Genomic DNA, 57,671 nt, shown 5'->3' on the forward strand with positions numbered 1-57,671 from the left:
TGCCGGTAACACTCCGCCGCCTGCACATATGAAGGGTCAATGCCTTTGCCGAAGTAGTGCTGCTGCCCAAGGTTGAACCAGGCAGCAGCATTGCCCTGCAGGGCCGCCATGCGCAACAGGTGCCCGGCCAGCACGGTGTCGGCCCGCCAGTACTTGCCGTTGAGCCAGATCCAGCCGAGGTCGTTCAATGCGGACACGCTGCCTTGCAATGCCTGGCGGCGCAGGTCGACATACACCGCCTGCAAGTCGTTGGCCTCATCCAGGCGGTTGACCAGCAGCGATCGCTGGCTGGGCAAGCCCACACCGGAAAACAGCCGCTGTCGCCTTCCTGCAGGGGCAGGTGGGGCGATGACCCGCTCGGGCAGAAGGCGTGCAAGTAGCGAATGGATATTGCTGGCAACAGACATGTTCATCCTCATTGAACGACGCACAACCCCAACCTTCGGCTGTGATGAGGCGTGATTCTGCGCGACGTCACGTCAAAACCTGTCGCGAACGATTCGGCACGAGGCAACCAAATGCGACTTCCTTGATCTGAGCAGGCTGTGGCCAATTGCCATGCCCCTCGCATGCCGCCATCCTATTGCGGCAAGCCTAGACAAGGACGTTATCTTTTGCCGTTCGCCACCACTCGCGCCACCCTCAGCCGACAGTGGGCGCTGCTGCGCCAGTTGCCCAGCCGTTCCCCAGGCATCACCAGCGCCGAGCTGGTCTGGCGCCTGCGCGACGTGGGCTTCACGGTCAGCAAACGCACTGTCGAGCGTGACCTCAACGAGCTTTCTCTGATATTCCCACTGGAGCGCAATGACAAGAGCATTCCGTTCGGTTGGCACTGGTCGGCCAGTGCCGTGGGCGAATTGCGCGGTAATTTCGACTTGCTGACGCATCTGCGCGGGGATGCCTTGCAGCCATCGCAGGGTGAGGGCGTGGAGCTGGTTGCGCGAATCAGCGATGCACTGGCGCGGCAGTTGCGGGATGCGCCGTTGAGCAGCGACATGCAGCTGACGGCACTGGAGCATGGGCATCGGTTACGCGGCACGGTAAGTGACGGCTGGCCATTACGCTGGTGGCTGTTGAGCCATGGGGACGGGGTGGTGGTAGAGCAGCCTGCCGGCTTGCGGGAAGAGATTGGCAAAATTCTGAGCAATGCGGCGGCTCAGTACCAGAATTTGTAGCCTGTACCGGCCTCTTCGCTGGCTCCGAACACCAACCCGGCGGCGACTGTCGCGTGAACCAGCTCGCTGTTAGATCAGCCCGCCCTGCTCTTCTTCGTCAATCAGGTTATTGAGACTGCTGAGCGCCTTGCGCGCCGTGGAACGGTTGAGCAGCTTGGCCTGCGCGCCGGCGGGCAGGTCGGTGATCTTGAACACGCCCTTGGCGGTCAGCACGTCGATCAGGTCCTCGAGCACGCGGATCATGTCAAGGTCGCTTTGCTTGAGCTGGTTGAGGCTGTTTTCCACAACATCATCGGCAAACCATTCCTGGATATCGGCATGGTCTGAAGGGAGTATTTCGGTGAACTGATCAAACGCGGCTGCTTCCACCCGCAGCAACTGGCCGGCGGCGTTGCGTTGCACGTAGAACATGGCGATGTCCCTCGTCACGTTGGTTCCTTGTTGGTAGACAGCAGCATAGGCAAAGATCGCCGGGCGCGCAGGCCCGGCGCCAGAGTATGCGCTGTTGGCGGGTGACAGGAAAGAGCCGGGGCCGCTATGCGGCCCCGGTGGTCTATCAGCTGTCCTTGTTGTGGATGATGATGGTCGGGTCGGCACCGCTGATCAACGAGTTGATCGTCTGGTTGGACCAGTTAACCCCTTCCAGCTTGATGGTCACGTCGGCGTTGGCGATACCACCTTCGGCGTTGAGCTTGCCTTCGCTGCTGACTTGCAACGTGGTCGTACCCTCCACCGTGGTGAGCTTGAGGTAGTTATCGATGGTGCTGCCCTTCTCGCCCTGGAGCAGATCCTTCAGGTCGATACGGTCACCCTCGGCCTTGTTGAAGTCCTTGATCACGTCGTTACCGATGTCGCCAGCCTTCCACACGAAGGTGTCGGCACCGCTGCCACCGATCAGGATATCGTCGCCCTGGCCACCGATCAGGGTGTCATTGCCAGTACCGCCCAGCAGGATGTCGTTACCTTTGCCACCACTTAGCGTGTCGTTACCACCTTGGCCGAAGAGGATGTCATTGCCATTGCCGCCCGACAGGATGTCGATGCCGTCTTTGGCACCGGAGATATCGAACTCGGTGTAGTGCTCGGTGATGTACTGGTGAACATTGCTGGTAGTGACAGCGCTGACTTCAACACCACTCTTCTGTGCAACGTACGTCTGCAGGGCCTGGTAGCCCTCGCTGACCACACCGTTGAGGGTGATCAGGTCACCGAAGATGATGTCGTTGCCGTTACCGCCATCGATGGTATCGGCACCTGGCACCGTTGCTTCGGAGTGACCGAGAATCGCCTTGGCCAAATCGGACGGGTCGATATTGGTCTGTGGCTTGCCGGCACTGTCATAAGGTTTCAGATCGTTCAGCGTGACATCGCTGTTCAGGCCGATAGCCTGGACTTTGCTCAAGCCATTGGTGCCGCCCAAGACTGCGAAACTTTCAGTAGAACCTGCGGCCGAGTAGACGTAGTTCCAGTAATCCGCGTAGCCGGTACCGCCCAGGCTGGAGAGTTCATAGGTACCATCACCTTGTGCATGAAGGGTGCCGACCGTCTTGGTGGAGTCAAGCACCAACTCACCTCGGCGGTTCTCGGTATAGGTCAGCACTTTGACCACACCATTGCTGCTGATCTCGACCTTGTGAGTCGCGTCGGCCCACGCGCTGAACGTGTCACCCATCTTGTAATTGTTGACGTTGACTACATCGTCCAGGCTCTTGCCATTCTTCCACAGGCTAGGGTTGGTGGACTCACCGCTCTGATAATAGGTTGGCTTACCGTCGGTAATGAAGTAAGTCAGGTTCTCCGCACCTTGGTTGCTGGTGGCCATGGTGCTGTTGAAGAAGTTGGACGTGGTCTTGAACGCGTCTTCATAGTTGGTACCGCCACCGTAGTAGCCGCCTACCATCGAGTTCAATACCGCTTGCAACTTGCTCAAAGCGTCCGGGTCGGCAAGGTTCACTGCTACGTTCTTGTTTACCTGGGTATCGAAGTCGACCAGGAAGATGTTCACGGTACCCGAGGTGTCCGAGCCCAAGCTGGCCTTGAGCGAATTGAACACCGAAGCCAACTGCGTCTTGGCGTCAGCAATCGACTTGTCGCTCATACTGCCCGAACTGTCGACCATGAAGGCGATGTTGTAGTTCTTGCCCTGAACCACGTTCAGCCCGGATACGTCAGCGACGATGATGTCGTTGCCTTCACTACCGGTCATCGTGTCATTGCCCGAGGTGCCCACACTGGCCTTGTAGGTCGCGGCGTACACCGTCACCGGGATATTGCCGGTGGTGATGGCCGAGCCGCCAAGGCTTTCGGTGGAAGTCGAGGTAACCGTGATGTCGAACGAGCCTTTGTAATAGGCCGGCGGGGTCAGCGTCAGGCTACTGAGTTTCCAGCCTGTCACGTCGACCGGGGCAGTACCAACCGTAACCGTGTGGCCTGCACCATCGCTCAACACAGTACCTTTCGGGATACCGCTGAGTGTCACGTTCAGGCTTTCGGAGCCGTCGGTGTCGGTCAGGGCGGTGGAAATGCCCACCAGCTTCACCGAGCCACCCTCAGGCCCTTCGTTGAGCTTGTAGCCGTCGTAGTAGCTTTGACCGTTCACAGTGTGCAGATCGGACACGCCCAGGCCGGCGTTGGCCATCTCGGTAACGTTCTGGTACATCTTGACGTTCGAGCTGCTCAGGTCGGTAACGGCACCGGAGCCTACCTGGATGTTCAGGTCATAGCTGCCTGGGCCGGACTGGTTGGCATGGTAGACCTCGATCGGGTAGTAGCCGCTGGTATTCGGGGTAAAGGTCCCCGACACCCCGCCACCGGCTCCCCAGGTGGCCGTGACTACAGTCTTGCCACCGATGGTGACCACGAAGCTGTCGTCGGCCGAACCGCTGAAGGTATAGACCTTGCCGGCTTCCAGGTAGATCAGGCCCGACGTTTTCGAACCGGTGCCAGCGGTGACGCTACCATCGGATTGTACGTTGGTAGTGGTGCTGCTGAAATTGGAACTGCCGGAGTTGGCGAAGACCGTCTTCAGATCCTCGCCGGTAATGCCGTTGCCGCCAGTACCCAGGCCTTGGAGGCTGGTCCAGACCTCCTTCGTCAGCCCTTTGGACTCGATATCGGCGCTGCCGAAACTCAGGGTCGGTTTGTCGGCAATCGGGCTGATATCGACCTTCATGGTCACTTCACTGCCCAGGTTGGTGCCATCGTTCGGCTTGAACTTGAACTGGGCGTAGTCAGCCTTCTGGTTACCCACACCATTACCACCGTAGTTGTCCGCACCCGACTGGTTCAGGGCCGGAACGAACTTCAGGTTCTTGGCGGTGATATCTGCCTGGCTGACCACCTGGCCAGCGACCACATTCACCCATGCAGTACCGTTGAAGAACTGCAAGTTGCCGGCGGCCGGGAGCGAGGTGATGGTCACGGACAGGTTAGTGTTGCCATCGGCATCAGTGACTTTGAAATCACCCCAGGCAAACACGTAATCGGTGTCCTCCACGCCAAATACCGCGCTGCCAGGCGAAACGGGCAGATGGTCGTTGTCGAGGATGGTGGTCGTCACGCTCGATTTGCTGCTATCGATCTGCAGGTTCTCGAAGCTACCACCCGTGGCGGTTTCGATCTTCACAACGAAGTTCTCGGTACCTTCGACCAGTTTGTCGTTGATGGTAGCGATGTTGAACGTCGTGCCTGTGCTGTTGGCCGGGATCTTCACGGTCGCGACACCGGTGAAGTCCTCACCGTTGTTGGCGGTACCGCTGTAGCTTAGGGTGATAGTGACTTCGGACTTGGACGCGTTACTGAGGGCTAGCGTGTACTGGCCGGTCTCGCCCTCGGTCAGCGAAGTCGTGCCGGTAATACCGACCGTGGTGGCGTCGCCCTGATTGCCGGTGCCCGGAGTACCCGAACCTGGTTCGTCGGTCACGGCGGTGCTGACCGAAGTCTTGTCGAGTGTCAGCTGTTCGAACTTGCCAACGTCCGCGCCTTCAACGGTAGCGATCGACATCACGACAGGGTCGTTGCTACCGACGTAGACGTTGTCCGGAGCGGCCACGGTCGCAGTGCCCACGGTGCCATTGGCCGGCACGGTGATAACGGTCTTGCCGTCGCTCAGCGTGAAGGTCAAGGCACTGTGGTTGTTGATTGGCAGACCATCTTTGTTGGTCAGCGTGATGGTGTAGGTGATCTCGCCGCCTTCGGTCACCGAAGGGGTCGCAGTCAGCTTGGCTACGACTTCGTCGAGGGTGTCGGTCACTTGAACAGTAGCCGCACCGCCCAGTTCGAGGTTTTCGAAGGTGCGACCGTCTACATCCGCAGCAGACGTGATGCCCAGGCTGATCTGGCCAGCGTCGTTGTAGACGTCATCGCCTTGTGCCGTGTGCTCGTAAGGCGCGCTGGTGTCGCCAGCCTTGATGGTGACCTGAGCGTTGTTGCTCAGGGTCACGACCAGGTCGTGGGCCAGGGCGGTATTGATATGCACGGTGAACGTCGGCTTGACGTTCTCGGCCACCGAAGTCTGGTCGGCCGTGATGGTGACCTTGACCAGGTCGCCTTCGTTGCCTGGGGTACCTGGCTCGTCGGTGACAGTCGTGCTGACCGAAGTCTTGTCGAGTGTCAGCTGTTCGAACTTGCCAACGTCCGCGCCTTCAACGGTAGCGATCGACATCACGACAGGGTCGTTGCTACCGACGTAGACGTTGTCCGGAGCGGCCACGGTCGCAGTGCCCACGGTGCCGTTGGCCGGCACGGTGATAACGGTCTTGCCGTCGCTCAGCGTGAAGGTCAAGGCACTGTGGTTGTTGATTGGCAGACCATCTTGGTTGGTCAGCGTGATGGTGTAGGTGATCTCGCCGCCTTCGGTCACCGAAGGGGTCGCAGTCAGCTTGGCCACCACTTCGTCGGTGGTGTCGGTCACTTGAACAGTAGCCGCACCGCCCAGTTCGAGGTTTTCGAAGGTGCGACCGTCTACATCCGCAGCGGACGTGATGCCCAGGCTGATCTGGCCAGCGTCGTTGTAGACGTCATCGCCTTGTGCCGTGTGCTCGTAAGGCGCGCTGGTGTCGCCAGCCTTGATGGTGACCTGAGCGTTGTTGCTCAGGGTCACGACCAGGTCGTGGGCCAGGGCGGTATTGATATGCACGGTGAACGTCGGCTTGACGTTCTCGGCCACCGAAGTCTGGTCGGCCGTGATGGTGACCTTGACCAGGTCGCCTTCGTTGCCTGGGGTACCTGGCTCGTCGGTGACAGTCGTGCTGACCGAAGTCTTGTCGAGTGTCAGCTGTTCGAACTTGCCAACATCCGCGCCTTCAACGGTAGCGATCGACATCACGACAGGGTCGTTGCTACCGACGTAGACGTTGTCCGGAGCGGCCACGGTCGCAGTGCCCACGGTGCCGTTGGCCGGCACGGTGATGACGGTCTTGCCGTCGCTCAGCGTGAAGGTCAAGGCACTGTGGTTGTTGATTGGCAGACCATCTTTGTTGGTCAGCGTGATGGTGTAGGTGATCTCGCCGCCTTCGGTGACCGAAGGGGTGGCGGTCAGCTTGGCCACCACTTCGTCGGTGGTGTCGGTGACATCCACCTTCGCGGCACCGCCCAACTCCAGGTTTTCGAAGGTGCGACCGTCGACATCCGCAGCAGACGTGATGCCCAGGCTGATCTGACCAGCGTCGTTGTAGACGTCATCGCCTTGTGCCGTGTGCTCGTAAGGCGCGCTGGTGTCGCCAGCCTTGATGGTGACCTGAGCGTTGTTGCTCAGGGTCACGACCAGGTCGTGAGCCAGGGCGGTATTGATGTGCACGGTGAACGTCGGTTTGACGTTCTCGGCTACCGAAGTCTGGTCGGCCGTGATGGTGACCTTGACCAGGTCGCCTTCGTTGTTGCCGCCCGGATTACCTGGGGTGCCTGGCTCGTCGGTGACAGTCGTGCTGACCGAAGTCTTGTCGAGTGTCAGCTGTTCGAACTTGCCAACGTCTGCGCCTTCAACGGTAGCGATCGACATCACGACAGGGTCGTTGCTACCGACGTAGACGTTATCCGGGGCAGTGACAGTGGCAGTACCCACGGTGCCGTTGGCCGGCACGGTGATGACGGTCTTGCCGTCGCTCAGCGTGAAGGTCAAGGCACTGTGGTTGTTGATCGGCAGGCCGTCTTGGTTGGTCAGGGTGATGGTGTAGGTGATCTCGCCGCCTTCGGTGACCGAAGGGGTCGCAGTCAGCTTGGCCACCACTTCGTCGGTGGTGTCGGTGACATCCACCTTCGCGGCACCGCCCAACTCCAGGTTTTCGAAGGTGCGACCGTCGACATCCGCAGCAGACGTGATGCCTAGGCTGATCTGGCCAGCGTCGTTGTAGACGTCATCGCCTTGTGCCGTGTGCTCGTACGGCGCGCTGGTGTCGCCGGCCTTGATGGTGACCTGAGCGTTGTTGCTCAGGGTCACGACCAGGTCGTGGGCCAGGGCGGTATTGATGTGCACGGTGAACGTCGGTTTGACGTTCTCGGCTACCGAGGTCTGGTCGGCCGTGATGGTGACCTTGACCAGGTCGCCTTCGTTGTTGCCGCCCGGGTTGCCTGGGGTGCCTGGCTCGTCGGTGACAGTCGTGCTGACCGAGGTTTTATCCAGCGTCAGCTGTTCGAACTTGCCAACGTCCGCGCCTTCAACGGTAGCGATCGACATCACGACAGGGTCATTGCTACCGACGTAGACGTTGTCCGGAGCGGCCACGGTCGCAGTGCCCACGGTGCCATTGGCCGGCACGGTGATGACGGTCTTGCCGTCGCTCAGCGTGAAGGTCAAGGCACTGTGGTTGTTGATTGGCAGACCATCTTGGTTGGTCAGCGTGATGGTGTAGGTGATCTCGCCGCCTTCGGTGACCGAAGGGGTGGCGGTCAGCTTGGCCACCACTTCGTCGGTGGTGTCGGTGACATCCACCTTCGCGGCATCGCCCAACTCCAGGTTTTCGAAGGTGCGACCGTCGACATCCGCAGCAGACGTGATGCCCAGGCTGATCTGGCCAGCGTCGTTGTAGACGTCATCGCCTTGTGCCGTGTGCTCGTAAGGCGCGCTGGTGTCGCCAGCCTTGATGGTGACCTGAGCGTTGTTGCTCAGGGTCACGACCAGGTCGTGGGCCAGGGCGGTATTGATATGCACGGTGAACGTCGGCTTGACGTTCTCGGCCACCGAAGTCTGGTCGGCCGTGATGGTGACCTTGACCAGGTCGCCTTCGTTGCCTGGGGTACCTGGCTCGTCGGTGACAGTCGTGCTGACCGAAGTCTTGTCGAGTGTCAGCTGTTCGAACTTGCCAACGTCCGCGCCTTCAACGGTAGCGATCGACATCACGACAGGGTCGTTGCTACCGACGTAGACGTTGTCCGGAGCGGCCACGGTCGCAGTGCCCACGGTGCCGTTGGCCGGCACGGTGATAACGGTCTTGCCGTCGCTCAGCGTGAAGGTCAAGGCACTGTGGTTGTTGATTGGCAGACCATCTTGGTTGGTCAGCGTGATGGTGTAGGTGATCTCGCCGCCTTCGGTCACCGAAGGGGTCGCAGTCAGCTTGGCCACCACTTCGTCGGTGGTGTCGGTCACTTGAACAGTAGCCGCACCGCCCAGTTCGAGGTTTTCGAAGGTGCGACCGTCTACATCCGCAGCGGACGTGATGCCCAGGCTGATCTGGCCAGCGTCGTTGTAGACGTCATCGCCTTGTGCCGTGTGCTCGTAAGGCGCGCTGGTGTCGCCAGCCTTGATGGTGACCTGAGCGTTGTTGCTCAGGGTCACGACCAGGTCGTGGGCCAGGGCGGTATTGATATGCACGGTGAACGTCGGCTTGACGTTCTCGGCCACCGAAGTCTGGTCGGCCGTGATGGTGACCTTGACCAGGTCGCCTTCGTTGCCTGGGGTACCTGGCTCGTCGGTGACAGTCGTGCTGACCGAAGTCTTGTCGAGTGTCAGCTGTTCGAACTTGCCAACATCCGCGCCTTCAACGGTAGCGATCGACATCACGACAGGGTCGTTGCTACCGACGTAGACGTTGTCCGGAGCGGCCACGGTCGCAGTGCCCACGGTGCCGTTGGCCGGCACGGTGATGACGGTCTTGCCGTCGCTCAGCGTGAAGGTCAAGGCACTGTGGTTGTTGATTGGCAGACCATCTTTGTTGGTCAGCGTGATGGTGTAGGTGATCTCGCCGCCTTCGGTGACCGAAGGGGTGGCGGTCAGCTTGGCCACCACTTCGTCGGTGGTGTCGGTGACATCCACCTTCGCGGCACCGCCCAACTCCAGGTTTTCGAAGGTGCGACCGTCGACATCCGCAGCAGACGTGATGCCCAGGCTGATCTGACCAGCGTCGTTGTAGACGTCATCGCCTTGTGCCGTGTGCTCGTAAGGCGCGCTGGTGTCGCCAGCCTTGATGGTGACCTGAGCGTTGTTGCTCAGGGTCACGACCAGGTCGTGAGCCAGGGCGGTATTGATGTGCACGGTGAACGTCGGTTTGACGTTCTCGGCTACCGAAGTCTGGTCGGCCGTGATGGTGACCTTGACCAGGTCGCCTTCGTTGTTGCCGCCCGGATTACCTGGGGTGCCTGGCTCGTCGGTGACAGTCGTGCTGACCGAAGTCTTGTCGAGTGTCAGCTGTTCGAACTTGCCAACGTCTGCGCCTTCAACGGTAGCGATCGACATCACGACAGGGTCGTTGCTACCGACGTAGACGTTATCCGGGGCAGTGACAGTGGCAGTACCCACGGTGCCGTTGGCCGGCACGGTGATGACGGTCTTGCCGTCGCTCAGCGTGAAGGTCAAGGCACTGTGGTTGTTGATCGGCAGGCCGTCTTGGTTGGTCAGGGTGATGGTGTAGGTGATCTCGCCGCCTTCGGTGACCGAAGGGGTCGCAGTCAGCTTGGCCACCACTTCGTCGGTGGTGTCGGTGACATCCACCTTCGCGGCACCGCCCAACTCCAGGTTTTCGAAGGTGCGACCGTCGACATCCGCAGCAGACGTGATGCCTAGGCTGATCTGGCCAGCGTCGTTGTAGACGTCATCGCCTTGTGCCGTGTGCTCGTACGGCGCGCTGGTGTCGCCGGCCTTGATGGTGACCTGAGCGTTGTTGCTCAGGGTCACGACCAGGTCGTGGGCCAGGGCGGTATTGATGTGCACGGTGAACGTCGGTTTGACGTTCTCGGCTACCGAGGTCTGGTCGGCCGTGATGGTGACCTTGACCAGGTCGCCTTCGTTGTTGCCGCCCGGGTTGCCTGGGGTGCCTGGCTCGTCGGTGACAGTCGTGCTGACCGAGGTTTTATCCAGCGTCAGCTGTTCGAACTTGCCAACGTCCGCGCCTTCAACGGTAGCGATCGACATCACGACAGGGTCATTGCTACCGACGTAGACGTTGTCCGGAGCGGCCACGGTCGCAGTGCCCACGGTGCCATTGGCCGGCACGGTGATGACGGTCTTGCCGTCGCTCAGCGTGAAGGTCAAGGCACTGTGGTTGTTGATTGGCAGACCATCTTGGTTGGTCAGCGTGATGGTGTAGGTGATCTCGCCGCCTTCGGTGACCGAAGGGGTGGCGGTCAGCTTGGCCACCACTTCGTCGGTGGTGTCGGTGACATCCACCTTCGCGGCATCGCCCAACTCCAGGTTTTCGAAGGTGCGACCGTCGACATCCGCAGCAGACGTGATGCCCAGGCTGATCTGACCAGCGTCGTTGTAGACGTCATCGCCTTGTGCCGTGTGCTCGTAAGGCGCGCTGGTGTCGCCAGCCTTGATGGTGACCTGAGCGTTGTTGCTCAGGGTCACGACCAGGTCGTGAGCCAGGGCGGTATTGATGTGCACGGTGAACGTCGGTTTGACGTTCTCGGCTACCGAAGTCTGGTCGGCCGTGATGGTGACCTTGACCAGGTCGCCTTCGTTGCCTGGAGTACCTGGCTCGTCGGTGACAGTCGTGCTGACCGAAGTCTTGTCGAGTGTCAGCTGTTCGAACTTGCCAACATCCGCGCCTTCAACGGTAGCGATCGACATCACGACAGGGTCGTTGCTACCGACGTAGACGTTGTCCGGGGCAGTGACAGTGGCAGTACCCACGGTGCCGTTGGCCGGCACGGTGATAACGGTCTTGCCGTCGCTCAGCGTGAAGGTCAAGGCACTGTGGTTGTTGATTGGCAGACCATCTTTGTTGGTCAGCGTGATGGTGTAGGTGATCTCGCCGCCTTCGGTGACCGAAGGGGTCGCGGTCAGCTTGGCCACCACTTCGTCGGTGGTGTCGGTGACATCCACCTTCGCGGCACCGCCCAACTCCAGGTTTTCGAAGGTGCGACCGTCGACATCCGCAGCAGACGTGATGCCTAGGCTGATCTGGCCAGCGTCGTTGTAGACGTCATCGCCTTGTGCCGTGTGCTCGTAAGGCGCGCTGGTGTCGCCGGCCTTGATGGTGACCTGAGCGTTGTTGCTCAGGGTCACGACCAGATCGTGAGCCAGGGCGGTATTGATGTGCACGGTGAACGTCGGTTTGACGTTCTCGGCTACCGAGGTCTGGTCGGCCGTGATGGTGACCTTGACCAGGTCGCCTTCGTTGTTGCCGCCCGGATTACCTGGGGTGCCTGGCTCGTCGGTGACAGTCGTGCTGACCGAAGTCTTGTCGAGTGTCAGCTGTTCGAACTTGCCAACGTCCGCGCCTTCAACGGTAGCGATCGACATCACGACAGGGTCATTGCTACCGACGTAGACGTTGTCCGGAGCGGCCACGATCGCAGTGCCCACGGTGCCGTTGGCCGGCACGGTGATAACGGTCTTGCCGTCGCTCAGCGTGAAGGTCAAGGCACTGTGGTTGTTGATCGGCAGACCATCTTGGTTGGTCAGCGTGATGGTGTAGGTGATCTCGCCGCCTTCGGTCACCGAAGGGGTGGCGGTCAGCTTGGCCACCACTTCGTCGGTGGTGTCGGTCACTTGAACAGTAGCCGCACCGCCCAGTTCGAGGTTTTCGAAGGTGCGACCGTCGACATCCGCAGCAGACGTGATGCCCAGGCTGATCTGGCCAGCGTCGTTGTAGACGTCATCGCCTTGTGCCGTGTGCTCGTAAGGCGCGCTGGTGTCGCCAGCCTTGATGGTGACCTGAGCGTTGTTGCTCAGGGTCACGACCAGGTCGTGGGCCAGGGCGGTATTGATGTGCACGGTGAACGTCGGTTTGACGTTCTCGGCTACCGAGGTCTGGTCGGCCGTGATGGTGACCTTGACCAGGTCGCCTTCGTTGTTGCCGCCCGGATTACCTGGGGTGCCTGGCTCGTCGGTGACAGTCGTGCTGACCGAAGTCTTGTCGAGTGTCAGCTGTTCGAACTTGCCAACGTCTGCGCCTTCAACGGTAGCGATCGACATCACGACAGGGTCGTTGCTACCGACGTAGACGTTATCCGGGGCAGTGACAGTGGCAGTACCCACGGTGCCGTTGGCCGGCACGGTGATGACGGTCTTGCCGTCGCTCAGCGTGAAGGTCAAGGCACTGTGGTTGTTGATCGGCAGGCCGTCTTGGTTGGTCAGGGTGATGGTGTAGGTGATCTCGCCGCCTTCGGTGACCGAAGGGGTCGCAGTCAGCTTGGCCACCACTTCGTCGGTGGTGTCGGTGACATCCACCTTCGCGGCACCGCCCAACTCCAGGTTTTCGAAGGTGCGACCGTCGACATCCGCAGCAGACGTGATGCCTAGGCTGATCTGGCCAGCGTCGTTGTAGACGTCATCGCCTTGTGCCGTGTGCTCGTAAGGCGCGCTGGTGTCGCCGGCCTTGATGGTGACCTGAGCGTTGTTGCTCAGGGTCACGACCAGATCGTGAGCCAGGGCGGTATTGATGTGCACGGTGAACGTCGGTTTGACGTTCTCGGCTACCGAAGTCTGGTCGGCCGTGATGGTGACCTTGACCAGGTCGCCTTCGTTGCCTGGAGTACCTGGCTCGTCGGTGACGGTAGTGCTGACCGAGGTTTTATCCAGCGTCAGCTGTTCGAACTTGCCAACGTCCGCGCCTTCAACGGTAGCGATCGACATCACGACAGGGTCGTTGCTACCGACGTAGACGTTGTCCGGAGCGGCCACGGTCGCAGTGCCCACGGTGCCATTGGCCGGCACGGTGATAACGGTCTTGCCGTCGCTCAGCGTGAAGGTCAAGGCACTGTGGTTGTTGATTGGCAGACCATCTTTGTTGGTCAGCGTGATGGTGTAGGTGATCTCGCCGCCTTCGGTCACCGAAGGGGTCGCAGTCAGCTTGGCTACGACTTCGTCGAGGGTGTCGGTCACTTGAACAGTAGCCGCACCGCCCAGTTCGAGGTTTTCGAAGGTGCGACCGTCGACATCCGCAGCAGACGTGATGCCCAGGCTGATCTGGCCAGCGTCGTTGTAGACGTCATCGCCTTGTGCCGTGTGCTCGTAAGGCGCGCTGGTGTCGCCAGCCTTGATGGTGACCTGGGCGTTGTTGCTCAGGGTCACGACCAGGTCGTGGGCCAGGGCGGTATTGATGTGCACGGTGAACGTCGGTTTGACGTTCTCGGCTACCGAGGTCTGGTCGGCCGTGATGGTGACCTTGACCAGGTCGCCTTCGTTGTTGCCGCCCGGATTACCTGGGGTGCCTGGCTCGTCGGTGACAGTCGTGCTGACCGAGGTTTTATCCAGAGTCAGCTGCTCGAACTTGCCAACGTCCGCGCCTTCAACGGTAGCGATCGACATCACGACAGGGTCATTGCTACCGACGTAGACGTTGTCCGGAGCGGCCACGGTCGCAGTGCCCACGGTGCCATTGGCCGGCACGGTGATAACGGTCTTGCCGTCGCTCAGCGTGAAGGTCAAGGCACTGTGGTTGTTGATTGGCAGACCATCTTGGTTGGTCAGCGTGATGGTGTAGGTGATCTCGCCGCCTTCGGTGACCGAAGGGGTGGCGGTCAGCTTGGCCACCACTTCGTCGGTGGTGTCGGTGACATCCACCTTCGCGGCACCGCCCAACTCCAGGTTTTCGAAGGTACGACCGTCGACATCCGCAGCAGACGTGATGCCCAGGCTGATCTGGCCAGCGTCGTTGTAGACGTCATCGCCTTGTGCCGTGTGCTCGTAAGGCGCGCTGGTGTCGCCAGCCTTGATGGTGACCTGGGCGTTGTTGCTCAGGGTCACGACCAGGTCGTGAGCCAGGGCGGTATTGATGTGCACGGTGAACGTCGGTTTGACGTTCTCGGCTACCGAAGTCTGGTCGGCCGTGATGGTGACCTTGACCAGGTCGCCTTCGTTGCCTGGAGTACCTGGCTCGTCGGTGACGGTAGTGCTGACCGAGGTTTTATCCAGCGTCAGCTGTTCGAACTTGCCAACGTCCGCGCCTTCAACGGTAGCGATCGACATCACGACAGGGTCGTTGCTACCGACGTAGACGTTGTCCGGAGCGGCCACGGTCGCAGTGCCCACGGTGCCATTGGCCGGCACGGTGATAACGGTCTTGCCGTCGCTCAGCGTGAAGGTCAAGGCACTGTGGTTGTTGATTGGCAGACCATCTTTGTTGGTCAGCGTGATGGTGTAGGTGATCTCGCCGCCTTCGGTCACCGAAGGGGTCGCAGTCAGCTTGGCTACGACTTCGTCGAGGGTGTCGGTCACTTGAACAGTAGCCGCACCGCCCAGTTCGAGGTTTTCGAAGGTGCGACCGTCGACATCCGCAGCAGACGTGATGCCCAGGCTGATCTGGCCAGCGTCGTTGTAGACGTCATCGCCTTGTGCCGTGTGCTCGTAAGGCGCGCTGGTGTCGCCAGCCTTGATGGTGACCTGGGCGTTGTTGCTCAGGGTCACGACCAGGTCGTGGGCCAGGGCGGTATTGATGTGCACGGTGAACGTCGGTTTGACGTTCTCGGCTACCGAGGTCTGGTCGGCCGTGATGGTGACCTTGACCAGGTCGCCTTCGTTGTTGCCGCCCGGATTACCTGGGGTGCCTGGCTCGTCGGTGACAGTCGTGCTGACCGAGGTTTTATCCAGAGTCAGCTGCTCGAACTTGCCAACGTCCGCGCCTTCAACGGTAGCGATCGACATCACGACAGGGTCGTTGCTACCGACGTAGACGTTGTCCGGAGCGGCCACGGTCGCAGTGCCCACGGTGCCGTTGGCCGGCACGGTGATGACGGTCTTGCCGTCGCTCAGCGTGAAGGTCAAGGCACTGTGGTTGTTGATTGGCAGACCATCTTGGTTGGTCAGCGTGATGGTGTAGGTGATCTCGCCGCCTTCGGTGACCGAAGGGGTGGCGGTCAGCTTGGCCACCACTTCGTCGGTGGTGTCGGTGACATCCACCTTCGCGGCATCGCCCAACTCCAGGTTTTCGAAGGTGCGACCGTCGACATCCGCAGCAGACGTGATGCCCAGGCTGATCTGGCCAGCGTCGTTGTAGACGTCATCGCCTTGTGCCGTGTGCTCGTAAGGCGCGCTGGTGTCGCCAGCCTTGATGGTGACCTGAGCGTTGTTGCTCAGGGTCACGACCAGGTCGTGGGCCAAGGCGGTATTGATGTGCACGGTGAACGTCGGTTTGACGTTCTCGGCTACCGAAGTCTGGTCGGCCGTGATGGTGACCTTGACCAGGTCGCCTTCGTTGCCTGGAGTACCTGGCTCGTCGGTGACGGTAGTGCTGACCGAGGTTTTATCCAGCGTCAGCTGTTCGAACTTGCCAACGTCCGCGCCTTCAACGGTAGCGATCGACATCACGACAGGGTCGTTGCTACCGACGTAGACGTTGTCCGGAGCGGCCACGGTCGCAGTGCCCACGGTGCCATTGGCCGGCACGGTGATAACGGTCTTGCCGTCGCTCAGCGTGAAGGTCAAGGCACTGTGGTTGTTGATTGGCAGACCATCTTTGTTGGTCAGCGTGATGGTGTAGGTGATCTCGCCGCCTTCGGTCACCGAAGGGGTCGCAGTCAGCTTGGCTACGACTTCGTCGAGGGTGTCGGTCACTTGAACAGTAGCCGCACCGCCCAGTTCGAGGTTTTCGAAGGTGCGACCGTCGACATCCGCAGCAGACGTGATGCCCAGGCTGATCTGGCCAGCGTCGTTGTAGACGTCATCGCCTTGTGCCGTGTGCTCGTAAGGCGCGCTGGTGTCGCCAGCCTTGATGGTGACCTGGGCGTTGTTGCTCAGGGTCACGACCAGGTCGTGGGCCAGGGCGGTATTGATGTGCACGGTGAACGTCGGTTTGACGTTCTCGGCTACCGAGGTCTGGTCGGCCGTGATGGTGACCTTGACCAGGTCGCCTTCGTTGTTGCCGCCCGGGTTGCCTGGGGTGCCTGGTTCGTCGGTTACCTCGGTGCTGACCGGGGTCTTGTCCAGGTTCAGGTTTTCGAACTTCCACGCGTCTGCGCCGCTGACCGCGTCGATGGCATTGACCACCGGCTGGTTAGTGCCGACGTAGACGTTGTCCGGCGCGGTTGCAGTGGCCGAACCGGTGGTGCTGTTGGCTGCCACGACGACAGTAGTGCCGTCGGTCAGCTTGAAGTACAGCTCCGAGTGGTTGTTGATCGGCAGACCGTCTTTGTTGGTCAGCGTAATTGTGTAGGTGATCTCGCCACCTTCGGTGACCGAAGGGGTGGCGGTCAACTTGGCCACCACTTCGTCGAGGGTGTCGGTGACTTGAACCGAAGCGGCATCGCCCAGTTCGAGGTTTTCGAAGGTGCGACCGTCTACATCCGCAGCAGACGTGATGCCCAGGCTGATCTGGCCAGCGTCGTTGTAGACGTCATCGCCTTGTGCGTCGTGGGTGTACGGCGCGCTGGTGTCGCCGGCCTTGATGGTAACCTGGGCGTTGTTGCTCAGGGTCACGACCAGGTCGTGGGCCAGCGGCTGGTTGACGTGTACGGTGAACGTCGGTTTGACGTTCTCGGCTACCGAGGTCTGGTCGGCAGTGATGGTGACCTTGACCAGGTCGCCTTCGTTGTTGCCGCCCGGGTTGCCTGGGGTGCCTGGTTCGTCGGTTACCTCGGTGCTGACCGGGGTCTTGTCCAGGTTCAGGTTTTCGAACTTCCACGCGTCTGCGCCGCTGACCGCGTCGATGGCATTGACCACCGGCTGGTTAGTGCCGACGTAGACGTTGTCCGGGGCGGTTGCAGTGGCCGAACCGGTGGTGCTGTTCGCCGCCACGACGACAGTAGTGCCGTCGGTCAGCTTGAAGTACAGCTCCGAGTGGTTGTTGATCGGCAGACCGTCTTTGTTGGTCAGCGTGATGGTGTAGGTGATCTCGCCGCCTTCGGTCACCGAAGGGGTGGCGGTCAGCTTGGCTACGACTTCGTCGAGGGTGTCGGTGACTTGAACCGAAGCGGCATCGCCCAGCTCCAGGTTTTCGAAGGTCGCACCAGTGGCGTCCTCCGCCGAATTGATACCCAGGCTGATCTGGCCAGCGTCCTGATAGACGTCATCGCCTTGTGCGTCGTGGGTGTACGGCGCGCTGGTGTCGCCGGCCTTGATGGTGACCTGAGCGTTGTTGCTCAGGGTCACGACCAGGTCGTGGGCCAGCGGCTGGTTGACGTGTACGGTGAACGTCGGTTTGACGTTCTCGGCCACCGACATCTGGTCAGCGGTAATGGTGACCTTGATGATGTCGCCTTCGTTGCCCGGCGTACCTGGCTCGTCAGTTACCTCGGTGCTGACCGGAGTCTTGTCCAGGTTCAGGTTTTCGAACTTCCACGCGTCTGCGCCGCTGACCGCGTCGATGGCATTGACCACCGGCTGGTTAGTGCCGACGTAGACGTTGTCCGGGGCGGTTGCAGTGGCCGAACCGGTGGTGCTGTTCGCCGCCACGACGACAGTAGTGCCGTCGGTCAGCTTGAAGTACAGCTCCGAGTGGTTGTTGATCGGCAGACCGTCTTTGTTGGTCAGCGTGATGGTGTAGGTGATCTCGCCGCCTTCGGTCACCGAAGGGGTGGCGGTCAGCTTGGCTACGACTTCGTCGAGGGTGTCGGTGACTTGAACCGAAGCGGCATCGCCCAGTTCCAGGTTTTCGAAGGTCGCACCAGTGGCGTCCTCCGCCGAATTGATACCCAGGCTGATCTGGCCAGCGTCCTGATAGACGTCATCGCCTTGTGCGTCGTGGGTGTACGGCGCGCTGGTGTCGCCGGCCTTGATGGTGACCTGAGCGTTGTTGCTCAGGGTCACGACCAGGTCGTGGGCCAGCGGCTGGTTGACGTGTACGGTGAACGTCGGTTTGACGTTCTCGGCCACCGACATCTGGTCGGCCGTGATGGTGACCTTGACCAGGTCGCCTTCGTTGCCTGGAGTACCTGGCTCGTCAGTTACCTCGGTGCTGACCGGCGTCTTGTCCAGATTCAGGTTTTCGAACTTCCACGCATCTGCGCCGCTGACCGCGTCGATGGCATTGACCACCGGCTGGTTAGCTCCGACGTAGACGTTATCCGGCGCGGTCGCAGTGGCCGAACCGGTGGTGCTGTTGGCTGCCACGACGACAGTAGTGCCGTCGGTCAGCTTGAAGTACAGCTCCGAGTGGTTGTTGATCGGCAGACCGTCTTTGTTGGTCAGCGTAATGGTGTAGGTGATCTCGCCACCTTCGGTGACCGAAGGGGTCGCAGTCAGCTTCGCCACCACTTCGTCGAGGGTGTCGGTGACTTGAACCGAAGCGGCATCGCCCAGCTCCAGGTTCTCGAAGGTGCGACCGTCGACATCTGCAGCAGACGTGATGCCCAGGCTGATCTGGCCAGCGTCCTGATAAACGTCATCGCCTTGTGCCGTGTGCTCGTAAGGCGCGCTGGTGTCGCCAGCCTTGATGGTGACCTGAGCGTTGTTGCTCAGGGTCACGACCAGGTCGTGAGCCAAGGCGGTATTGATGTGCACGGTGAACGTCGGTTTGACGTTCTCGGCTACCGAGGTCTGGTCGGCCGTGATGGTGACCTTGACCAGGTCGCCTTCGTTGTTGCCGCCCGGGTTGCCTGGGGTGCCTGGTTCGTCGGTTACCTCGGTGCTGACCGGGGTCTTGTCCAGGTTCAGGTTTTCGAACTTCCACGCGTCTGCGCCGCTGACCGCGTCGATGGCATTGACCACCGGCTGGTTAGCTCCGACGTAGACGTTATCCGGCGCGGTCGCAGTGGCCGAACCGGTGGTGCTGTTGGCTGCCACGACGACAGTAGTGCCGTCGGTCAGCTTGAAGTACAGCTCCGAGTGGTTGTTGATCGGCAGACCGTCTTTGTTGGTCAGCGTGATGGTGTAGGTGATCTCGCCGCCTTCGGTCACCGAAGGGGTGGCGGTCAGCTTGGCTACGACTTCGTCGAGGGTGTCGGTGACTTGAACCGAAGCGGCATCGCCCAGCTCCAGGTTCTCGAAGGTCGCACCAGTGACGTCCTCCGCCGAATTGATGCCCAGGCTGATCTGGCCAGCGTCCTGATAGACGTCATCGCCTTGTGCGTCGTGGGTGTACGGCGCGCTGGTGTCGCCAGCCTTGATGGTGACCTGGGCGTTGTTGCTCAGGGTCACGACCAGGTCGTGGGCCAGCGGCTGGTTGACGTGTACGGTGAACGTCGGTTTGACGTTCTCGGCCACCGAAGTCTGGTCGGCCGTGATGGTGACCTTGACCAGGTCGCCTTCGTTGCCTGGAGTACCTGGCTCGTCGGTGACGGTAGTGCTGACCGAGGTTTTATCCAGCGTCAGCTGTTCGAACTTGCCAACGTCCACGCCTTCAACGGTAGCGATCGACATCACGACAGGGTCGTTGCTACCGACGTAGACGTTATCCGGGGCAGTGACAGTGGCAGTACCCACGGTGCCATTGGCCGGCACGGTGATGACGGTCTTGCCGTCGCTCAGCGTGAAGGTCAAGGCACTGTGGTTGTTGATTGGCAGACCATCTTGGTTGGTCAGCGTGATGGTGTAGGTGATCTCGCCGCCTTCGCTCACCGAAGGGGTGGCGGTCAGCTTGGCCACCACTTCGTCGGTGGTGTCGGTGACATCCACCTTCGCGGCACCGCCCAACTCCAGGTTTTCGAAGGTGCGACCGTCGACATCCGCAGCAGACGTGATGCCCAGGCTGATCTGGCCAGCATCGTTGTAGACGTCATCGCCTTGTGCCGTGTGCTCGTACGGCGCGCTGGTGTCGCCGGCCTTGATGGTGACCTGAGCGTTGTTGCTCAGGGTCACGACCAGATCGTGAGCCAAGGCGGTATTGATGTGCACGGTGAACGTCGGTTTGACGTTCTCGGCTACCGAGGTCTGGTCGGCAGTGATGGTGACCTTGACCAGGTCGCCTTCGTTGTTGCCGCCCGGGTTGCCTGGGGTGCCTGGTTCGTCGGTTACCTCGGTGCTGACCGGCGTCTTGTCCAGATTCAGGTTTTCGAACTTCCACGCATCTGCGCCGCTGACCGCGTCGATGGCATTGACCACCGGCTGGTTAGTGCCGACGTAGACGTTGTCCGGGGCGGTTGCAGTGGCCGAGCCGCTGGTGCTGTTCGCCGCCACGACGACAGTAGTGCCGTCGGTCAGCTTGAAGTACAGCTCCGAGTGGTTGTTGATCGGCAGACCGTCTTTGTTGGTCAGCGTGATGGTGTAGGTGATCTCGCCGCCTTCGGTCACCGAAGGGGTGGCGGTCAGCTTGGCTACGACTTCGTCGAGGGTGTCGGTGACTTGAACCGAAGCGGCATCGCCCAGTTCGAGGTTTTCGAAGGTGCGACCGTCTACATCCGCAGCGGACGTGATGCCTAGGCTGATCTGGCCAGCATCGTTGTAGACGTCATCGCCTTGTGCCGTGTGCTCGTAAGGCGCGCTGGTGTCGCCAGCCTTGATGGTGACCTGGGCGTTGTTGCTCAGGGTCACGACCAGGTCGTGGGCCAGCGGCTGGTTGACGTGTACGGTGAACGTCGGTTTGACGTTCTCGGCTACCGACATCTGGTCAGCGGTAATGGTGACCTTGATGATGTCGCCTTCGTTGCCCGGCGTACCTGGCTCGTCAGTTACCTCGGTGCTGACCGGGGTCTTGTCCAGGTTCAGGTTTTCGAACTTCCACGCGTCTGCGCCGCTGACCGCGTCGATGGCATTGACCACCGGCTGGTTAGTGCCGACGTAGACGTTGTCCGGCGCGGTCGCAGTGGCCGAACCGGTGGTGCTGTTCGCCGCCACGACGACAGTAGTGCCGTCGGTCAGCTTGAAGTACAGCTCCGAGTGGTTGTTGATCGGCAGACCGTCTTTGTTGGTCAGCGTGATGGTGTAGGTGATCTCGCCGCCTTCGGTGACCGAAGGGGTCGCAGTCAGCTTCGCCACCACTTCGTCGAGGGTGTCGGTGACTTGAACCGAAGCGGCATCGCCCAGTTCCAGGTTTTCGAAGGTGCGACCGTCTACATCCGCAGCGGACGTGATGCCCAGGCTGATCTGGCCAGCATCGTTGTAGACGTCATCGCCTTGTGCCGTGTGCTCGTAAGGCGCGCTGGTGTCGCCAGCCTTGATGGTGACCTGGGCGTTGTTGCTCAGGGTCACGACCAGGTCGTGGGCCAGCGGCTGGTTGACGTGTACGGTGAACGTCGGTTTGACGTTCTCGGCCACCGACATCTGGTCAGCGGTAATGGTGACCTTGATGATGTCGCCTTCGTTGCCTGGAGTACCTGGCTCGTCAGTTACCTCGGTGCTGACCGGAGTCTTGTCCAGGTTCAGGTTTTCGAACTTCCACGCGTCTGCGCCGCTGACCGCGTCGATGGCATTGACCACCGGCTGGTTAGCTCCGACGTAGACGTTATCCGGCGCGGTCGCAGTGGCCGAACCAGTGGTGCTGTTCGCTGCCACGACGACAGTAGTGCCGTCGGTCAGCTTGAAGTACAGCTCCGAGTGGTTGTTGATCGGCAGACCGTCTTTGTTGGTCAGCGTGATGGTGTAGGTGATCTCGCCGCCTTCGGTCACCGAAGGGGTGGCGGTCAGCTTGGCTACGACTTCGTCGAGGGTGTCGGTGACTTGAACCGAAGCGGCATCGCCCAGTTCCAGGTTTTCGAAGGTCGCACCAGTGGCGTCCTCCGCCGAATTGATACCCAGGCTGATCTGGCCAGCGTCCTGATAGACGTCATCGCCTTGTGCGTCGTGGGTGTACGGCGCGCTGGTGTCGCCGGCCTTGATGGTGACCTGAGCGTTGTTGCTCAGGGTCACGACCAGGTCGTGAGCCAAGGCGGTATTGATGTGCACGGTGAACGTCGGTTTGACGTTCTCGGCTACCGAGGTCTGGTCGGCCGTGATAGTGACCTTGACCAGGTCGCCTTCGTTGTTGCCGCCCGGGTTGCCTGGGGTGCCTGGTTCGTCGGTTACCTCGGTGCTGACCGGGGTCTTGTCCAGGTTCAGGTTTTCGAACTTCCACGCATCTGCGCCGCTGACCGCGTCGATGGCATTGACCACCGGCTGGTTAGTGCCGACGTAGACGTTGTCCGGGGCGGTTGCAGTGGCCGAACCGGTGGTGCTGTTCGCCGCCACGACGACAGTAGTGCCGTCGGTCAGCTTGAAGTACAGCTCCGAGTGGTTGTTGATCGGCAGACCGTCTTTGTTGGTCAGCGTGATGGTGTAGGTGATCTCGCCACCTTCGGTGACCGAAGGGGTCGCAGTCAGCTTCGCCACCACTTCGTCGAGGGTGTCGGTGACTTGAACCGAAGCGGCATCGCCCAGCTCCAGGTTCTCGAAGGTGCGACCGTCGACATCTGCAGCAGACGTGATGCCCAGGCTGATCTGGCCAGCGTCCTGATAAACGTCATCGCCTTGTGCGTCGTGGGTGTACGGCGCGCTGGTGTCGCCAGCCTTGATGGTGACCTGAGCGTTGTTGCTCAGGGTCACGACCAGGTCGTGAGCCAGGGCGGTATTGATGTGCACGGTGAACGTCGGTTTGACGTTCTCGGCTACCGAGGTCTGGTCGGCAGTGATGGTGACCTTGACCAGGTCGCCTTCGTTGTTGCCGCCCGGGTTGCCTGGGGTGCCTGGTTCGTCGGTTACCTCGGTGCTGACCGGCGTCTTGTCCAGATTCAGGTTTTCGAACTTCCACGCATCTGCGCCGCTGACCGCGTCGATGGCATTGACCACCGGCTGGTTAGCTCCGACGTAGACGTTATCCGGCGCGGTCGCAGTGGCCGAACCGGTGGTGCTGTTGGCTGCCACGACGACAGTAGTGCCGTCGGTCAGCTTGAAGTACAGCTCCGAGTGGTTGTTGATCGGCAGACCGTCTTTGTTGGTCAGCGTAATTGTGTAGGTGATCTCGCCACCTTCGGTGACCGAAGGGGTGGCGGTCAACTTGGCCACCACTTCGTCGAGGGTGTCGGTGACTTGAACCGAAGCGGCATCGCCCAGCTCCAGGTTCTCGAAGGTGCGACCGTCGACATCTGCAGCAGACGTGATGCCCAGGCTGATCTGGCCAGCGTCCTGATAGACGTCATCGCCTTGTGCGTCGTGGGTGTACGGCGCGCTGGTGTCGCCAGCCTTGATGGTGACCTGGGCGTTGTTGCTCAGGGTCACGACCAGATCGTGAGCCAAGGCGGTATTGATGTGCACGGTGAAGGTCGGTTTGACGTTCTCGGCTACCAAAGTCTGATCGGCCGTGATGGTGACCTTGACCAGGTCGCCTTCGTTGCCCGGCGTACCTGGCTCGTCAGTTACCTCGGTGCTGACCGGAGTCTTGTCCAGGTTCAGGTTTTCGAACTTCCACGCGTCTGCGCCGCTGACCGCGTCGATGGCATTGACCACCGGCTGGTTAGTGCCGACGTAGACGTTGTCCGGGGCGGTTGCAGTGGCCGAACCGGTGGTGCTGTTCGCCGCCACGACGACAGTAGTGCCGTCGGTCAGCTTGAAGTACAGCTCCGAGTGGTTGTTGATCGGCAGACCGTCTTTGTTGGTCAGCGTGATGGTGTAGGTGATCTCGCCGCCTTCGGTGACCGAAGGGGTCGCAGTCAGCTTCGCCACCACTTCGTCGAGGGTGTCGGTGACTTGAACCGAAGCGGCATCGCCCAGTTCCAGGTTTTCGAAGGTGCGACCGTCTACATCCGCAGCGGACGTGATGCCCAGGCTGATCTGGCCAGCATCGTTGTAGACGTCATCGCCTTGTGCCGTGTGCTCGTAAGGCGCGCTGGTGTCGCCAGCCTTGATGGTGACCTGGGCGTTGTTGCTCAGGGTCACGACCAGGTCGTGGGCCAGCGGCTGGTTGACGTGTACGGTGAACGTCGGTTTGACGTTCTCGGCTACCGACATCTGGTCAGCGGTAATGGTGACCTTGATGATGTCGCCTTCGTTGCCTGGAGTACCTGGCTCGTCAGTTACCTCGGTGCTGACCGGAGTCTTGTCCAGGTTCAGGTTTTCGAACTTCCACGCGTCTGCGCCGCTGACCGCGTCGATGGCATTGACCACCGGCTGGTTAGTGCCGACGTAGACGTTGTCCGGGGCGGTTGCAGTGGCCGAACCGGTGGTGCTGTTCGCCGCCACGACGACAGTAGTGCCGTCGGTCAGCTTGAAGTACAGCTCCGAGTGGTTGTTGATCGGCAGACCGTCTTTGTTGGTCAGCGTGATGGTGTAGGTGATCTCGCCGCCTTCGGTCACCGAAGGGGTGGCGGTCAACTTGGCCACCACCTCACTGATAGTGTCCGAGATCTCAACGGTAGCCGGGCCACCCAAGGCCAGCTTCTCGAAAGTGGCACCCGGAACTGTAGCGTCGATAACACTGAGTGTGATGGAGCCTGCATCAAGATAGACGTCATCGCCCTGAACCGAGGTCTTGTACTCGACTTCGGTCTTACCGGCTTCGATCGTCACGGTGTCGCCGTTCGACAGGGTTACGGTCAACGGACGGTCCAGCGCCTGGCTAACTTTCACAGTAAAGGAAGGTTGCTGGTCTTCGGTCACATTTCCATTGCTGAGAATACTTACGGTGACGGTATCGATGCTGTCATTGATGACAGTCGAGGCTGGAGTCGGATTCGGGGTCAGTTGCTCGAAGTTGCCGCCCGTGGCGTTCTCGATCGTGACACTGACAGTCGAACCGTTGTTGTAGACGTCATTGGCCGGGGTCTGGAAATCAACGCTGCCCTGGGTTTTGCCCGCTTCAACGGTGATGACCTGGCCGTTGGACAGGGTCACGGTTACCGGAGTCTGGGCAGGGTTGCTCAGGGTCACGGTATAGGTAATCACGCCGCCTTCGGTGACCGATGGGCTCGCCGTCAGAGTCGCAGTGGTGGTATCGACCGAGTCGTTGATCGTGGTCTGAGCAGGGGTCGGATTCGGGGTCAGTTGCTCGAAGTTGCCGCCCGTGGCGTTCTCGATCGTGACACTGACAGTCGAACCGTTGTTGTAGACGTCATTGGCCGGGGTCTGGAAATCAACGCTGCCCTGGGCTTTGCCCGCTTCAACGGTAATGGTCTGGCCGTTGGACAGGGTCACGGTTACCGGAGTCTGGGCAGGGTTGCTCAGGGTCACGGTATAGGTGATCACGCCGCCTTCGGTCACGCTTGGCGAGGCGGTCAGGGTTGCAGTGGTGGTATCGACCGAGTCGTTGATCGTGGTCTGCGCCGGCGTCGGGTTCGGGGTCAGTTGCTCGAAGTTTCCGCCCGTGGCGTTCTCGATCGTGACACTGACAGTCGAACCGTTGTTGTAGACGTCATTGGCCGGGGTCTGGAAATCAACGCTGCCCTGGGTTTTGCCCGCTTCAACGGTAATGGTCTGGCCGTTGGACAGGGTCACGGTTACCGGAGTCTGGGCAGGGTTGCTCAGGGTCACGGTATAAGTGATCACGCCGCCTTCGGTCACGCTTGGCGAGGCGGTCAGGGTTGCAGTGGTGGTATCGACCGAGTCGTTGATCGTGGTCTGAGCCGGCGTCGGGTTCGGGGTCAGTTGTTCGAAGTTGCCGCCCGTGGCGTTCTCGATCGTGACACTGACAGTCGAACCGTTGTTGTAGACGTCATTGGCCGGGGTCTGGAAATCAACGCTGCCCTGGGTTTTGCCCGCTTCAACGGTAATGGTCTGGCCGTTGGACAGGGTCACGGTTACCGGAGTCTGGGCAGGGTTGCTCAGGGCCACGGTATAGGTGATCACGCCGCCTTCGGTCACGCTTGGCGAGGCGGTCAGGGTTGCAGTGGTGGCATCGACCGAGTCGTTGATCGTGGTCTGCGCCGGCGTCGGGTTCGGGGTCAGTTGCTCGAAGTTTCCGCCCGTGGCGTTCTCGATCGTGACACTGACAGTCGAACCGTTGTTGTAGACGTCATTGGCCGGGGTCTGGAAATCAACGCTGCCCTGGGTTTTGCCCGCTCCAACGGTAATGGTCTGGCCGTTGGACAGGGTCACGGTTACCGGAGTCTGGGCAGGGTTGCTCAGGGTCACGGTATAGGTGATCACGCCGCCTTCGGTCACGCTTGGCGAGGCGGTCAGGGTTGCAGTGGTGGTGTCGACCGAGTCGTTGATCGTGGTCTGAGCAGGGGTCGGATTCGGGGTCAGTTGCTCGAAGTTGCCGCCCGTGGCGTTCTCGATCGTGACACTGACAGTCGAACCGTTGTTATAGACGTCATTGGCCGGGGTCTGGAAATCAACGCTGCCCTGGGTTTTGCCCGCTTCAACGGTAATGGTCTGGCCGTTGGACAGGGTCACGGTTACCGGAGTCTGGGCAGGATTGCTCAGGGTCACGGTATAGGTAATCACGCCGCCTTCGGTGACCGATGGGCTCGCCGTCAGGGTCGCAGTGGTGGTATCGACCGAGTCGTTGATCGTGGTCTGAGCAGGGGTCGGATTCGGGGTCAGTTGCTCGAAGTTGCCGCCCGTGGCGTTCTCGATCGTGACACTGACAGTCGAACCGTTGTTGTAGACGTCATTGGCCGGGGTCTGGAAATCAACGCTGCCCTGGGTTTTGCCCGCTTCAACGGTGATGACCTGGCCGTTGGACAGGGTCACGGTTACCGGAGTCTGGGCAGGGTTGCTCAGGGTCACGGTATAGGTAATCACGCCGCCTTCGGTGACCGATGGGCTCGCCGTCAGAGTCGCAGTGGTGGTATCGACCGAGTCGTTGATCGTGGTCTGAGCAGGGGTCGGATTCGGGGTCAGTTGCTCGAAGTTGCCGCCCGTGGCGTTCTCGATCGTGACACTGACAGTCGAACCGTTGTTGTAGACGTCATTGGCCGGGGTCTGGAAATCAACGCTGCCCTGGGTTTTGCCCGCTTCAACGGTGATGACCTGGCCGTTGGACAGGGTCACGGTTACCGGAGTCTGGGCAGGGTTGCTCAGGGTCACGGTATAGGTAATCACGCCGCCTTCGGTGACCGATGGGCTCGCCGTCAGAGTCGCAGTGGTGGTATCGACCGAGTCGTTGATCGTGGTCTGAGCAGGGGTCGGATTCGGGGTCAGTTGCTCGAAGTTGCCGCCCGTGGCGTTCTCGATCGTGACACTGACAGTCGAACCGTTGTTGTAGACGTCATTGGCCGGGGTCTGGAAATCAACGCTGCCCTGGGTTTTGCCCGCTTCAACGGTAATGGTCTGGCCGTTGGACAGGGTCACGGTCACCGGAGTCTGGACAGGGTTGCTCAGGGTCACGGTATAGGTGATCACGCCGCCTTCGGTGACCGATGGGCTCGCCGTCAGGGTCGCAGTGGTGGTATCGACCGAGTCGTTGATCGTGGTCTGAGCAGGGGTCGGATTCGGGGTCAGTTGCTCGAAGTTGCCACCCGTGGCGTTCTCGATCGTGACACTGACAGTCGAACCGTTGTTGTAGACGTCATTGGCCGGGGTCTGGAAATCAACGCTGCCCTGGGTTTTGCCCGCTTCAACGGTGATGACCTGGCCGTTGGACAGGGTCACGGTTACCGGAGTCTGGGCAGGGTTGCTCAGGGTCACGGTATAGGTGATCACGCCGCCTTCGGTCACGCTTGGCGAAGCAGTCAGGGTTGCGGTGGTATTGTCGAGGGTATCGGTCACTTGGGTAACCGCTGGCGTTTGCGGCAATGTCACCGCCAGCCCGCCACCACCGACACTACCTGTCACGGTCGCCGAAATCTGCCCCCCGTCGATGTAGGGGGTATCGTTTGCCGGAACTACGACGTTGACGCTACCACTGGTCTGTCCGGCCGGAATGACGATCACGGCACCGTTGGACAGAGTAATTACCAGGTTGGTGGTCGGTGCCTGACCAACGGTGGCGGTATAAACGATTACGCCACCCGCTTCACTGATAGAAGGGGTTGCGCCAAGAATCAGATCAGTAGCGACGTTGGTATCCGTCGTCGGTGTGGTCACCAGGTTGTTGCCGTTCGTGTCCAGCAGGCCCACTTCTTCGTTATCGAGTACGCCCGCAAAGCCCAGCCCATCCGTCGGGAAACCAACCGTCGGGTCAACTCGGCCAGCCGTTTCTTCGAGCATCACGAAGCTGTGGCCACCGCCCAGCGCACCACCGCCCGCTGCTGACGGGCCAGCGGCGGTAGCTTCAAGTTCAGTAGTCGGGTCAACACCAGCAGCAATAGCCTGCTGCAGCTCTTCCACCGAAGGCGCGGCCTGGGCTGCCGCCTGGCTCAGGTCAGTACTGCTGTCAGGCGCATCGGCGCTCCATTGGCTGTCACGGCCCAGATCGAGCATACGGCCATCAGCCAGCTCCAGCGTCACTGCGCCACCAGGACCGGTGAGCACTTCTTCACCGGTCAATAGACGGTCACCTTCGATAAGTACACGCCGGATGCCCTCTGGGGATACCGCAATAACCTGGCCGACAATGCTTTTGACGATGGCTACAACGCTGCTCATTGGACTCTCCGTGTGACCCGATGGGTACTTCCCTGCCAGAGCGGCGCTTGGTAGCCACTTCAGGCGGAACTATGTCGATGATCTCTTGACGTTTTTGACGTCAATATTCCGTCTATAACTTTTTGGAATTGCTTGACTGCCAAACTATTGACCTTATACATGCCATCCTAAACAATCGGCAATGTAATGTCACATTGATATTTGTACCTTAGCCAAGCGTTCCCCAAGGACAAATGTCTTACGTCATCTAAAACGTGTTAAGCCGTAAGCCCCAGCAGTTTTTCATACACCTCAGTAGCCATAAATCATGCGGCGCGGTTGTCTTACCTCGGCAATGTCAGCGTTACTGGCGTCAATATCCAGATCACTGTCAATGGCCCGGACACTGACTGCCGAATAAGCACAAACCTTGCCGGAATGCGACCCGCAGAGGCCGATAACCGGCCAGAGCCGAGAGCGTGTGCTCGCTGAGGCACACCAGGCTTTCAACTCTGCACGAGCTACGAGCAGCGATTTGTCGCAAATCAAAGACATGACGTACGAGTGCGCAAATACTTGCATCCCGCTCATGGGAAAGCGCTCGCGAATGTTGAATGCTAGAAGGCAATGGATCTGCTTTCTATAGATGAATTTTGACTAACAAGCTACAGGCATGCGCCAATAAACCAGCGCCTGTTTAATGACAATGACTAAGCTGGAGCCCAAGGCCCTTGCATCCCTTGGTTGGGTGGCAAGCTATGCTGCAACAAGCGGATGATGGCTGGACCAAAAATGAAACAATCATTGCTCCACTACGTCTGGTGAAAATGAAGCACGTAGAATTGTTTACTCAACACCGATTCAAGGCGAACATTGGCAGCTGCTCAAGCACCAGGGCGTGATAGCCCATATCAGCACAGCTTTACAGCACCAAAGAGAGCCAGGGTAAGCCGGTCTGACCTTAACGACGGCACACCCACCCCACCCACCACAAGGATGAAGAGAGCGCCGCGTGGAATCCGAAGTCAGTCGAGTCCAACTCAGCCACGATCCACGCAGTCAGCATGACGATCCGCTGCTGGATAGTCTGTTGAGCCTGTGTGTCCTGCATCAAAAGCCCGCCAGTCGGGTCATGCTGACAACTGGCCTACCGCTACCCGCCCAGCGCCTGAACCCGGAACTGCTGCCCCGCGCCGCGGCCCGGGCCGGCCTGCAGGGGCGCGTGCTTCAGCGAAAGCTGGAGCAGATCCCGAGTATCGCCATGCCGGCCATGCTGTTGCTGAAGGAGGGCCGCAGCGCCGTGCTGCTCGGCTGGGAGAACGACGACACCGCGCGCCTGCTACTCAGCGAGAGCGACGGTGGCGAGGTACACGTCAGCCGCGAAGCACTGCTAAGCGACTACAGCGGCCGAGTGTTCTTCGCGCAGCCGCAGCACAAGTTCGATGTAAACCATGGCAACCTCATCCCACGTGCGAAGTCGTGGTTCCGCGACACCCTGCTGCGCAGCAAGTGGTTGTATATCGACGCCATCGCCGCCAGCCTGGTGATCAACCTGATCGCCTTGGCCGCGCCGCTGTTCGTGATGAATGTGTATGACCGGGTGGTGCCAAACCAGGCCACCTCGACGCTCTGGGTACTGGCCATCGGTATCGCCGGCGCGTACATCTTCGACCTGATCCTCAAAGGCCTGCGTGGCCTGTGCCTGGACCTGGCCGGCAAGAAGACCGACCTGATCATCTCGGCAACGCTGTTTGAACGTATCGTCGGCATGTCGATGAAGTACCGACCGGCACGGGTCGGCAGCTTTGCCCAGAACATTCACGAGTTCCAGGGCCTGCGCGACTTCCTCGCCTCGCTGACCCTGACCAGCCTGATCGACCTGCCCTTTACCATCCTGATTTTGGTCGTCATCGCCATCATTGGCGGACACCTGGTGTGGATACCGGTCATCGCCTTCCCGCTGGCTCTGGGCATCGGCTACGCCCTGCAGCGGCCACTGATGGCGACCATGGAGCGGACCATGGCTCTGGCGTCAGAGCGCCAGTCCAGCCTGATCGAAACCCTGGCGGGTCTGGATGCGGTGAAGGTCAACAACGCCGAAAGCGAACGCCAGTACATGTGGGAGCAAACTCTCGGCACCCTGAGCCGGCTGGAACTGCGGGTGAAAGTGCTGTCGAGCCTGGCGATGAACATCACCCTGCTGATTCAGCAACTGGCAGGCGTGGCAATGATCTGCGTCGGCGTGTACCTGATCATCGACGGCAACCTGAGCATGGGCGGCCTGGTGGCTTGCTACATGCTCAGCGGCCGCGCCCTCGGCCCATTGGGCCAGCTCAACGGCCTGCTCGCCCGCTACCAGCAAGCCAAGGTGACCATGGTTTCCACCGACCACATGATGGATCTGCCGCAAGAGCGCAACTTCGAAGAACGCCCGCTGAGCCGCAAGGTGCTACAGGGCAGCGTCGAGTTCCGCGGAGTCGACTTCACTTATCCGAACCAGCAGAACCTGGCCCTGAAGAATATCAACCTGACCATCCGCCCCGGCGAGAAGGTCGGCATCATCGGCCGCAGCGGCTCGGGAAAGAGCTCGCTGGCCAAGCTCATCGTCGGCCTCTACGAGGCCGATGGTGGCTCGCTGTTGGTGGACGGAGTAGACATTCGCCAGATCGATGTCAGCGAACTGCGTCACAACATCGGCTACGTCCCACAGGACATCCAGCTGCTCGCCGGCACCTTACGTGACAACCTGGTCAGCGGCGCCCGCTACATCGAGGACGAACTGATCCTGCAGGCCGCTGAACTGGCGGGCGTACATGAATTTGCCCGACTGCACCCCGACGGCTACGAGCTGCAGGTGGGTGAACGCGGGCAGAACCTGTCCGGCGGCCAGCGGCAGAACGTCGCCTTGGGCCGTGCGCTGCTGCTCAACCCGCAGATCCTGCTGCTGGACGAGCCGACCAGCGCCATGGACAACACCGGTGAAGAACGCCTCAAGCAGCGCCTGCACGCGGTGGTGGAGGGCAAGACAGTACTGCTGGTCACGCACCGTGCCTCTTTGCTGTCGTTGGTAGACAGGCTGATCGTGATCGATCGCGGGCAGATTGTCGCCGACGGCCCGAAAGCCGCGGTCATGGATGCACTGAAGAAGGGGCAGATCAGTGTTGCATAAGCTGGATATGGGGCAGTTCAAGGACGGCCTGCGGCGCTATTTCAAAGGCAGCGACTCGCTTGGCGGCCAGCCGCTGCCAGAGGTAAACAAAGCCCTGATCGAAGATGCGCCGCGGGTGGTTCGGCTGACCATCTGGGGCGTGATCCTGTTCTTCGTGTTCTTGATCGTATGGGCCAGCGTTGCGCAAATCGACGAAGTTACGCGGGGTGAAGGCAAGGCCATTCCGTCTTCCAAGGTGCAGAAGATCCAGAACCTGGAGGGCGGCATCGTCGCCGAAATCTTCGCCAAGGAGGGGCAGATCGTCGAAGTGGGCCAGCCATTGCTGCGCCTGGATGAAACCCGCTTCGCCTCCAACGTAGGTGAAACCGAGGCCGACCGCCTGGCCATGGCCCTGCGGGTCGAACGTTTGAGTGCCGAGGTCCAGGACATCCCGTTGGTAATCGACGAAAAGCTGCGTAAAGCCGCGCCAAACCAGGCGGCCAATGAAGAGTCGCTGTACCAGAGCCGGCGCCAGCAACTGCAAGACGAAATTGGCGGCCTGCAAGAGCAGTTGGTCCAACGCCAGCAGGAACTGCGCGAATACAGCTCCAAGCGCACCCAGTATGCCAACAGCCTTGCGCTGCTGCGCAAGGAAATCAGTATGTCCGAACCGCTGGTGGCAACCGGCGCGATTTCCCAGGTTGAAGTGCTGCGCCTGCGCCGCGCCGAAGTGGAAAACCGCGGTCAGCTGGATTCCACTGCGCTGGCGATCCCGCGCGCAGAGGCGGCCATCCGCGAGGTGCAAAGCAAGATCGAAGAGACTCGCGGCAAGTTCCGAAGTGAAGCACTGACCCAGCTTAACGAGGCACGCACCGAACTGAACAAGGCTACCGCCACCAGCAAGGCGCTGGACGACCGGGTGCACCGCACACTGGTCACTTCGCCCGTGCGGGGTATCGTCAAGCAACTGCTGGTGAACACCATTGGCGGGGTAATCCAGCCAGGTAGCGATATCATCGAAGTCGTGCCACTGGACGACACGCTGGTCATCGAGGCGAAGATCCTGCCCAAAGACATCGCCTTCCTGCACCCTGGCCAGGAAGCGACGGTCAAGTTCACCGCGTATGACTACACCATCTACGGTGGACTCAAGGCCAAGCTGGAGCAGATTGGCGCCGACACCATTACCGATGAAGACAAGAAGACTACGTATTACCTGATCAAGCTGCGCACTGATCGCAGCCACCTGGGGACTGACGAGAAGCCACTGCTGATCATTCCGGGAATGGTGGCGACGGTAGATATCATGACAGGCAAGAAGACCATCATGAGCTACCTGCTCAAGCCGATCATGAAGGCGCGCTCGGAAGCACTGCGCGAGCGGTGATAGCCGGCCTGCTGGTTTCGCCATTGCTGCAGGAGCGGCCTTGTGTCACGACGGGGCTGCACAAGTGGCCCCGTGCATCGCTACGTGAACCCCGGGGCCGCTCCGCGGCCCTTTTCCGGCTCTAGATCGCTTCTAAGGCGGGGCGCAAAAAGCCGTTCAGCGCCAGGGCGCAGGCTCACCTACCAGTTGCCCCTGAATCCCGCCTACTCCCATCTCCTGCAACACCAACCGCTCCCCTTCCGTCTCGACTCGCTCGGCAATCAGCGGCAGGTCGATGCTGTGCGCCGCTCGCTGGATCGCTTCGATGAACAGCCGCTTGTGCTGCTCATGATCGATGTTGCGGATGTAACTGCCGTCAATCTTCAGGTACGCCAAGCCCAGGTGCGCAAGGTTGCCAATCATGCTGAAGCGCCCACCAAAGCGTTGCAACGCCAACCCGAAGCCAAGCCCATGCAGCCGCCGGGTAAGTTGCTCCAATGCTACCTGCTCAGGCAACTGCTCCTCGCCAATTTCAAAAACCAGTCGCGGGCCGAGCGCGGCGTTCTGGCCCAGCAGCTCGAAAACGCGCTGAAGGGCCTTGGGGTCAGCCAGGGTGGCGGCGGACAGATTCAACGCCAGTACCTGGTCATGCCCTCGCAGGTGCGCCAACACTTTCTCCAGCACCAGCACATCAAGCCGCGGCATCCAGCCGAAGCGCTCCAGCCAAGGCAGGAAGCGGCCCGCCGGCAAAGCCTCGCCCTGGCCATCCCGCAAACGCGAAATAACTTTGTGGTGCAGTACCCGTTGCATGGAAGCGCAATCCATCACGGGCTGGAAGAACAGCTCGAAATGCCCATTGATGAACGCCTGATCGAGCCGCTCGTGCCAGTCATGCTGGCTGTCAGCAGCAACCGCGGCAACACCTTGCTCAAGGCATACCCAACCCGGCGTTGGCTGGTTCTCTGCGCGGGCCAGAGCCTCGTCGGCGAGCTTCAGCAACGCCTGCGGTGAATCACCAGGGCTGAATGGCGCCAGGCCTATGCATGCCACCGGGTCGATATCACTGGCACCCGTTTCGTGCAGGCTCTGCAACGTTGCCTCCAGAGCCTGGGCAAGCTGAACTGCCTCCTCATGCACCATGCCCGGCGCCAGCACTGCAAACTCGCCGCCGCGGCTGCGGGAAATAAGGTCGTTGGTTTCCGGGTAGCTGGCACAAGTACGACGCAGCTGTTCACCTACCGCTTGCAACAACTGGTCAGTACGCTGGCCGCCAAGGCGGGCGTTAAGGCCGGCCAGGCCTTGAACCCGCAACAAAAGCAGGTAGCCGGCGCGCGCGTCTTCCAGGTTGCTTACCCGAGTATTCAGCTGCATTTCGAAATAGCGGCGGTTCGACAGCCCGGTCAGGCTGTCCTGATAGGACTCCGCCCGCAGCCGCTCACTGCGCTCGGCCTGCTCGGTGAACAGGGCTTTGAGCTTCTCGACCATCTGGTTCATCGCTTGCACCACGCGGCGTAGCTCCGGCGTGCGTGGCAACTCTGGGAGGCTGAGGAACTCGCGGCGGGCAATGGCATGGGATTGCTCGACCATGTAGTCCAGCGGCTTCAACTGACGGCGCAATAACAAGGCACCGAGCACGGCACTGGCCGCACCGCACAACAGCAACCAACCGAGGCTGCCCAAGGCACTTTGCCAAAGCTTGGCAATGGCGAACATCGGGTGGCTGATCACTTCAACGCGCGCGGCCTGTTGCCAGCCACGGCTGACGATTGCATCGCCGCCGGCAGCCTCGAGGCCGATCAGGCGCACGAACCAAAGCGGGACACCGCCAGGGTCTGGCTCGGCGTGACGCTCCACCAGCACGGCATTGGAGCCCAGGTCGACAACCTTGATGCTTGCATAGTAACCACTGTCGAAGATCGAGCTGACCATCAACTCGACCATCGCTGGGTCGTCGATATTCGGCGTCAGCGAAAGCGCCAGCGCAGTGGCCGCATCCTGGGCGTGCGAGCGCAGCTGGTTGACGTACTGGCTGCGCGAGCTTTCCAGGCTGACCATGAAACTGCCACTGAAGGCGACCACCAGGAACAGGCAAATGGCCAACAGCAATTGTTTGAACAGTGACATCTGTGCTCCTTCAGTAAACCGGCTCGGCCGGGAACCCTTCGGCCTGCATTTTCTTCAACAAATCCTGCCAGCGTGACAGCCGCTTGGTATCACCAACCTTCTTGTTCCCTGCCGCGCCTGTCAGCCACAACCCTTCACCATTGAAGGCGTACACCGGCAGCAGGTCGATACGCTGGCTTGCCGGCTTGATGGCATCCATCAGACTGTCCAGCACCAAAGGCTGGGCCTGTGGGCTTGAATAATAGGTCAGGACCATGTGTGCCCGGTTCTGCCGCAGCGCCTTGACGTAGGTGATGCGCAGTTTTTCGCTGGGGATTCCCATGCGCCGAAGGCTGAAATATTTGGCGATAGCGTAATCCTCGCAGTCCCCTGCACCTTTGATCAGTGCCTGCACAGGTGTGGCCCAGTAGTCGACCTCATGCCACAGATCGATATCCTCGACATAACGCAATTGCTGGTTGAAGAAGCGGTTGACCACTTGCAACCGTTCAAGCTCGGTACCCTGCTTCTGCGTGGCCATCAGGTTCTGCCAGGCATCAATGCGGCCCTTCCCGACGCCCAGTGGGCCGTACAGGGCCTGCGACTTGCGGCTGATCTGGGAGAAATCCCAATCCGCATGCAAGCCGCCCAGCAGAAGACTGCCCAGCAGCGCGGCAAAGCCGACATATCGCACAACGGTTTTGAGCAACCAGGATATCGCCACTGCGAAGCCCTGTTCAGACCAGTCGGAAGCAGCGATGTTGGGGCTTGCCACAGCAAAAGACAATGGCACCCTGCAATCACGCACCCGGCTGTCAGCCCGCCTATACTTTCTGCTTACATCTTTCTATAGGTCGCTTCCTTTGACGTGCGACTTACTCCACCATAGCCGCGCTTTTGGGGCGCCCGTACCAGTGTGGGTGCAGGTTTGACACCCTCACAAGCTATTACTAGCGTTATTGGATCCAATACAGTCATCGTTGAGGCAGGCGTCGCGTGGCCAAGAAAATCAAATTGAGCAATGTGCTGGCCAGCGAGCAATTGTTGCCGCACCAGGCCCGTGGCGTGATCGAAGAACGCCTGCGCAGCGCCATTCTCGATGGTCGCTTGCCACCTGGTACTGCAATTCGCCAACAAGAGCTCGCCACCTTGTACGGCGTCAGTCGCATGCCCGTGCGCGAAGCTCTGCGCCAGCTCGAAGCGCAATCCCTGCTGAAAGTGGAGATGCACAAGGGTGCCGTAGTTGCACCGCTGATCGGCGAGGATGCAGTGGACACCTATGCCCTTCGCGTACTGCTCGAGAGCGAGGCGTTGCGCCAGTCTATCCCGCTGCTTGATGCCAGCGACATTGCCAGCGCCCGCGGGTATATCGAGCAACTGGAGAGCGAGACCAGCCACGCCGAAATTGGCCGCCTCAACCGCCTGTTCCACATGGCGCTGTACAGCAAGGCGCCGAACAAGAAACTACTGCGCCTTATCGAGAACGAACTGAACGAGGAAGAACGCTTCCTGCGTTTCCATCTTTCGTCCATGGGCCTGGGCAAGCTGACTCAGGACGATCACAACGCACTGGTAGATGCGGCCAGCGACAAGCTGGTGGACGAAGCGGTAGCAGTGCTGGAACGGCACCTCAATGGCGGGGCGCGGGTGATCCGCAATTACCTGGATACGCAATTGGGGCGTTAGCCCGTTACCGGCTTTACGCGCGAACTGATGGGTTGCAAATTAATCTTGCTCCGCCAACAATGAGACTAATTATCATTAACGTCCATTGATGCCGGCGCCCTCCTCCATGCCCAGCAACGATTCCGTGCAAACGCTCTACAGTGACCACCACGGCTGGTTGCATACCTGGCTGCGTAGCAAGCTCGGCAACGCAGCCGATGCAGCTGACCTGGCCCAGGATACCTTCGTACGCTTGCTACAGCGTCGTGAACAATTGCAGCTGAATGCACCCAGGGCCTTCCTGCGCACGGTAGCGCGTGGGCTGGTGATCGATCATTGGCGCCGCGAGGAACTGCACAAGGCCTACCTGGAGGCTTTGGCCCATGTGCCGGAAGCACTGGTCCCCTCAGTCGAGACACGCGAGCTGCTGCTGGAATTGCTTGAGCGCATCGCACGCATGCTCGACGGCCTCAAACCCAAGGTACGTCGCGCATTCCTGCTGGCTCAATGCGAGGGGCTGAAGCATCAGACCATCGCCGAACAGATGGGGATCTCCGTGCGCACCGTTGAGCGCTACATCGCCGATGCGCTCTATCACTGCTACGTGCTGCGCTATGAAGACGACTGCTGAATCCATGATCGTCGCACGCCCTGATACAAAAACGGTCAGGCAAGCCATTCAGTGGATGTTGCGGCTGCGTGAAAGCGGACACGATCCGGCTCTGCAACAACAGTGCGCGCAATGGCGCAGCATCCACCACGAAAACGAACAGGCCTGGCAGCGTGTGGTTCACCTTCATCAGGACCTTGACCTGCGCGCTATCCCCGGTGCCGGGCTGGCATTGCAGACACTGGAAACCAGCCAGCAGCGCCTGCGTCGCCGGCAGGCACTGAAGCTGCTTGGCGGCATTGTCATGGCAGGATCGGCGAGCTGGCTGGCCAAAGATCTCGATACTGTCAGTGCCTGGGCCTCAGACTATGCCACCGGCACGGGCGAGCGGCGCGTCTTCACCCTGCCCGATGGCTCACTGATGCAACTCAATACCTGCAGTGCCGTGGACTTGGCCTTCCATGATCAACAGCGTCTGGTTCGCCTGAAGCATGGGGAATTGATGATCAACTGCACCCCCCGGCATCCCCTGCTGCTACAAACCCGCGACGCGCTGCTTGAAGGCTTCGAAGGTCGCTTTGTGGCCTACCAGGATAGTGACTGCACACGTGTCAGCGTCAGCCACGGCAGAGTGGCGATACACCAGCCTGGTAGTGGCCAACTGCAGTGGATCGAAAATGGCCAGAACTGGCGCGTGGATGCTCAAGGTGCGCACCGGCTCGCACACTTGGACATGGATGCGATGGCCTGGACTGAAGGGTTGATCGTCACTCAGGACATGCGCCTCTCCAACTTCCTCGCACAGGTCAGCCGCTATCGCCATGGTTACCTGGGCTGCAGCAATGAGATTGCCGACCTGCGCCTGTCAGGGGTATTCCGGCTCGAAGATCCGGATCAACTGCTTCGGCTGCTGCCGCAGACGCTGCCCGTACGACTTCGTCGACGTACACGCTGGTGGGTGCATGTGGAGAGCATGACCTGATAAGGCGTTATCGATTTTTGGCGGGTTTTGAATCCAGGTCCGGCTAGGACAGTAAGCGACACTTTCTGCCCTCAACACTTTAACGGACCCTTCATGCCTCTTAGCCCGGTGTCAACCCACACTTACATCCCGAATGATTTTCGTCCAGTCCCGCAATCAGCTCACTTGCGCCATGCCATCCGGGCTGTTCTGTTTGGTGCCGCCTTGGGCCTGGCAACTGCTCCGCAACTTTCCGTAGCGGCCGACACAGCCGAAGCGAGCCAACACTATGCAATACCAGCTGGCCAACTGACCGACGTGCTCAACAATATCGCTCGCCAGGCCGGCATCACCCTGTCGAGCACACCTCAGCTGACCGATGGCCTGCACTCCAACGGATTGCAGGGGCAGTACACTACCGATCAGGCGCTGCGCCAGTTGCTAAATGGCAGCGGGCTGGAAGCCGTCAACCAGGCGGGACGTAACTATGTGCTGCAGGCACAACGTCAGAACGCCGCCCTGGCATTGCCAGACACCGACATTCGTAGTTTCTCCCTCGGCAACGCACTGGGCAGCATGGAGGGTTACAACGCCACGCACAGCCAAGTGGCGACCAAGACCAGCATGCCTTTGGTGGAGACATCCCAATCGGTCTCGGTAGTTACTCACCAACAGATGGACGATCAGGGCTCTCAGACCGTAGCCCAAGCCATGCGCTACACGCCTGGAGTACTGACCAACCCCTACGGTGCCACCCATCGCTACGACTATGCAGCCATGCGCGGCTTCAACGACGGCTCGGTGGACAACATCTACGTCGATGGGCTCAAGTCAATGGGCGACAACGGCACCTACAGCACCATGCAGGTCGACCCATACTTCCTTGAGCGCATCGACATTCTCAAAGGACCGTCTTCGGTACTGTACGGGCGAAGCTCGCCAGGTGGCCTGGTAGCCCTGACCACCAAGAAGCCACTCTTTGCCCCTTACCATCAGGTTCAGGCCACGGTAGGTACTCAGGGCCAGCGTGGCGTGGGCTTCGACTTCAGTGGTCCTGTGGATGACGACAAACGCATTGCGTATCGACTGACGGGTTTGGCGGATGCTTCCGACACTCAGTTCGACCATAACAAGGAAGAACGTTACGCAATCGCCCCTGCTATCAGCGTCGACTTCACCGAAGACACCTCACTCACGCTGCAGGCCTATTTGCAGCACGACCCTGACGGTGGATACCACGGCGGCAACCCTGCAGACGGCATGCTGCACAAGCGCAACGGTTTACGCCTGTCAGACCATTTCTTCGAAGGCGAGCCGAGCATCGACAACTACGAGCGCACTCAGCAGTCCTTCAGCTACCAGTTTGAGCACCGCTTCAATGATGTGTTCACCGCGCGGCAGAACTTTCGCTATCAGGATTCCGACGTGTCGATGGACCAGGTGTACGCCGCCGGCTGGGCAGATGTTGACAGCAATATGCTAAACCGCGCCTATACCGGCGGCGACGAGCGTCTGCATTCGTACATCATTGATAACATGCTGCAGGCAGAATTCTTTACCGGGGCCGCCAAGCACACCTTGCTCCTGGGGGCCGACTACCAGCGGCGCAAAGCCGACGTGACATGGCGTTATGGCACCGTCGACCCGCTGGATGCCGGCAATCCGCAGTACGGCAATGGCAACCTTCAGGTACTGGGCGAGAACCGCTACCAGCGGCGCTTGCAACAAACGGGTGTGTACCTGCAGGATCTCGTGGAGCTGGACCAGTGGCGCTTTTCCTTGGGGCTGCGCCAGGACTGGGTGAAGGTGTCCGAAGAGGACCGTGACAGCGACAGCAAGGTCAGTGATCAGCGCTCCAGGTTCACCTCCCGGGCAGGAGTGCTCTACCTGTTCGAGAACGGCATTGCGCCCTACATCAGCTACTCAGAGTCGTTCAACCCGAATACCGTGTCCGACCAGCAAGGCCGGCCGCTGGCACCGACGGAGGGCACTCAGTGGGAAGCTGGCATCAAATATCAGCCACCAGGGAGCGACAACCTGTTCACCGCATCGGTGTTCCGCATCGAGCAGGAGAACTTGGCGTCTAAACAGCCTAACGAAGACTTCTATCGCCCTGTCGGTGAAGTCCGTTCGCAAGGGCTGGAGCTGGAGGCCCATGTGCAGCTGACCGACAGCCTCAAACTGCTGGGTGGCTATACCTTCACCGATATCGAGTATTCGAAGTCGATGCCTAGCCTTGTGTCGGGCAACTTGGACAACAAGGGTAATTCGCCAACTCAGGCACCGAAACAGATGCTCTCGCTGTGGGCCGACTACAACTTCCGCCAAGGGGCACTGGATGGCTTGCGGCTTGGCGGTGGGGTGCGATATGTGGGGTACAGCTGGGTGGATGCGGAAAACAGCATGAAGGTGCCTTCCTACACACTGTTAGACGCCTCGATCGGCTATGACCTAGGCAAGGTCGGCCTGATGGGTGTGGATGTGCGCTTGAACGCCAACAACCTCACCAATGAAAGCTACATTACTTCATGTGCCAGCCTGAACTACTGCTACATGGGTGAAGAGCGCAATGTGAGCGCCACGGTCAGCTATCAGTTCTAACCGATATTGATACCCGTAAAAGACAAAGCCCCTGTCTGCATCGCAGACAGGGGCTTTGGGTTTTAATCTTGACGATGACCTACTCTCACATGGGGAAACCCCACACTACCATCGGCGATGCATCGTTTCACTGCTGAGTTCGGGATGGGATCAGGTGGTTCCAATGCTCTATGGTCGTCAAGAAATTCTGTGTGCTGGCCCGTCCCTAGGACACGCCTGCGAATCTCTGTAGTTCCTACTTAAAGACAAAACCCCTACCTGCATCTGCAGATAGGGGTTTTGCGAAATGAATCTTGACGATGACCTACTCTCACATGGGGAAACCCCACACTACCATCGGCGATGCATCGTTTCACTACTGAGTTCGGGATGGGATCAGGTGGTTCCAATGCTCTATGGTCGTCAAGAAATTCTGTAGCCAGAATGTCCAGATGGACAGCCCAGCGAATCCGGATATGCGATATTTGTGGTCTTACGAATTTTCGGGTCTTTCGTCTTCACCACCGCAATCTGCGTCAGCAAATTGCTTGGGTGTTATATGGTCAAGCCTCACGGGCAATTAGTATTGGTTAGCTCAACGCCTCACAGCGCTTACACACCCAACCTATCAACGTCGTAGTCTTCGACGGCCCTTTAGGGGATTCAAGATCCCAGTGAGATCTCATCTTGAGGCAAGTTTCCCGCTTAGATGCTTTCAGCGGTTATCTCTTCCGAACATAGCTACCCGGCAATGCCACTGGCGTGACAACCGGAACACCAGAGGTTCGTCCACTCCGGTCCTCTCGTACTAGGAGCAGCCCCTCTCAAATCTCAAACGTCCACGGCAGATAGGGACCGAACTGTCTCACGACGTTCTAAACCCAGCTCGCGTACCACTTTAAATGGCGAACAGCCATACCCTTGGGACCGGCTTCAGCCCCAGGATGTGATGAGCCGACATCGAGGTGCCAAACACCGCCGTCGATATGAACTCTTGGGCGGTATCAGCCTGTTATCCCCGGAGTACCTTTTATCCGTTGAGCGATGGCCCTTCCATACAGAACCACCGGATCACTAAGACCTACTTTCGTACCTGCTCGACGTGTTTGTCTCGCAGTCAAGCGCGCTTTTGCCTTTATACTCTACGACCGATTTCCGACCGGTCTGAGCGCACCTTCGTACTCCTCCGTTACTCTTTGGGAGGAGACCGCCCCAGTCAAACTACCCACCATACACTGTCCTCGATCCGGATAACGGACCTGAGTTAGAACCTCAAAGTTGCCAGGGTGGTATTTCAAGGATGGCTCCATGAGAACTGGCGTCCCCACTTCAAAGCCTCCCACCTATCCTACACAAGCAAATTCAAAGTCCAGTGCAAAGCTATAGTAAAGGTTCACGGGGTCTTTCCGTCTAGCCGCGGATACACTGCATCTTCACAGCGATTTCAATTTCACTGAGTCTCGGGTGGAGACAGCGCCGCCATCGTTACGCCATTCGTGCAGGTCGGAACTTACCCGACAAGGAATTTCGCTACCTTAGGACCGTTATAGTTACGGCCGCCGTTTACCGGGGCTTCGATCAAGAGCTTCGCTTGCGCTAACCCCATCAATTAACCTTCCGGCACCGGGCAGGCGTCACACCCTATACGTCCACTTTCGTGTTTGCAGAGTGCTGTGTTTTTAATAAACAGTCGCAGCGGCCTGGTATCTTCGACCGGCATGAGCTTACGGAGCAAGTCCTTCACCCTCGCCGGCGCACCTTCTCCCGAAGTTACGGTGCCATTTTGCCTAGTTCCTTCACCCGAGTTCTCTCAAGCGCCTTGGTATTCTCTACCTAACCACCTGTGTCGGTTTGGGGTACGGTTCCCAGTTATCTGAAGCTTAGGAGCTTTTCTTGGAAGCATGGTATCAACCACTTCGTCGCCTAAAGGCAACTCGTCATCAGCTCTCGGCCTTGAAATCCCGGATTTGCCTAAGATTTCAGCCTACCACCTTAAACCTGGACAACCAACGCCAGGCTGGCCTAACCTTCTCCGTCCCTCCATCGCAATAACTGGAAGTACAGGAATATTAACCTGTTTTCCATCGACTACGCTTTTCAGCCTCGCCTTAGGGACCGACTAACCCTGCGTCGATTAACGTTGCGCAGGAAACCTTGGTCTTTCGGCGTGCGAGTTTTTCACTCGCATTGTCGTTACTCATGTCAGCATTCGCACTTCTGATACCTCCAGCAAGCTTCTCAACTCACCTTCACAGGCTTACAGAACGCTCCTCTACCGCATCATCATAAGATGATACCCGTAGCTTCGGTGCATGGTTTGAGCCCCGTTACATCTTCCGCGCAGGCCGACTCGACTAGTGAGCTATTACGCTTTCTTTAAAGGGTGGCTGCTTCTAAGCCAACCTCCTAGCTGTCTAAGCCTTCCCACATCGTTTCCCACTTAACCATGACTTTGGGACCTTAGCTGACGGTCTGGGTTGTTTCCCTTTTCACGACGGACGTTAGCACCCGCCGTGTGTCTCCCATGCTCGGCACTTGTAGGTATTCGGAGTTTGCATCGGTTTGGTAAGTCGGGATGACCCCCTAGCCGAAACAGTGCTCTACCCCCTACAGTGATACATGAGGCGCTACCTAAATAGCTTTCGAGGAGAACCAGCTATCTCCGAGCTTGATTAGCCTTTCACTCCGATCCACAGGTCATCCGCTAACTTTTCAACGGTAGTCGGTTCGGTCCTCCAGTCAGTGTTACCTAACCTTCAACCTGCCCATGGATAGATCGCCCGGTTTCGGGTCTATACCCAGCGACTAAACGCCCTATTAAGACTCGCTTTCGCTACGCCTCCCCTATTCGGTTAAGCTCGCCACTGAATATAAGTCGCTGACCCATTATACAAAAGGTACGCAGTCACCTAACAAAGTAGGCTCCCACTGCTTGTACGCATACGGTTTCAGGTTCTATTTCACTCCCCTCTCCGGGGTTCTTTTCGCCTTTCCCTCACGGTACTGGTTCACTATCGGTCAGTCAGTAGTATTTAGCCTTGGAGGATGGTCCCCCCATATTCAGACAAAGTTTCTCGTGCTCCGTCCTACTCGATTTCATTGACAAGAGATTTTCGTGTACGGGGCTATCACCCACTATGGCCGCACTTTCCAGAGCGTTCCACTAATCTCAAATCAACTTAAGGGCTGGTCCCCGTTCGCTCGCCACTACTAAGGGAATCTCGGTTGATTTCTTTTCCTCAGGGTACTTAGATGTTTCAGTTCCCCTGGTTCGCCTCTTGCACCTATGTATTCAGTACAAGATACTCAGCTTATGCTGAGTGGGTTCCCCCATTCAGAGATCTCTGGATCACAGTCTGTTTGCCGACTCCCCAAAGCTTATCGCAGGCTACCACGTCTTTCATCGCCTCTGACTGCCAAGGCATCCACCGTATGCGCTTCTTCACTTGACCATATAACCCCAAGCAATCTGGTTATACTGTGAAGACGACATTCGCCGAAAATTCGTACGTCGCTCTTTCGAGCAGAACTCACAAATTTTACCTTAGCCTGATCCACCAGCAGTGAAACTGGTGTTCAGTCTATATCTATCACATATCCGAATTTTTAAAGAACGATCTGACAAAAGTCAGAAATCAACATTCGAGCTGAATGTTCATTTCTAAGTTCTGACAAGTGACTGCGTACGGCGAAAGTGGTGGAGCCAAGCGGGATCGAACCGCTGACCTCCTGCGTGCAAGGCAGGCGCTCTCCCAGCTGAGCTATGGCCCCGTATTTTACGGCTGAACCATGTAATGGTAGGTCTGGGCAGATTTGAACTGCCGACCTCACCCTTATCAGGGGTGCGCTCTAACCAACTGAGCTACAGACCTATAACAGGGTCGCGTTACAGCATCGTCTTTTACAATGAATCAAGCAATTCGTGTGGGAGCTCATCAGCAGGCTGATGTCGTCGATTAAGGAGGTGATCCAGCCGCAGGTTCCCCTACGGCTACCTTGTTACGACTTCACCCCAGTCATGAATCACACCGTGGTAACCGTCCTCCCGAAGGTTAGACTAGCTACTTCTGGTGCAACCCACTCCCATGGTGTGACGGGCGGTGTGTACAAGGCCCGGGAACGTATTCACCGCGACATTCTGATTCGCGATTACTAGCGATTCCGACTTCACGCAGTCGAGTTGCAGACTGCGATCCGGACTACGATCGGTTTTGTGAGATTAGCTCCACCTCGCGGCTTGGCAACCCTCTGTACCGACCATTGTAGCACGTGTGTAGCCCAGGCCGTAAGGGCCATGATGACTTGACGTCATCCCCACCTTCCTCCGGTTTGTCACCGGCAGTCTCCTTAGAGTGCCCACCATAACGTGCTGGTAACTAAGGACAAGGGTTGCGCTCGTTACGGGACTTAACCCAACATCTCACGACACGAGCTGACGACAGCCATGCAGCACCTGTGTCAGAGTTCCCGAAGGCACCAATCCATCTCTGGAAAGTTCTCTGCATGTCAAGGCCTGGTAAGGTTCTTCGCGTTGCTTCGAATTAAACCACATGCTCCACCGCTTGTGCGGGCCCCCGTCAATTCATTTGAGTTTTAACCTTGCGGCCGTACTCCCCAGGCGGTCAACTTAATGCGTTAGCTGCGCCACTAAAATCTCAAGGATTCCAACGGCTAGTTGACATCGTTTACGGCGTGGACTACCAGGGTATCTAATCCTGTTTGCTCCCCACGCTTTCGCACCTCAGTGTCAGTATCAGTCCAGGTGGTCGCCTTCGCCACTGGTGTTCCTTCCTATATCTACGCATTTCACCGCTACACAGGAAATTCCACCACCCTCTACCGTACTCTAGCTTGCCAGTTTTGGATGCAGTTCCCAGGTTGAGCCCGGGGCTTTCACATCCAACTTAACAAACCACCTACGCGCGCTTTACGCCCAGTAATTCCGATTAACGCTTGCACCCTCTGTATTACCGCGGCTGCTGGCACAGAGTTAGCCGGTGCTTATTCTGTCGGTAACGTCAAAACAGCAAGGTATTAGCTTACTGCCCTTCCTCCCAACTTAAAGTGCTTTACAATCCGAAGACCTTCTTCACACACGCGGCATGGCTGGATCAGGCTTTCGCCCATTGTCCAATATTCCCCACTGCTGCCTCCCGTAGGAGTCTGGACCGTGTCTCAGTTCCAGTGTGACTGATCATCCTCTCAGACCAGTTACGGATCGTCGCCTTGGTGAGCCATTACCCCACCAACTAGCTAATCCGACCTAGGCTCATCTGATAGCGCAAGGCCCGAAGGTCCCCTGCTTTCTCCCGTAGGACGTATGCGGTATTAGCGTTCCTTTCGAAACGTTGTCCCCCACTACCAGGCAGATTCCTAGGCATTACTCACCCGTCCGCCGCTGAATCAAGGAGCAAGCTCCCGTCATCCGCTCGACTTGCATGTGTTAGGCCTGCCGCCAGCGTTCAATCTGAGCCATGATCAAACTCTTCAGTTCAATACTGCTTGGGTTTTTAAGAAACCCTAAACTTGGCTCAGCAATCTCAAATGACTATGTGATTTCTCGCATGGCCACTTGTGATGCTGATAATCTTTTTGACTATCAGTCCGTACTCACAAGCACCCACACGAATTGCTTGATTCGATTTGTTAAAGAGCGTTTGGTTAAGAGCTTTTCGTCTCAACCGAGGCGCGCATTCTACGCTTTCCTCAGAGCCTGTCAAGCGTTTATTTTGAAGTTTTTTGCGAGAAACTCGTTTAACTTCAGACACTTAACTCGCTTCGATCTCTCGTCGCGGGAGGTGAATAATACAGCATTCAAAAACACTGTCAACCACCTTTTTACTGCAACTGGCTGACCTTGCGGCTTACCAGGACGAAGCATGAGCTTCTACTTAAAGACAAAACCCCTACCTGCATGCGCAGATAGGGGTTTTGCGAAATGAATCTTGACGATGACCTACTCTCACATGGGGAAACCCCACACTACCATCGGCGATGCATCGTTTCACTACTGAGTTCGGGATGGGATCAGGTGGTTCCAATGCTCTATGGTCGTCAAGAAATTCTGTAGCCAGAATGTCCAGATGGACAGCCCAGCGAATCCGGATATGCGATATTTGTGGTCTTACGAATTTTCGGGTCTTTCGTCTTCACCACCGCAATCTGCGTCAGCAAATTGCTTGGGTGTTATATGGTCAAGCCTCACGGGCAATTAGTATTGGTTAGCTCAACGCCTCACAGCGCTTACACACCCAACCTATCAACGTCGTAGTCTTCGACGGCCCTTTAGGGGATTCAAGATCCCAGTGAGATCTCATCTTGAGGCAAGTTTCCCGCTTAGATGCTTTCAGCGGTTATCTCTTCCGAACATAGCTACCCGGCAATGCCACTGGCGTGACAACCGGAACACCAGAGGTTCGTCCACTCCGGTCCTCTCGTACTAGGAGCAGCCCCTCTCAAATCTCAAACGTCCACGGCAGATAGGGACCGAACTGTCTCACGACGTTCTAAACCCAGCTCGCGTACCACTTTAAATGGCGAACAGCCATACCCTTGGGACCGGCTTCAGCCCCAGGATGTGATGAGCCGACATCGAGGTGCCAAACACCGCCGTCGATATGAACTCTTGGGCGGTATCAGCCTGTTATCCCCGGAGTACCTTTTATCCGTTGAGCGATGGCCCTTCCATACAGAACCACCGGATCACTAAGACCTACTTTCGTACCTGCTCGACGTGTTTGTCTCGCAGTCAAGCGCGCTTTTGCCTTTATACTCTACGACCGATTTCCGACCGGTCTGAGCGCACCTTCGTACTCCTCCGTTACTCTTTGGGAGGAGACCGCCCCAGTCAAACTACCCACCATACACTGTCCTCGATCCGGATAACGGACCTGAGTTAGAACCTCAAAGTTGCCAGGGTGGTATTTCAAGGATGGCTCCATGAGAACTGGCGTCCCCACTTCAAAGCCTCCCACCTATCCTACACAAGCAAATTCAAAGTCCAGTGCAAAGCTATAGTAAAGGTTCACGGGGTCTTTCCGTCTAGCCGCGGATACACTGCATCTTCACAGCGATTTCAATTTCACTGAGTCTCGGGTGGAGACAGCGCCGCCATCGTTACGCCATTCGTGCAGGTCGGAACTTACCCGACAAGGAATTTCGCTACCTTAGGACCGTTATAGTTACGGCCGCCGTTTACCGGGGCTTCGATCAAGAGCTTCGCTTGCGCTAACCCCATCAATTAACCTTCCGGCACCGGGCAGGCGTCACACCCTATACGTCCACTTTCGTGTTTGCAGAGTGCTGTGTTTTTAATAAACAGTCGCAGCGGCCTGGTATCTTCGACCGGCATGAGCTTACGGAGCAAGTCCTTCACCCTCGCCGGCGCACCTTCTCCCGAAGTTACGGTGCCATTTTGCCTAGTTCCTTCACCCGAGTTCTCTCAAGCGCCTTGGTATTCTCTACCTAACCACCTGTGTCGGTTTGGGGTACGGTTCCCAGTTATCTGAAGCTTAGGAGCTTTTCTTGGAAGCATGGTATCAACCACTTCGTCGCCTAAAGGCAACTCGTCATCAGCTCTCGGCCTTGAAATCCCGGATTTGCCTAAGATTCCAGCCTACCACCTTAAACCTGGACAACCAACGCCAGGCTGGCCTAACCTTCTCCGTCCCTCCATCGCAATAACTGGAAGTACAGGAATATTAACCTGTTTTCCATCGACTACGCTTTTCAGCCTCGCCTTAGGGACCGACTAACCCTGCGTCGATTAACGTTGCGCAGGAAACCTTGGTCTTTCGGCGTGCGAGTTTTTCACTCGCATTGTCGTTACTCATGTCAGCATTCGCACTTCTGATACCTCCAGCAAGCTTCTCAACTCACCTTCACAGGCTTACAGAACGCTCCTCTACCGCATCATCGTAAGATGATACCCGTAGCTTCGGTGCATGGTTTGAGCCCCGTTACATCTTCCGCGCAGGCCGACTCGACTAGTGAGCTATTACGCTTTCTTTAAAGGGTGGCTGCTTCTAAGCCAACCTCCTAGCTGTCTAAGCCTTCCCACATCGTTTCCCACTTAACCATGACTTTGGGACCTTAGCTGACGGTCTGGGTTGTTTCCCTTTTCACGACGGACGTTAGCACCCGCCGTGTGTCTCCCATGCTCGGCACTTGTAGGTATTCGGAGTTTGCATCGGTTTGGTAAGTCGGGATGACCCCCTAGCCGAAACAGTGCTCTACCCCCTACAGTGATACATGAGGCGCTACCTAAATAGCTTTCGAGGAGAACCAGCTATCTCCGAGCTTGATTAGCCTTTCACTCCGATCCACAGGTCATCCGCTAACTTTTCAACGGTAGTCGGTTCGGTCCTCCAGTCAGTGTTACCTAACCTTCAACCTGCCCATGGATAGATCGCCCGGTTTCGGGTCTATACCCAGCGACTAAACGCCCTATTAAGACTCGCTTTCGCTACGCCTCCCCTATTCGGTTAAGCTCGCCACTGAATATAAGTCGCTGACCCATTATACAAAAGGTACGCAGTCACCTAACAAAGTAGGCTCCCACTGCTTGTACGCATACGGTTTCAGGTTCTATTTCACTCCCCTCTCCGGGGTTCTTTTCGCCTTTCCCTCACGGTACTGGTTCACTATCGGTCAGTCAGTAGTATTTAGCCTTGGAGGATGGTCCCCCCATATTCAGACAAAGTTTCTCGTGCTCCGTCCTACTCGATTTCATTGATAAGAGATTTTCGTGTACGGGGCTATCACCCACTATGGCCGCACTTTCCAGAGCGTTCCACTAATCTCAAATCAACTTAAGGGCTGGTCCCCGTTCGCTCGCCACTACTAAGGGAATCTCGGTTGATTTCTTTTCCTCAGGGTACTTAGATGTTTCAGTTCCCCTGGTTCGCCTCTTGCACCTATGTATTCAGTACAAGATACTCAGCTTATGCTGAGTGGGTTCCCCCATTCAGAGATCTCTGGATCACAGTCTGTTTGCCGACTCCCCAAAGCTTATCGCAGGCTACCACGTCTTTCATCGCCTCTGACTGCCAAGGCATCCACCGTATGCGCTTCTTCACTTGACCATATAACCCCAAGCAATCTGGTTATACTGTGAAGACGACATTCGCCGAAAATTCGTACGTTGCTCTTTCGAGCAGAACTCACAAATTTTACCTTAGCCTGATCCACCAGCAGTGAAACTGGTGTTCAGTCTATATCTATCACATATCCGAATTTTTAAAGAACGATCTGACAAAAGCCAGAAATCAACATTCGATGCGAATGCTCATTTCCAGGTTCTGACCAGGAAAAACCGTCTTCGACAATGAATCAAGCAATTCGTGTGGGAGCTCATCAGCAGGCTGATGTCGTCGATTAAGGAGGTGATCCAGCCGCAGGTTCCCCTACGGCTACCTTGTTACGACTTCACCCCAGTCATGAATCACACCGTGGTAACCGTCCTCCCGAAGGTTAGACTAGCTACTTCTGGTGCAACCCACTCCCATGGTGTGACGGGCGGTGTGTACAAGGCCCGGGAACGTATTCACCGCGACATTCTGATTCGCGATTACTAGCGATTCCGACTTCACGCAGTCGAGTTGCAGACTGCGATCCGGACTACGATCGGTTTTGTGAGATTAGCTCCACCTCGCGGCTTGGCAACCCTCTGTACCGACCATTGTAGCACGTGTGTAGCCCAGGCCGTAAGGGCCATGATGACTTGACGTCATCCCCACCTTCCTCCGGTTTGTCACCGGCAGTCTCCTTAGAGTGCCCACCATAACGTGCTGGTAACTAAGGACAAGGGTTGCGCTCGTTACGGGACTTAACCCAACATCTCACGACACGAGCTGACGACAGCCATGCAGCACCTGTGTCAGAGTTCCCGAAGGCACCAATCCATCTCTGGAAAGTTCTCTGCATGTCAAGGCCTGGTAAGGTTCTTCGCGTTGCTTCGAATTAAACCACATGCTCCACCGCTTGTGCGGGCCCCCGTCAATTCATTTGAGTTTTAACCTTGCGGCCGTACTCCCCAGGCGGTCAACTTAATGCGTTAGCTGCGCCACTAAAATCTCAAGGATTCCAACGGCTAGTTGACATCGTTTACGGCGTGGACTACCAGGGTATCTAATCCTGTTTGCTCCCCACGCTTTCGCACCTCAGTGTCAGTATCAGTCCAGGTGGTCGCCTTCGCCACTGGTGTTCCTTCCTATATCTACGCATTTCACCGCTACACAGGAAATTCCACCACCCTCTACCGTACTCTAGCTTGCCAGTTTTGGATGCAGTTCCCAGGTTGAGCCCGGGGCTTTCACATCCAACTTAACAAACCACCTACGCGCGCTTTACGCCCAGTAATTCCGATTAACGCTTGCACCCTCTGTATTACCGCGGCTGCTGGCACAGAGTTAGCCGGTGCTTATTCTGTCGGTAACGTCAAAACAGCAAGGTATTAACTTACTGCCCTTCCTCCCAACTTAAAGTGCTTTACAATCCGAAGACCTTCTTCACACACGCGGCATGGCTGGATCAGGCTTTCGCCCATTGTCCAATATTCCCCACTGCTGCCTCCCGTAGGAGTCTGGACCGTGTCTCAGTTCCAGTGTGACTGATCATCCTCTCAGACCAGTTACGGATCGTCGCCTTGGTGAGCCATTACCCCACCAACTAGCTAATCCGACCTAGGCTCATCTGATAGCGCAAGGCCCGAAGGTCCCCTGCTTTCTCCCGTAGGACGTATGCGGTATTAGCGTTCCTTTCGAAACGTTGTCCCCCACTACCAGGCAGATTCCTAGGCATTACTCACCCGTCCGCCGCTGAATCAAGGAGCAAGCTCCCGTCATCCGCTCGACTTGCATGTGTTAGGCCTGCCGCCAGCGTTCAATCTGAGCCATGATCAAACTCTTCAGTTCAATACTGCTTGGGTTTTTAAGAAACCCTAAACTTGGCTCAGCAATCTCAAATGACTATGTGATTTCTCGCATGGCCACTTGTGATGCTGATAATCTTTTTGACTATCAGTCCGTACTCACAAGCACCCACACGAATTGCTTGATTCGATTTGTTAAAGAGCGTTTGGTTAAGAGCTTTTCGTCTCAACCGAGGCGCGCATTCTACGCTTTCCTCAGAGCCTGTCAAGCGTTTATTTTGAAGTTTTTTGCGAGAAACTCGTTTAGCTTCAAACACTTGGCTCGCTGCGATCTCTCGTAGCGGGAGGCGAATCATACAGCACTTAGAAGCACTGTCAACCACCTTTTTAACCGCTTTCGATCATTTGATCGTAGCCCTTGCAGCACCTTCAGAATTGTCTAACTCATTGAATTTCAAGGAGTTTGTCGTTCCGTTGTCGCTGGAAGTGGGGCGCATTATAAGGGGATTCGAGAGGGCGTCAACCTTTAATTTCAATAAACCTTGATAGCGCAGAAAAGCAAAGCGGGGAGGCCTGTCGGCCTCCCCGCTTTTCATCTAAAGCACACCCGCAACACGCAGACGCTGTACCTCGCCGGCATCCAGCCCCAATAATTCCCCCAGCACCACTTCGGTGTGCTCGCCCAGCAGTGGTGGCGCCCGGCGATACTCCACTGGCGTCTCCGACAACCGTATCGGGCTCGCAACCTGCGGCACATTACCCGCCAATGGATGCGGAATACTCACCGCCAACCCACGCGCCAATACCTGAGGGTCCTGGAACATCTGCGCCAGGTTATTGATAGGCCCACATGGCACTCCAGCAGCCTCCAGCTGGGCCACCCACTCAGCCGTGGTCTTGAATACCGTAGCCTGACGGATCAATGGTATCAGCTCGGCCCGGTTGGCCACCCGCAGCTTATTGGTAACGAAGCGCGGGTCTTCCGCCCACTGCGGCTGCCCAGCCACCTCGGCGAACTTACGGAACTGGCTGTCATTACCCACAGTAAGAATGAAATCGCCATCTGCCGTCGGAAAGTCCTGGTAGGGGACTATATTGGGGTGTGCATTGCCCAGCCGACGAGGAGGGGTGCCCGTGGTCAGGTAGTTCATTGCCTGGTTCGCCAGACAGGCGACCTGCACATCGAGCAATGCCATGTCGACATGTTGGCCGATCCCTGTCTGATCCCGGTGGGCGAGAGCAGCCAGCATGGCGACCGTGGAATACAACCCGGTCAGAATATCGGTAAGCGCCACACCCACCTTGACCGGCCCCGCGCCTTCTTCACCCTCCGGACGACCGGTCAGGCTCATCAGCCCACCCAATCCCTGGATCATGAAGTCATAGCCAGCGCGCTTGGCATAGGGCCCGGTCTGACCGAAGCCGGTAATGGAGCAATAGATGAGCTGCGGGTTTACCGCCTTGAGGCTCTGGTAGTCCAGGCCATAGGCAGCCAGCCCACCCACCTTGAAGTTCTCTATGACGATATCGCACTTCGCCGCCAGCTCCCGCACCAACCGCTGCCCCTCTGGCTGGGTAAAGTCGATGGTCACCGAGCGCTTGTTGCGGTTGGCCGACAGGTAGTAAGCCGCCTCACTGGTGTCCTCACCTTCGACATCCTTTAGGAAAGGCGGCCCCCATGAGCGGGTATCGTCGCCACTGCCAGGGCGCTCGACCTTGATCACGTCGGCGCCAAGGTCAGCCAGAATCTGACCAGACCACGGGCCGGCCAACACGCGCGAAAGGTCTAGCACCCGCAGATGTGATAGCGCGCCCATGGCTTGCTCCTTATTAATAGAACGCCTGGATACCAGTCTGCGCACGCCCCAGGATAAGTGCATGCACGTCGTGGGTACCTTCATAGGTGTTGACCACCTCCAGGTTAACCAGATGACGGGCCACACCAAACTCGTCGGAGATGCCGTTGCCGCCCAGCATGTCACGCGCCATACGGGCGATATCCAGCGCCTTGCCGCAGGAATTGCGCTTCATGATGGAGGTGATCTCCACCGCAGCCGTCCCTTCATCCTTCATGCGCCCCAGACGCAGGCAGCCCTGCAGCGCCAGGGTGATTTCGGTCTGCATGTCGGCCAGCTTCTTCTGTATCAACTGGTTGGCGGCCAGTGGACGACCAAACTGCTGACGATCCAAGGTGTATTGGCGAGCGGTGTGCCAGCAGGCTTCAGCGGCACCCAGCGCCCCCCACGAAATACCATAGCGAGCCGAATTCAGACAGGTGAACGGGCCCTTGAGGCCACGCACGTCCGGGAAGATGTTCTCTTCCGGCACGAACACATTGTCCATGACGATTTCACCAGTGATCGAGGCGCGCAGGCCAACCTTGCCATGAATGGCCGGGGCACTGAGACCTTGCCAGCCTTTTTCCAGTACAAAGCCACGGATATCGCCTGCATCATCCTTGGCCCACACCACGAACACATCGGCGATGGGACTGTTGGTGATCCACATCTTGCTGCCGGTCAGCCGGTAGCCACCATCGACCTTCCTCGCCCGGGTAATCATCGAGCCAGGATCGGAGCCATGGTTAGGCTCGGTCAGACCGAAGCAACCAATCCACTCGCCACTGGCCAGTTTGGGGAGGTACTTCTGCTTTTGCGCTTCGGTGCCAAATTCGTTGATCGGCACCATCACCAGCGACGACTGCACGCTCATCATCGAGCGGTAACCCGAGTCGATACGTTCCACTTCGCGAGCAATAAGGCCGTAGCACACATAGTTCAGGCCGCTGCCACCGTATTGCTCGGGGATGGTTGCACCCAACAGGCCGACTTCACCCATCTCGCGGAAGATCGCGGGGTCGGTCTGCTCGTGGCGGAAGGCCTCGAGCACACGCGGTGCCAGCTTGTCCTGGGCGAACTGATAAGCGCTGTCACGCACCATGCGCTCTTCTTCAGTGAGCTGCTGATCCAGCAGCAACGGGTCGATCCAGTTGAAGCTTGCTTTACCGGCCATGAGCGAATCCTCGAAATAGGGGGCAGTTTCTTGTGCCTTTGAGCCTAGGCCTGATCGGCGGCGGGGACAAACGAGGATTGCGCACCGATTAGTGATATTTTGTCACTCCGTAAATCGGCAAAACGCCTTATTGACAGCCTTACAAGTGAGGTTGACGTACATGCGCCGTAAGATCCCCAGTACCGCCGCCCTGATTTGCTTCGAGGCGGCAGCCCGTAACGAGAGCTTTACCAAGGCTGCCCAGGAACTCGCACTGACCCAGGGTGCCGTCTGTCGGCAGATCGGCGGTCTTGAAGCCTTCCTCAATGTGGAACTGTTCCGCCGTTCGCGCCGCGGCGTGACGCTGACTGAAGCCGGCCTGTCCTACAGTCGCCAGGTGGCGGCCCAACTGGATGCCGTGGAGCGCGATACCTTGTCGGTGATGCGCCAGCAAGGCGCCAATGTGATCGAACTGGCGGTAGTACCGACGTTTGGCACTCAATGGCTGCTACCACGGCTCAAGGACTTCCAGCAGCGCCATCCGGAGGTCACGGTCAACCTTACCAACCGCACCCGGCCCTTCCTGTTTGCCGACACTGCCTTCGATGCAGCCATCTATTTTGGTGATGCAGACTGGTCAGGCACCCAGTCGCACCAACTGATGGGCGAAAACCCGGTACCGGTTTGCAGCCCGACACTGCTGAACGGCCAAGGCGTGCTCGAAGCACGCCACATCGCGCAACTACCATTGCTGCAGCAGAGCACACGCCCGTATGCCTGGCGGCAATGGTTCGGCAGTGTGGGCATGCACGTTGAGCGCGACATGACAGGCCCGCGCTATGAACTATTCTCGATGCTCGCCCAGGCGGCCATGCACGACATGGGCATTGCCCTGATACCACCGTTCCTGATCCAGCGGGAGTTGGAGGAGGGTAGGCTGGTGGTCGCTAACAGGCATGCCCTGAGTAGCGACAAGGCCTACTATCTGATGATTCCAGAGCGCAAGGTGGAGTCGGCCTCGCTACGAGCTTTTCGCGACTGGCTTGTGAGCCAGGCTCAGGCCTACATCAATAAGACAGGGACAAGCGCGACGAATTGACTCTGTAGTCAATTATTTTAAACACCTACAGATATATGTATATGTCGCATATACGCAAACTGTAACGCAAGCACAAAAATACCCTTTAACCCTGCTAAGTACGCGGCTTAGCGAGTTATTTTGCGACATCCAACTAGTCGTAAGCGAATTGGCCGATTTTTTTTTGATTTTTTCTCCTAATCTGCCAATGGCCCATGCTTGAAGGGCTGCAGCCCTATCACTGCGACAAGCGGTCACAGGGTGACTTGTAGTTTTGACTTCGTTTCGCTCCAGAACCGGTTGAAGGCCTCTGGGTTCGTCTGCAAAATGCTTCGCCCCGCCCGGGATCCGGCGGGTTGGCGCTCCACAGCCGCCCCAGCGCACCATCCGAAGTGTGCTGGCTTCTACAAAGACAAAAGGTCACCGCAGGAGAAATAGTCGTGCACATTGGTGTTCCTCTCGAGACGCAGACCGGTGAGACAAGGGTCGCTGCGACCCCCGAAACCATCAAGAAACTGATTGGCCAGGGCCATCAGGTCACCGTTCAACGGGGGGCAGGGCTCAACGCCGCCATTCCGGACAGTGCCTATGAAGCCGTGGGTGCTTCCATTGGGAGCGCTGCCGATGCCTACGGCGCCCAATTGGTACTCAAAGTGGTCGCCCCCAACGACCAGGAACTGGCCCTGATCAACAGCGGCAGCCTTCTGGTGGGCATGCTCAACCCCTTCAACGGGGAACTGATCGGCAAGATGGCCGAACGCGGTATTACCGCCTTCGCCCTGGAAGCCGCGCCGCGAACATCGCGGGCGCAGAGCCTGGACGTGCTGTCGTCGCAGGCCAACATCGCCGGTTACAAGGCCGTGTTGCTGGCAGCCCATCACTACCCACGCTTCATGCCGATGCTGATGACCGCTGCCGGTACCGTCAAGGCGGCACGCGTGCTGGTCCTGGGTGCCGGCGTTGCCGGCTTGCAGGCCATCGCCACAGCCAAGCGCCTGGGTGCGGTGATCGAAGCATCCGACGTTCGCCCTGCTGTGAAAGAGCAGATCGAATCACTGGGCGCAAAATTCATCGACGTGCCATACGAGACCGACGAGGAGCGAGAGTGCGCCGAAGGCGTTGGCGGCTATGCCCGACCAATGCCGGCCAGTTGGATGCAGCGCCAGGCCCAGGCCGTGCACGAGCGCGCCAAGCAGTCCGATATCGTCATCACCACCGCGCTGATCCCAGGCCGCAAGGCGCCGACCCTGCTAAGCGCCGAAACCGTGGCGCAGATGAAGCCTGGCTCGGTAGTCATCGACCTGGCTGCCGCCCAAGGCGGCAACTGCCCGCTGACCGTCGCAGACCAGGTGGTGCAGGAGAATGGCGTGACCATCGTCGGCCCGACCAACCTGCCGGCCCAGGTGGGTGCCGATGCTTCGGCACTGTATGCACGCAACCTGCTGGACTTCATGAAG

Annotated in this window: 16 protein-coding genes, 2 tRNA genes and 7 rRNA genes (2 of these 25 cut by a window edge); 9 read left to right on the top strand and 16 right to left on the bottom strand. The window is 58.5% G+C overall.

Going from position 1 to position 57,671, the window contains the following annotated elements; translation table 11 throughout:
• On the bottom strand, positions 1 to 407 hold the 5' portion of the coding sequence (locus tag J3A98_RS23550; protein WP_209968845.1) for a tetratricopeptide repeat protein. Its footprint begins 388 nt before the window's first position; only the first 407 of its 795 coding nucleotides appear in the window; it begins with the start codon at positions 405 to 407; its stop codon lies beyond the left edge, outside the window.
• A gap of 207 nt (positions 408 to 614) precedes the next feature.
• Between J3A98_RS23550 and J3A98_RS23555 the strand changes: the two genes are divergently transcribed.
• Complete coding sequence (locus tag J3A98_RS23555; protein WP_070096106.1) at positions 615 to 1,175, top strand: WYL domain-containing protein; 561 nt, start codon at positions 615 to 617, stop codon at positions 1,173 to 1,175.
• A gap of 69 nt (positions 1,176 to 1,244) precedes the next feature.
• On the opposite strand, the gene J3A98_RS23560 is transcribed toward J3A98_RS23555, so the two are convergent.
• Positions 1,245 to 1,586, bottom strand: coding sequence for a hypothetical protein (locus tag J3A98_RS23560; protein WP_021782542.1), 342 nt, complete (start codon positions 1,584 to 1,586; stop codon positions 1,245 to 1,247).
• Between the two features lie 145 nt (positions 1,587 to 1,731).
• Positions 1,732 to 28,863 carry an immunoglobulin-like domain-containing protein gene (locus tag J3A98_RS23565; RefSeq protein ID WP_209969961.1) on the bottom strand — a complete coding sequence of 9,044 codons (27,132 nt, stop codon included), beginning with the start codon at positions 28,861 to 28,863 and terminating at the stop codon, positions 1,732 to 1,734.
• 991 nt (positions 28,864 to 29,854) lie between these two features.
• On the opposite strand from J3A98_RS23565, the gene J3A98_RS23570 reads away from it, so the two are divergent.
• On the top strand, positions 29,855 to 32,011 hold the full coding sequence (locus tag J3A98_RS23570) for a type I secretion system permease/ATPase (RefSeq protein ID WP_176685774.1): 2,157 nt from the start codon (positions 29,855 to 29,857) through the stop codon (positions 32,009 to 32,011).
• Positions 32,012 to 32,018: 7 nt separating this feature from the next.
• On the top strand, positions 32,019 to 33,377 hold the full coding sequence (locus tag J3A98_RS23575; protein ID WP_176685780.1) for an HlyD family type I secretion periplasmic adaptor subunit: 1,359 nt from the start codon (positions 32,019 to 32,021) through the stop codon (positions 33,375 to 33,377).
• Between the two features lie 156 nt (positions 33,378 to 33,533).
• Here J3A98_RS23575 and lapD read toward each other — a convergent pair whose 3' ends face one another.
• Together lapD and lapG are read right to left on the bottom strand one after the other, a co-directional pair.
• On the bottom strand, positions 33,534 to 35,480 hold the full coding sequence (lapD, locus tag J3A98_RS23580) for a cyclic di-GMP receptor LapD (protein ID WP_209968848.1): 1,947 nt from the start codon (positions 35,478 to 35,480) through the stop codon (positions 33,534 to 33,536).
• 10 nt (positions 35,481 to 35,490) lie between these two features.
• Positions 35,491 to 36,252, bottom strand: a complete 762-nt coding sequence (gene lapG, locus J3A98_RS23585; RefSeq protein WP_209968851.1) for a cysteine protease LapG — start codon at positions 36,250 to 36,252, stop codon at positions 35,491 to 35,493.
• 203 nt (positions 36,253 to 36,455) lie between these two features.
• On the opposite strand from lapG, the gene J3A98_RS23590 reads away from it, so the two are divergent.
• From J3A98_RS23590 to J3A98_RS23605, 4 genes are all read left to right on the top strand, one after another.
• On the top strand, positions 36,456 to 37,145 hold the full coding sequence (locus J3A98_RS23590) for a GntR family transcriptional regulator (RefSeq protein WP_176685777.1): 690 nt from the start codon (positions 36,456 to 36,458) through the stop codon (positions 37,143 to 37,145).
• A gap of 106 nt (positions 37,146 to 37,251) precedes the next feature.
• Entirely contained in the window at positions 37,252 to 37,755 is a 504-nt protein-coding gene (locus tag J3A98_RS23595) for a sigma-70 family RNA polymerase sigma factor (RefSeq protein WP_176685778.1), read from the top strand.
• Positions 37,756 to 37,759: 4 nt separating this feature from the next.
• A complete protein-coding gene (locus tag J3A98_RS23600; protein ID WP_209969943.1) occupies positions 37,760 to 38,716 on the top strand; it encodes a FecR family protein in 957 nt (318 codons plus the stop codon).
• A gap of 165 nt (positions 38,717 to 38,881) precedes the next feature.
• Positions 38,882 to 41,296 (top strand): TonB-dependent siderophore receptor, encoded by a 2,415-nt coding sequence (locus J3A98_RS23605; RefSeq protein ID WP_281067764.1) that lies wholly within the window; start codon positions 38,882 to 38,884, stop codon positions 41,294 to 41,296.
• A gap of 66 nt (positions 41,297 to 41,362) precedes the next feature.
• Here the strand turns inward: J3A98_RS23605 and rrf (J3A98_RS23610) are convergent.
• The 11 genes from rrf (J3A98_RS23610) to J3A98_RS23660 form a co-directional block, all read right to left on the bottom strand.
• Positions 41,363 to 41,478: ribosomal RNA gene (rrf, locus tag J3A98_RS23610) — 5S ribosomal RNA — on the bottom strand.
• A gap of 109 nt (positions 41,479 to 41,587) precedes the next feature.
• Positions 41,588 to 41,703 (bottom strand): 5S ribosomal RNA (rrf, locus tag J3A98_RS23615).
• Positions 41,704 to 41,834: 131 nt separating this feature from the next.
• A 23S ribosomal RNA gene (locus tag J3A98_RS23620) occupies positions 41,835 to 44,727 on the bottom strand.
• 243 nt (positions 44,728 to 44,970) lie between these two features.
• A tRNA-Ala gene (locus tag J3A98_RS23625) sits at positions 44,971 to 45,046 on the bottom strand.
• A gap of 24 nt (positions 45,047 to 45,070) precedes the next feature.
• Positions 45,071 to 45,147, bottom strand: a tRNA-Ile gene (locus J3A98_RS23630).
• Positions 45,148 to 45,232: 85 nt separating this feature from the next.
• A 16S ribosomal RNA gene (locus J3A98_RS23635) occupies positions 45,233 to 46,769 on the bottom strand.
• A gap of 449 nt (positions 46,770 to 47,218) precedes the next feature.
• Positions 47,219 to 47,334, bottom strand: a 5S ribosomal RNA gene (rrf, locus tag J3A98_RS23640).
• Positions 47,335 to 47,465: 131 nt separating this feature from the next.
• Positions 47,466 to 50,358, bottom strand: a 23S ribosomal RNA gene (locus tag J3A98_RS23645).
• 293 nt (positions 50,359 to 50,651) lie between these two features.
• Positions 50,652 to 52,188 (bottom strand): 16S ribosomal RNA (locus J3A98_RS23650).
• The 16S, 23S and 5S rRNA genes sit together here with 2 tRNA genes alongside, the layout of an rRNA operon.
• Before the next feature lie 553 nt (positions 52,189 to 52,741).
• Positions 52,742 to 53,962, bottom strand: coding sequence for a CaiB/BaiF CoA-transferase family protein (locus tag J3A98_RS23655; RefSeq protein ID WP_209968857.1), 1,221 nt, complete (start codon positions 53,960 to 53,962; stop codon positions 52,742 to 52,744).
• A gap of 13 nt (positions 53,963 to 53,975) precedes the next feature.
• Positions 53,976 to 55,157 carry an acyl-CoA dehydrogenase gene (locus J3A98_RS23660; RefSeq protein ID WP_003252907.1) on the bottom strand — a complete coding sequence of 394 codons (1,182 nt, stop codon included), beginning with the start codon at positions 55,155 to 55,157 and terminating at the stop codon, positions 53,976 to 53,978.
• Between the two features lie 160 nt (positions 55,158 to 55,317).
• On the opposite strand from J3A98_RS23660, the gene J3A98_RS23665 reads away from it, so the two are divergent.
• Both J3A98_RS23665 and J3A98_RS23670 read left to right on the top strand, forming a co-directional pair.
• Positions 55,318 to 56,235, top strand: coding sequence for a LysR family transcriptional regulator (locus J3A98_RS23665; protein ID WP_176683042.1), 918 nt, complete (start codon positions 55,318 to 55,320; stop codon positions 56,233 to 56,235).
• 419 nt (positions 56,236 to 56,654) lie between these two features.
• Positions 56,655 to 57,671, top strand: the 5' portion of a protein-coding gene (locus tag J3A98_RS23670; protein WP_021784628.1) for a Re/Si-specific NAD(P)(+) transhydrogenase subunit alpha. The gene runs 105 nt beyond the window's last position; only the first 1,017 of its 1,122 coding nucleotides appear in the window; it begins with the start codon at positions 56,655 to 56,657; its stop codon lies beyond the right edge, outside the window.

The organism is Pseudomonas sp. BP6 (assembly GCF_017875935.1).
Classification (GTDB): domain Bacteria; phylum Pseudomonadota; class Gammaproteobacteria; order Pseudomonadales; family Pseudomonadaceae; genus Aquipseudomonas; species Aquipseudomonas putida_Y.

Bases quoted from the DNA above. Each gene is read 5' to 3' on its own strand.
- J3A98_RS23565 (WP_209969961.1), bottom strand. From the start codon at position 28,863: ATGAGCAGCGTTGTAGCCATCGTCAAAAGCATTGTCGGCCAGGTTATT.
- J3A98_RS23660 (WP_003252907.1), bottom strand. From the start codon at position 55,157: ATGGCCGGTAAAGCAAGCTTCAACTGGATCGACCCGTTGCTGCTGGAT.
- J3A98_RS23665 (WP_176683042.1), top strand. From the start codon at position 55,318: ATGCGCCGTAAGATCCCCAGTACCGCCGCCCTGATTTGCTTCGAGGCG.
- J3A98_RS23595 (WP_176685778.1), top strand. From the start codon at position 37,252: ATGCCCAGCAACGATTCCGTGCAAACGCTCTACAGTGACCACCACGGC.
- J3A98_RS23560 (WP_021782542.1), bottom strand. From the start codon at position 1,586: ATGTTCTACGTGCAACGCAACGCCGCCGGCCAGTTGCTGCGGGTGGAA.
- lapD (WP_209968848.1), bottom strand. From the start codon at position 35,480: ATGTCACTGTTCAAACAATTGCTGTTGGCCATTTGCCTGTTCCTGGTG.
- J3A98_RS23600 (WP_209969943.1), top strand. From the start codon at position 37,760: ATGATCGTCGCACGCCCTGATACAAAAACGGTCAGGCAAGCCATTCAG.
- J3A98_RS23575 (WP_176685780.1), top strand. From the start codon at position 32,019: ATGGGGCAGTTCAAGGACGGCCTGCGGCGCTATTTCAAAGGCAGCGAC.
- J3A98_RS23655 (WP_209968857.1), bottom strand. From the start codon at position 53,962: ATGGGCGCGCTATCACATCTGCGGGTGCTAGACCTTTCGCGCGTGTTG.